Source organism: Acidovorax sp. BoFeN1 (genome assembly GCF_003345135.1).
Taxonomy (GTDB): Bacteria; Pseudomonadota; Gammaproteobacteria; order Burkholderiales; family Burkholderiaceae_C; genus Acidovorax; species Acidovorax defluvii.
Genome location: NZ_QOZT01000011.1, coordinates 1 through 56,837 on the forward strand (window position 1 = coordinate 1; position 56,837 = coordinate 56,837).

Consider the following 56,837-nt stretch of genomic DNA (forward strand, 5'->3'; position numbering starts at 1 on the left):
AGGGGCAAAAAAACCGTGCTTTGCGACTGAAAGCAGGCGATTTTGAGGGGTTGACTTTCAGGATACGGAAAAATGCGGCTACGGCCGCTGAACAGGTTCGGACGCTGGGGAGTATTTCAGCAGCCTGCTAGAACCCATCTACGCCTCACCCACCGCTACCGCTGCCTCAAATGGCTATTTGCTACGTAATTGTTTAGCAGAAAATCCGGACAGCTCGAATGCCATTGTCGCGCCAGTGTTGGAAAGTAAATTCAAATTGGACGCCAAAAATAACCTCGTCTGTGCCGGTAGTGGCGCCGCCCAACCGATTGTTAGTGGCGTCATGGACTTTCAGGTTACCTACCTACAGCAGGTACTTGATGCGGCTACAAAGCAACCGCAGTTTCGATACACCTCTGCAACAAATATCACCACTTCGGCCGACTGGGGCAATGTGCATGCCGTCGAAGTGTGTCTTGAATTTGAGGGAGATGAAATCATCGACACTGCGGGCTCTACTTACCGGGACTGCAACTGGAAAACAGGGGATGCAGAAAAATCCCGAGGTAAAAAAATGCGCGTAATTTATCGGAATACATTTTATGTTCGCAACCAGGGCTGGCAAGCTACTTAATAGCAAACACAGCGCAAATAAAACCATGCGAAAACTCAAACATCATCAGCGCGGCATATCGCTATACATCATTATTATTCTTGTACTTCTGTCTACACTTTTGGCATTGTGGGCTTCACGCACAGCACTTTTCAATGAACTGATTGTTGGCAATGATGCTGATTACCAACGTGCATTTGAAGCCGCACAGACCATCATGGAAGATGCAAAAAACGATATTCGATTGCAGAACATACCTGCAGCAACCTATCCCCGCAAAACAAACAATAAAACACGCTTCCCGACGGAAGCAACTGGTGCTTTCGACGAACTTGTAGACTTATTAGAGGCCGAAAGCGCAAAGTGTCTTCATGGCATCTGTGCCAAACGTACAGGCGCTCAAAATTTCTGGATCAAACCCAGCGACTTCACAAGCATGACAGGTACGGGTGTAGCTGCGCGTTACGGCGAGTATACCGGTGCCGCAGCTGGGGGCACCAGCAACGCAATACTAGCGAACACAACAGCAGGACAAGGGGCATGGTATTGGGTCGAAGTAATGCGTTACGCGCCGAGCGGCACAAACGTGACTTCGATTGAACCCACCAAATCTCCCTTAATTTTCCGCATTACAGCGATTGCCCGCGGATTAAAGCCAAACACCCAAGTGGTACTACAGTCAACAATTGCCTTTCAGGCAATCAAAGGCGAATAAATAGTCAACGCACAGGATTTACGTCATGAACAAAAGAAACCTGCCAAATTTGAATAAAACCATCATTAGCTTTTTAATTGGTGGGCTAGGCATGCCATCTGTTGTCATGGCCGGCAACTATCTTGATTTGGTTCAATATCCAGCAGGATCTTCCGGCAAAGAGCCCGCACCCAACGTAATTATCTCTGTAGATGATTCTGGCAGTATGGGATGGGATACTGGCGGGTGCATGACATCTGACCTCGATACCAGATACGGCACGCCATATAATGAAACTGGCGCAAAGTACGTGCCAGACAACAACCCGTCCGCAACCCCCACAGACTGTCCAGCAACGCGCGCAGGGAATACAAACAAGTCCAGAATTCGTGCACTAAAAGATGCGCTAACAGCTCAATTTGGCGATGCGAATGCGACACCGGGAACAAAAGGCAGCACGCCTGATAATTCCATACGACTTGCCTGGCAAACAATGCACAACAATGGCGCTGCAACCACCGCCGATAGTCTCGTTGCAGGCAACACCAATACCATCAAACCTTTTGCAGGCACCCATAGAGTTAATTTTTCAAATTTCGCAAACAGCCTGAAAGCTTATAACGGAACTCCATCACATAAGATGGTGAAAAATGTTTACGACTACATGAGATCGCCTGCAGGAAAAAACAATCCTTGGGCCGAAAATCCGACCGTTACAGAGGGTACTTATCTCGCCTGCAGAAGGTCTTATCATATTTTCCTAACGGATGGCGCCTGGAATAGCAGCAATAAACAATCGGTAGGTGATGCCGACAATACTAGCGTGCCCCTTCCCGACACGGTTTCTTACAGCAGAACATCAAATCAAACTCAAGCATATGTGGATACCTACGGAAATAATGATTTGAGCACCCTATCGGACTACGCCTTCAAAAGTTGGGCAACCGATCTTCAAGATGGTTCAGATAGTACGAAAAATATTTCAAACTCCGTTCGACCGTTGATCAAAAAAAGTGGGGTAGAAAAAGTAGGGGCCCTTGATTTGGAAGAATACTGGAATCCTAAAAACAATCCAGCAACATGGCAACACGTTTCTACTTACACCATTGGCTTCGGGAAAACCGCGACTTCTTGGAGCAATGGTCCTATCTGGGACAGCACAACAGACAGCAATTATCTCGGTGGTTACTCAGCGCTGGTCAACAACACTGTCGAATGGCCAGACGTATTTGGTAGCGAAGATAATCGACCCGCTGAACTTTGGCATATGGCCCTCAATGGCCGTGGTCGATATTATCCAGTGCGTTCACCCGATGCGCTTGCGAATGCTTTTAACGATATCCTCGGACAAATTTTCGCAGACACGTCTACGCCTATAACAGGGTTCGCCAGCGCATCCACATCGGTGATCAGCTCCAGCACCGGGGTTTATCAATCAGTATATGAAGCTGATGGTTGGAAAGGCGGCATCGTTTCATACACAGCTGCCCAAGGCACTGCGGCACTGACCCCAAACACAGCCTGGGGCACAAAGACCGACGGTAAACCCAAAAGTACAGGCGACATCCTCGACGCACGCACCAACGCACAAATACCAGACCGGGTGATTTATACCTACAACGCGGGCGGCAAGCAGTTTACCTGGGACAACCTGAGTGCCACGACGGGTGGGCAGCAGGATCTATTGAAAGACGGTGCAACAGGCACAGCAGGAACCACTCTTGGACAAAACCGACTGAACTTTATTCGGGGCGATCGCAGCTTGGAAGGTGACACCACTGCCAAGCCGTTTCGGGTACGAACCTCTCGCCAGGGCGATATCGTGAACTCCACTGTGTGGTATAGCGCCAGGCCTGCTGCGGGTTACAGCCTCCAGGGCTACAGCACCTTTGCCAACACCCACAAAGACCGCTTGCCCATGCTGTATGTTGGGGGAAATGACGGTATGTTGCATGGGTTCTCTGCCGAGGATGGCACTGAGAAAATTGCTTACATTCCTCAGGGGATTTATAAAAACCTGGCCGCACTAACCAAACCCACTTACCAAAGTACTCATAAGTATTATGTGGATGGATCACCTTTCACCGGCGATGCTAACGTCAGTCCCACCGCATCGACACCAGACTGGCGCACGGTCTTGGTTAGCACGCTGGGCGCTGGCAGCAAGGGCTATTTTGTACTGGACGTAACCACACCGGGCCGCAAGTCTGGTGCGGCATCAACCACCAGCACGCCCGTAAGCAACTTTACCAACACCGACCCCAATGCATCCGCGGTGGTGTGGGCAGACAAAACTGACGGCTCAGATGCGGATATTGGCTACATTTTTGGTGACCCAGTGACAGCTGAAGGTAACACCCAACAGGCCACCCAAATTGCCCGTATGAATGATGGGCGCTGGGCAGTTGTGCTGGGCAATGGTTATAACAGCACCAACGAAGACCCCGTGTTAGTAATCCAATACTTGGATGGTCAAAACACCACTGCCGCTCCATCGATTCGCAAAATTGTTGCAGCTTCGGGCACCACAGGCAACGCAGCGGCCAATGGTCTTTCGACCCCACGCTTGGTGGACCTGAATGGCGATGGCACCCCCGACGTGGTGTATGCCGGTGACCTCAAAGGAAATCTCTGGAAGTTTGACATTGCACACACCGACCCAGCAAATTGGAAGATGGCTTTCTCAACAGCAGGCTGCACGAGTTGCACCCCACTGTTCACTGCTACGGAAAAAACAAACACGACAGAACCTCAACCCATCGTGGCGCCCCCTTCGGTTCGCCCCAACAGTACGGGTGGCATGATGGTGGCATTCGGTACAGGACAAAGCCTTGAAGAAGGCGACCGCACCGACGTTTCCCCCCAAACCTTCTACTCGGTGCTGGACAACACACGCTACAAGCTGGACGCCACCGCTAGTAACAAAGGCAAGGTATTGGTGGACACTAGCGTCGTCACGCCAGTCGCGCTGGGTTCGGGTCGAACCAACCTTGTGGAGCGGACATTCAACAGCACCATAATCACAGGTGCCCTTGCCAGCACAGGCCAAGACTTTTGGAACATGACAACTGGTCAGACCGCACTTGCATATACAGGCACTGGCGCAAAAAAGGGCTGGTATCTCGAACTGCCAATCTCAGGTGAAAGGGTGCTGCAAAGTGCAGAATTTTTGAGTGGCAGCAACATTTTGCAGATCAAGAGTATCGTGCCCGCTTCAGGCGGCAGCACTACTGGAGACGTTGCCGAAACATGCACACCTAATTCGATTCCTGCCAAGGGCTACCTCACCCTGATGGGAATTGAGCAAGGCCTCAAGCCAACCGTGCAACTTTTGGATGCTGACGGTGATGGCGTGTACAACAGTGCTTCCGCCAAGGACAACGACACTAACAGAACCACGACCAGCCCCGAGGAGATTGCGCTGAGGGGTGTCGGAGAGCAATTGCGCGTAGGCTCAGACGGGAAAACACGCAAGATTGCAGAGCCACCAGCACCAGACCTCACGATTAACTGGCGTCAATTGCAATAACAGCCAGCGGATAAACGCAATGAAATACAAATCATCCATGAATCGCAGTAATCATCAGGGTTTTACACTCATTGAAGTCATGATCGTGGTAGCCATCGTTGGTATCCTCACGGCCATTGCCTTACCCAGCTACAACGAGTACATCCGGCGGGGGCATCGCGCAGAGGCGCGTGCGGCATTGCTGCAAGGCGCCCAATGGATGGAAAGGGCCGCAACTGCCACGGGCACCTACCCGCTGACAGCGTCGTTTCCAACGACGCTCACCACCATTCAGTCAGGGCGCTACGCCGTTGCAGTAGCTTCCCCACCCGCCAGCGCGACCGCAGGAGCTGCGTACACGTTGACTGCTACCCCTGCAGGGGCCCAGGTCGGAGACAAGTGTGGAAACTACACACTTACGCACACGGGTGTGCGAGGTGCAGCGTCGTCCACTACCAGTGCTTTGGCAACGGAGTGCTGGAACAAATAGTCCCTTTTGCAGCTGGATGAATGCATTAGCATTCGGCCAATGGCATGCACTGATGAGTTAATGAACCAAGCGCTTGGGCTCGCCGCCCAGGCGCTTTTTCTTTCTAACCCCAACCCCCGCGTGGGCTGCGTGCTGGTGGCACCGGATGGCCGGGTCATCGGCCAGGGTTCAACACAACAAGCCGGCGGCCCGCACGCCGAAATCATGGCGCTGCGCGATGCGGCGGCTGCAGGGCAGGATGTACGCGGCGCCACGGCTTATGTCACTCTGGAGCCCTGCGCGCACCAGGGGCGCACGGGGCCTTGCTGCGATGCGCTGGCGGCGGCGGGCATTGCCAAGGTGGTGGCGTCTGTTGCAGACCCCAATCCGCTGGTTGCCGGCCAGGGCTTTGCGCGGCTGCGCACTGCGGGCATCAAAGTAGAAGTCGGCCCGGGTTCGGCCGAGTCGCGTGAGCTCAATATTGGATTCTTCAGTCGCATGATCCGTGGCACACCCTGGGTTCGCCTCAAGTCTGCGGCGTCGCTGGACGGCACCACGGCACTGCACAACGGCGCCAGCCAGTGGATCACCTCGCCGGCTGCCCGCGCCGATGGCCACGCGTGGCGGGCGCGCGCCTGTGCGGTGCTGACCGGCATTGGCACGGTGCTGGACGACAACCCGCGCCTGGATGTGCGCGAAGCGCCCACCCCGCGCCAGCCGCATGTGGTGGTGGTAGACAGCCAATTGCAAACTCCGCCGGATGCTCATTTATTTATAGCTGGTCGCGCTTGCTACATATACGCTGCAAGCCAAAATGATGCAAAAAAAGCCGCACTGGAGGCGCGGGGTGCCACAGTGGTCTATTTGCCCAACCCGCAGGGCAAAGTGGATTTGCAGGCCATGCTGCGCGACCTGGCCCAGCGTGGCGTGAACGAGTTGCATGTGGAGGCCGGCAACAAGCTCAATGGCTCGTTGGTGCGCGAAGGGCTGGTCGATGAAATGCTGGTGTACCTGGCGCCCACGTTATTGGGGCCTGGCCTTGGCATGGCCAACGTGGGGCCATTCGACGCATTGGGTCAGGGCTTGGCGATGGACTTCATTACGGTGGAGCGTGTGGGGCCAGACATTCGCATCGTGGCCCGGGTGCGCGGGCGCGATATTTTTTGAAGCCCTGGCCAGCCCGACAGGCGCTGCGGCACCGCACTTGTGGGCAATCAGTGCGCCACTGCTTCGCCCGCCCCACTCACCCGCAAACCAGCTGACTGCCCTGCCCTGGCGCCCGCGCCTGCATGCCACCCATGGCGGCAGCTGCGACAAAGCCGGCTTGCGCAAATGTGTCGAGCACGCTGGCCAGCGCATCGGGGCTGCAGCTCACCAGCAGGCCGCCGCTGGTTTGCGGGTCGGTCAGCAGGTGGCGCTGCCATTCGGGCGCACCGGGCGCCCAGGCCACGTCGGCGCCATAGGCTGCCCAGTTGCGTGCGGATGCACCCGTGACCACGCCATCGGCCGCAAACTTGGCTGCAGCTTCAATGACCGGCACCTGGGCCAGATTCACCCGGGCCGAAAGCCCCGAGCCCCGACACACCTCTAGCAGATGGCCGGCCAGGCCAAAGCCGGTGACGTCGGTCATGGCGTGCACACCCTCCAGCGCGCCCAGCGCAACGCCCACGCGGTTGAGTTGCGTGGTGTAGCGCAGCATGTCGGCATAGCCAGCGGCATCCAGAATGCCTTTTTTCAGCGCGGCCGACAAAATGCCCACGCCCAGCGGCTTGCCCAGCACCAGCACATCGCCGGCCTGCGCGTCGGCGTTGCGGCGCACGCGCTGGGGGTGCACAAGGCCCAGGCCCACCAGGCCGTAGATGGGCTCGAGCACGTCGATCGAATGTCCGCCCGCAATGGGGATGCCGGCTTCGCGGCACACGGCGGCGCCGCCTTCGAGCACGCGGCCAATCACTTCGGGTGGCAGCTGGGCAATGGGCATGCCCACCAGTGCCAGCGCCATGATGGGCGTGCCGCCCATGGCGTAGATGTCGGACAGCGCATTGGTGGCGGCAATGCGGCCAAAGTCGTACGGGTCGTCGACGATGGGGGTGAAAAAATCGGTGGTGGCCACCAGCGCTTGGCTGTCGTTGAGGCGGTAAACCGCCGCGTCGTCGCTGGTTTCTGTGCCCACCAGCAGCTCGGGCGGCACGATGCCCTGCGGTGCGCGTGCCAAAATCTCTTGCAGCAGGCCCGGCGCTATCTTGCAACCGCAACCGCCGCCGTGCGAGAACTGGGTAAGACGAATGGGTTTTGAATCAACAGTCATGGTGCGCGCCATTGTGCCAGCCGCCTGCGGCGCGGCGCGGGGCAAGCCATGAGCCACCGCAGCCCCGTGCGCGTGGCAGACCGCCACGCGTTTCACACCCTCATTGATGCGCGGTCGCCCGCCGAATACGCGCTGGACCATATTCCCGGCGCCATCAACTGCCCCGTGCTGGATGACGACGAGCGCCGCATTGTCGGCACCATCTACAAGCAGCAGGGCGCCTTTGAGGCGCGGCGCGTGGGTGGCGCCATGGTGGCCGCCAACCTGGCGCGGCATTTGCGCACGCAGTTTGCCGACCAGCCCGCCAGCTGGAAACCGCTGATCTACTGCTGGCGCGGCGGCATGCGCAGCGGCTCGATGGTGACCTGGCTGCGCTTGGTGGGCTGGGATGCCCAGCAACTGGCCGGTGGCTACAAGTCGTGGCGCCGCCACGTCATCGACCGGCTGGCCGAGCTGGCGCCGCAGCTGCCCCTGCGCGTGATTTGCGGCCCCACCGGCAGCGCCAAAACGCGCGTGCTGCAAGCACTGGCTGCGCGCGGCGCACAGGAGCTTGACCTGGAAGCCTGCGCGCGCCACCGCGGCTCAGTGCTGGGCGCCTGGCCGGGGGTGGCGCAGCCTTCGCAAACTGCCTTTGAAACCGCCCTGCTGCATGCGCTGGAGCCCCTGGATTTGCAGCGCACCATCTATGTCGAGGCCGAGAGCAGCAAAATCGGCCGCCTGGCGGTGCCCCAGCCGTTGGTACAGCGCCTGCGCGCAAGCTCCTGCATCGAAGTAGCGGCCAGCGTGCCTGCGCGCCTGGATTTTTTGCTGCGCGACTACGCCAACCTGGGCGACAACCCCGACCTGCTGGCCCAGCAACTGGGCGTGCTCAAAGAGTTGCACGGCAAGCAGGTGATTGCACGCTGGCAAGACTGGGCACAGGCAGGTGCGTTGCCCCCCCTGTTCGCCGAGCTGGTGGCACTGCACTACGACCCGCTGTATGCCCGATCGCAAAGCACGCACCTGCACCAGTGGGCTGCGCGGCACAGCCTGGCCAGCGACGATCTTTCTGAAGCCGGCATTGATGCCCTGGCCGCCCAGGTGCTGGCGCTGGGCTGAGGGCCCCCTCTGCACCGGGCAGGGCTTCGTGCTTAGATAACTATCAAAACAATAGCTGCTTGCGCTTACTGCATAAGCGCTAGAGGCATATTTGACCCAATTTTCTCGGATTCACACGACAACGGTGCCTGATATTGGTGCGCGCTGGCCACGCACCAGTATGGTTTTCATGGTCCAAATTTTGCTTAATTTTGGTGCAAATCTGGTGCCGACGTCTTGGGCGCACCAGAACCGATCAATTCTGAGCACGAGGAAGTTATGAATGCACTCCCACAGGGCAGCGATGCCCTGTTTATTTTGCTGGGCGCCATCATGGTGTTGGCCATGCACGCGGGGTTTGCGTTTTTGGAGCTGGGCACCGTGCGCAAAAAGAACCAGGTGAATGCGCTGGTCAAAATTTTGGTGGATTTTTCGGTTTCCACGGTGGTGTATTTTGTGGTGGGCTACAGCGTGGCGTATGGCACCCATTTCTTTGTAGGTGCAGAAACCTTGGCCCAGCACAACGGCTATGCGCTCGTGAAGTTCTTCTTTCTGCTCACGTTTGCGGCGGCCATTCCGGCCATTGTGTCGGGCGGCATTGCCGAGCGTGCCAAGTTCTGGCCCCAACTGCTGGCAACGGCTGCCATCGTGGGCTTTGTCTATCCATTTTTTGAAGGCATCGCCTGGAACGGGCACTTTGGCATCCAGGCTGCCATTACCGCCCTGACAGGGGCCGCTTTTCACGACTTTGCCGGTTCTGTGGTGGTGCACGCCATGGGGGGCTGGATTGCCCTGCCTGCGGTGCTGCTGCTGGGGTCGCGCTCCAACCGCTACCGCAAGGACGGCGCCATCTCGGCACACCCTCCCTCCAACATCCCGTTTCTGGCGCTGGGGGCGTGGGTGCTGGTGGTGGGCTGGTTTGGTTTCAATGTGATGAGCGCGCAGACGGTCGACAAGCTCTCGGGGCTGGTGGCGGTCAACTCGCTGATGGCCATGGTGGGGGGCACGCTGGCTGCGCTGGTGCTGGGCAAAAACGACCCCGGCTTTGTGCACAACGGCCCGCTGGCCGGGCTGGTGGCGGTGTGTGCGGGCTCGGACCTGATGCACCCGCTGGGCGCGCTGGTGGTGGGCGCGGTGGCGGGCAGCATCTTTGTGGTGATGTTCACCCTGACCCAGAACCGCTGGAAGATCGACGACGTGCTGGGCGTGTGGCCCCTGCACGGGCTGTGCGGCACCTGGGGCGGCATCGCAGCGGGCATTTTTGGAAGCAAGGCGCTGGGTGGGCTTGGCGGCGTGAGCCTGTGGGCCCAACTGATGGGCACGGCCATGGGCGTGCTGTGGGCGCTGTTGGGGGGCGCGCTGGTGTATGGCGTGCTCAAAGCCACCGTGGGCCTGCGCCTGTCGCAGGAAGAAGAGTTTGATGGTGCCGACCTGTCGATCCACAAGATCAGCGCAACGCCCGACCGCGAAGTGAGCTGGTAAGAACCTGTTCTGGGATCGTCGAATTGCCCTGCCTGGACGGTTGTTGATTTTTTCACACGGCAAGAGGCCAGTTCCTCGGCACGGCGTGCCGTCTGACACCCGCCCGGCATGCGGCCCGCTACGCTGTGGCGCATGATGGGCACAGCGAGCCCACGCCGTGGGCCGGCACGCCATCGCGCTGGCAAAGTCCTCGACCACCCAAATCACCACAGCTGCCCAAAAGCCTCCGATGAGCCCGCCCATGACCCCAGCCCTTGTTTCCGCCCCCCGTAGCGTGCTGCCACTGCGGCATCTGCCAGTGCTGTGGGCAGCCCTGCTGGTTGCCGTGCTGGGTGGCTGTGCCGAGTTGCCCAAGAATGTGCCGCGCCCCGTTTCAACGGCGCTGGAAACCACCGCAGGCACCGCGCTGGCCACCCAGGTGCAAGAGCGCCGCGCGGCGGCGAGTGGGCGCTTTGAATCCGGCTTTTTGCTGCTCTCCGGCCCCCAGGCGGCCTATGGCAGCCGCCTGGCACTGGTCGAGGCGGCCCAAAAAACGCTGGACCTGCAGTACTACGCCATTCACGCCGATGCCAGCACCGAGCGTCTGCTGCGCAGCGTGGTGGCCGCAGCCCGGCGCGGCGTGCGCGTGCGCGTGCTGCTGGACGACTTCAACACCTCCGGCGCGGACGCGCAGGTGATGCGCCTGGCCTTTGAGCCCAACATCGAAATGCGCATGTTCAACCCGGTGGCCGGTTCCCGTGACTCGTCTTTGTGGCGCATGGTCAGTGCCCTGAGCGATTTTTCGCGGGTGCAGCAGCGCATGCACAACAAGCTGTTCATTGCCGACAACGCCATGGGCGTCGCCGGCGGGCGCAACCTGGGCGATGCCTATTTCGGCCACGACACTTCGGGCAACTTTGTGGACCTGGACGTGCTGGCGGCTGGCCCCATCGTCAAAGATCTGTCGCGCAGCTTTGACAGCTACTGGAACAACGAGCGCGCCTACCCGGTGCAGTCGCTCATCACGCGCAAAGAGCTCGATGCCCTGCGCGCTTCTGCTGCATCGGTCGAAGAGGTGGACGAGACGCCCACCGAATCTTCCAGCCCCCCCGAGGCCGCCCCCAGCCCTGTGACAACGGCATCAGCATCAGCATCAGCATCAGCATCAGCATCAGCAGCGGCAACGGCATCGACCCCGAACGCCACAACCGCGCTGGATGCCCTGGAGGCCCAGCGCAGCCGCGTGTGGGACCGCAAGCCGCTCAATCTGGCCGCCGCACGCTTTGTGTGGGCCCCGGCCGTGGTGCTGGTGGACAAGCCCGCCAAGATTCCGGCAGATTCCGCCGCCACCACGGAGCCGCTGGCACCACAGCCCGGAACACCGTCGCCGCGTGATGCGGTGACGGCAGTGGCTGGGCAGCGCAACGCCCTGGCCCCCGCGGCCCCCGTGCACCCCGTGCATGTGGCATCGGTCACGCCGGCACCCAAAACGCCCACGGCATCAATCACCGCGTCCCCCGTGGGCACATCCACGGCCCCTACGTCAGGCACGCCTCAGGCGCCATCGGCGGCCGAGCTTGAATACCTGGAAAGCCAGGAAGACACCGTGGTGGATGGCCTGTTGCAGCTGATGGACCAGGCCCGGCGCGATTTGCTCATTGTTTCGCCCTATTTCGTTCCCGGCCCCGAGATCACGGCCGCCTTTGCCGCCGCGCGTGCCCGGAACGTGCGGGTGCGGGTGCTGACCAATTCGCTGGCATCGAATGACGCACCCATTGCCCATGTAGGCTACGCACGCCACCGCAAGACGCTGCTGGCGATGGGCGTCGAACTGTACGAAATGCACAGCGAGGCCACCGGCGTGCGCAAGGCGTTGAGCGCCACGGGCAGTGGCAGCAGTGGCGGCAGTGACGGCATCGGTGCCACGGGGTCCACGGGCTCTTCGCGCGCGATGCTCCACTCCAAGCTGGTGATCATGGACCACCGGCTGCTGGCCGTTGGCTCGATGAACCTGGACATGCGTTCGCAAAAACAAAACACCGAGATCGCGCTGCTGATCCGCAGCATGGATCTGTCCCGCAGGGCCGGTGCCAGCATCGAACTGGCGCTGCGCGATGCCGCCTGGCATGTGGAACTGGACGCCCGTGGCGGCCTTGTCTGGCGGGCGCCGCAGGGCAGCAACCTGCAGGACGCCACCAGCGAGCCCGGCGCAAGCGTGCCGCTGCAGTTGCTGTTGCTGCTGCTGGGTCCGCTGGCGCCCGATCATCTGCTGTAGAGCCTGCCCCGCACGGGTGGCCGCGCCCACCTCAAGGCTGCAGGGCAGCCAGCCAGGCCGTGATGGCGCGCTGATCGGTCATGGTGCGCACATGCTGGTAGGCCAACTCGGCCTCTGGATAGCGGCGGCGCAGCAGGTTGAGCCATTGCTTGAGGCGGCCGGCGCGCTGGCGCGGCTCCAGGTCGTTGCACACCAGCTGCCAGAACGCGGCCAGCTGCGGCAGCAATGCCGGCCATTCCACCCGGTCCGTGCCCGGCTGGCCCTGGTCGGCAGCGCGGATGGCGCGGGCCAGCCCCGGGTCGGCCACCATGCCACGGCCCAGCATGAGGGCGTTGCAGCCCGACACCGCGCGGCAGCGCTGCGCGTCGGCCACGGTCCATATCTCGCCATTGGCCACCACCGGAATGCGCACGGCCGCGCGGATGGCCGGAATCTGCTCCCAATAGGCCGGCGGGCGGTAGCCATCGGCCTTGGTGCGGGCGTGCACCACCAGTTCGCTGGCGCCGCCAGCTTCCATGGCCTGCGCACACTCGCGCGCCAGGCTGGCGTCGTTGAAGCCCAGGCGCATCTTGGCCGACACGGGCAGATGCGCTGGCACGGCGCGGCGCACTGCGGCCACCAGCGTGGCAATGCGCTCGGGCTCTTGCAGCAGCGCCGCGCCGCCGCCGTGGCGGTTGACCACCTTGGCGGGGCAGCCAAAGTTCAGGTCGATGCCCTCGGGGCCCAGCGCCGCCAGGGCGGCCGCGTTCTCGGCCATGCACACCGGGTCGGAGCCCAGCAGCTGCGCGCGCACCGGCACGCCCGCCAGCGTGCGCCCGCCGTGGCGCAGCTCGGGCAGGTAGCGCAAAAACACCTTGTCGGGCAGCACGGTGCCGGTGACGCGGATGAACTCGGACACGCAGCGGTCCACGCCGCCCACGCGGGTCAGCACGTCACGCAGCACAAAATCCAGAAGCCCCTCCATGGGGGCGAGCAGCAAGGTCATGGTGCGTTCCACACGCCAAGGGCGGCGGTGGATGTCGAAAGAAAATTTACAAGAAAACAGGCAAAAGCGCTTATGCAGCAAGCGCAAGTAGCTACAAAATAAATAGCAAATCAGAACCCGATCTGCTGCCACCGGCAGCGCCCGCCATTGTGCGGCAGCCTGGCGGGCGGGCTGCAGTGCCGGCACGGGCTGCACGGCGGCGTGCCGTGCAGGTCATCACAGCGTCATCGCGCGGTGCTGCAATGCAGGCCATTCCTTTCCGTGATCCGTGCGTCCATGTTGCTCCAACGAACCGATAAAGCCCGCCGCGAACTCTCGCCTGGCGTTCGCACCCTGAGCCTGCGCGAACGCTCGTTGCTGCTGCTGGCCGACGGCAAGCCACTGTCTGAACTGCAGGCCATGTACAACGGCACCGGCGCCCAGATGGTGGAACACCTTGTGCGCGAGGGCTACCTTGCCCAGCTGGCCACCACGCAAGCTGCAACCGAACCCGTTGCCGCGACCGAACCCGTTACGGCACCAGCGCCCGAACCCATTGCCGCACCGCAAACGCCCCCCGCTCCCAGCGAAGCCCTGCGCTCCCTGGCGAGCACCCGCATGTACCTGTTCGACCTGAGCGAGCGCCTGTTTGCCCGCCGCAACCCCGATCTGGCCCGCAGCTACCACGCGTCCCTGCGCGAAGCGCGCGACCGCGAGAGCATGCTGGCAGTGGGCGAAGCCCTGATTGCCGAGGTGGCCAAGGTGGCTGGCGATGAGCGCGCCCTGGGCATTCGCGAGCGCCTGGAGCAGTTGCAGCCGCCAGACCGGGCGCTGTCAGCCGCCATGAGCGACTGAGAGGCTGAGCGCGCAACGCAGCCCGGCGCAGCGCGCCCTCACCGTCTTAGCAGGAAATGGGATGGGCGCGCATCAGGCCGCAGCCAGGCGCCACAACGATGTGACTTCCGCCGCGCGGGCGGCGTGCAGGGCATCGCCCGCATCGGCCGCCTTGGCGTGGCGCGGGCGAATGTCCGCGCGGCCCAGCACCTGAAGGCCCGCGTCGGCAATCCAGCCCATGAGCTGCTCGCGGGTGCGCAAACCCAGGTGCTCGGCCAGGTCCGACAAGATGAGCCAGCCTTCGCCGCCGGGCTCCAGGTGCGCGGCCAGCCCGGCCAGAAAGCCCCGCAGCATGCGGCTGCCCTCGTCGTACACGGCGTGCTCGATCGGCGAGCTGGGACGGGCCGGCACCCAGGGCGGATTGCACACCACCAGCGGCGCGCGCCCGGCGGGAAACAGGTCCACCGACTGCAGCTCGACCTGCGCCAGCGCGCCCAGGCGCTGCAGGTTGTCACGGGCGCAGGCCAGCGCACGCGGGTCTTGCTCGGTGGCCACCACGCGCTGCACGCCCCGGCGCACCAGCAGGGCCGACAGCACGCCCGTGCCCACGCCGATGTCAAAGGCAAGCGCCTTCGATGGCAGCGCAGCCGCTGCCACCAGGTCCACATATTCGCCGCGCACGGGCGAAAACACCCCGTAATACGGATGGATGCGGTTGTTGGGCGCGGAGCCCAGCGCGGGCACTTCCACGCCCTTCTTGCGCCACTCGTGCGCCCCCACCAGACCCAGCAGTTCACGCAGCGAGGCCACCGAGCGTTCGCCCGTGGCCGCGCCCCAGGCTTCGGTGCAGGCCTGGCGCAGGTCGGGCGCGCGGCGCAGGTCAATGGCGTAGTCGCCTTCCAGCGCAATCAGCAGGGACGACAGCACGCGTGCGCGCTGCGCCTGCGCCTGGCGGTGCAGGTGAAACGCCTCAGCCGCCGTGGCCTCTGCCATTTTTTGTGCTGCCTTGGCTGCCGCCTTGGGCGGCTTGCGATCCACCCGCCGCATAAGGGCCTGCAGCAACATGCGGGCGTTCTGAAAGTCGCCCTGCCACAGCAGGCCGGTGCCTTCGCAGGCCAGCCGGTAGGCCGTGTCAGCGGACAGCGTGTCATCGGCCACCACGACGCGGCGCGGCGCAGTGGCCCCGCTTTCGGAGCGCCAAAGGGCTTCGTGGGCTTGGCCCGAGTCGCTCCAGGAGATCATGCAATAGCCTTAATTGATGGGGCGTTTGAGACGCACTTCTTCGATCTTCACGCCGCCTACCACGGCCGTCTTGGCAGTGGAGAGCTCGCGCTTGAAACCGGCCATTTCGTGGAACCGGATGGCGCGTTCGTTGCGCAAGGGAACCCACGCGGTCACGTTGGTGCAGCCTTCTTCGTGCAGGCCGTCACGGGCGGCGTCCCACAGGGCCAGGCCTACGCCCTGGTTCCAATGGGTGGGCGCGGCGTAGATGGCCCAGATTTCACCGGTGGTGGGGCGGGATTTTTCATCGCGCGAGCGGTCATAGCCGACGAAACCCACAATCTTTTCGCCATCAATGGCGACTTGCACCTGGGGCTCGCAATATTCAATGGCTTCGCGCCAGTAGGCCTGGCGCTTTTCTACCGACATGGATTTCAACTGCTCGTCTGGCACCAGACCTTTGTAAGCCTCTTGGGCGGATACGGTGTGGATCTGGGCAATGGCTTTGGCATCGCGAAGCGTGGCGGGACGAACCTGGATACTGGACATGGAAAAACCGAACGAAAACAGGGAGTGAAAAAACAAAAAGGACCGGCATTGTCGCCGCAAACGCTTTTTCGCCCTGTGCTGCTGGTTAATCCGGGGGCTCGCAACGCCCCCCACCACCACCCTCAGGCCCTGCTGAGCGCGGCGTTCGATGCCGTGTCCAGGCCCTGCGCCCGGGCGCGTTTGTTGCGCGGGCGCGGCACCTTCACCGCAGGCGGCACACCGTTGATGGCGCCCATGCACAGCACCAGCGCCACACTGTGCGATGCGTCCTCGCGCTCATCCGGCGCATAGGGGCGATAGCTGCCATTGCCAGCGCCGTGGCCGCGCTGCACAGAGTGAAACACCACGCGCGCGCCCTCCCGGTTGCTGCCCGAGCACAGCACGCGCAAACGCGCGTCGCGGTCGAGCGCCAGGCCCGTGTGGCCGGGCCGGTTGATGAGGTCGGTGCGCACAGCGCGCCACGTCTGCCCGTCGTCCAGCGAAAATTGCCAGGTGCCTGCCTGCGTATCCAGATATTCAATGACCACACCCGCCGATGCCCGCATGTCGGCGCAGTTTTCCTGCAGCAGTTGGGCCACGGTATTGCCCCCACACCGGCCCCGCCAGCAGCTGCCACGGGGCGTTGATCGACGATGCGCTGACCGAGAACGGAAGAGCGGGCGACAGAATGGGAAACACTGGCACTCATGCGTAAACCTCTTTGTGGATAAGCTGGACAGGATCGGATGCGCCACGCGGTCCAGCCACAGACCATCACAACGCCTGGGTCACAGTCTAGAAACCGCACGCCCGTGCGTCCATCGCACAAATGGACTAGTCGCGCACCCCGGCGTTGTGCGCAATACTCGCCCCATGCCTGCCAGTCTGCTGCTTGTTGACGACCACACCCTGTTTCACACCGGGCTGCGCCTGATCGTGCAGGACCACCCCGGCGTGGATGCCATCTTCGAAGCCGGCACCGTGGCCGAAGCCTGCGCGCTGCGGCCAGAGACCGTGGACCTGGTGCTGCTGGACATCCAGATGCCCGGCATGAGCGGCCTGGACGGCCTGCGCCTCTTGCGCCAGGCATTCCCCCGGGCGCGCATCGTGCTGGTGTCTGCCAGCGTGGCGCCCGACGCTGTTTACGAGGCGCGCACGCGCGGTGCCGACGGTTTTCTGCCCAAGTCGGCCAGTGGCGCCGACATTCTGGAGGCCATCAGCTGCGCGCTGTCGGGCGCGCCCTGCTTTCCCGCCCACAGCGGCAACACCACCACCACACGCGCACCGGCAGCGCCCACGCTGACCGCACGCCAGCTCGATGTGCTGTTCCTGCTGTGCACCGGCAAGCCCAACAAGGTGATTGCCCGCGATCTGGGACTGAGCGAAAACACCGTGCGCGTGCATGTGGCCGCCATCTTTGCGCAGCTGGGCGTCAACAGCCGCAGCGCTGCCTTGCTGGCGGCACAGCGGCTGGGCCTGTCGTTGCCGCCGCTGCATGATGCCGCCTGAAACGCCAGGGACCGGTGCGCTCTGACCCTGGCCGTCGCTGCGCTGGGAGCGCGACGAGGTGCTGCGCGAGCAGGTCGCACTGCTGCGCCAGAACTTTCCCATGACCCTGGTGGCCTCCCTGGCCACGGCACTGGGCACGATGTGGGTGATGGACGGCGCGGTCGACCCGCAGGCGCTGACGGCCTGGCTGATCTCGCATGTGCTGGTCGTGATGGGGGTCTATCTCTCGCTGCGCAGCATGGACCCGACGACCGATCCCGCCCGCTGGTCGGCCTATAAGCTGATGGCCTGCATGGCCGGCATGGGCCTGAGTTGGGGCGGCCTGGGCCTGGTGGTGATGCACTGGGGCAACGCCAGCAGCGTGGTCTATGCCATTGGCATCGTCAGCACGGTGTCGTCCGGCGCCCTGGGGCTGGGAGCACCGCTGTACCGCGCCTACCTTGTCTACCTGAGCTGCGCCATTGGCAGCGTGCTGCTGGCCATTGCCCTGGCAGGTGGGCCGGTGCTGTGGCCCGCGCTGTTCCTCGTGCTGGTGTATTTCAGCCTGACCTGCATGCAGGCCAGCACGGCCGATACAGCCACCCGCCGCAGCATTGCCCTGAAATTGGAAAACCAGCGCCTGGTGGGAGAGCTGCGCGCCGAGTCCCAGCGCGCCCAGGCGGCGCAGCAGATCGCCGAAAAAGCCGATCGCGACAAGTCGCGTTTCCTGGCGGCGGCCAGCCACGACCTGCGCCAGCCGCTGCACGCCATGGGGCTGTTTCTGGAGAGCCTGCAGCGCAGCCCGCTGAACGCCCACCAGCAGACGGTGCTGGACCATGCCCACGCCGCATCCAGCGCAGCAGCCGAAATGCTCACCACCTTGCTCGACTACTCGCGGCTGGAGGCTGGCGTGGTCAAGGTGCGCCCGTCGGCATTTGCCGTGCAACCCCTGCTCACGGCCCTGGAGCAGGAATTTGGCGTGCAGGCCGACAACGCACGCCTGGTGTACCGCACCCGCGAGACCTCACTGGCCGCGCATGCCGACCGATCACTGGTGGGCCTGGTGATGCGCAACTTCATCTCCAACGCGCTGCGCTACACCACCCGGGGCGGCGTGCTGATTGCGTGCCGCCGGCGCGGCCAGCGGGTGGCACTGGAGGTGTGGGACACCGGAATCGGCATTCCCCAGCACCAGTGGGACGACATTTTTCAGGAGTTCCTGCAGCTCGACAACCCGGAGCGCGACCGGCGCAAGGGCCTGGGCCTGGGCCTGGCCATCGTGCACCGGCTGGTGAACGAGATGGGGGGCACAACTGTCGAGTTGCGCTCGCAACCGGGCCGGGGCTCGGTGTTTCGCCTTTGGATGGATGCGTGGGACGGCGCGCTGGAGGATGAAGCCGCGCCGCTCCCCGAAGACCGCAGCCTGGAGGGCCTGCATGTGCTGGCCATTGACGACGACGAGGCGGTGCTTCTGGGAATGCAGTCGCTGCTGCAAAGCTGGGGTTGCCACTGCACCGTGGCCGGCTCGGGCGCCGAAGCACTGAAGCACCTGGGCGACGACACCCCCGATCTCATCATCACCGACTTCCGGCTGCGCCATGAGGAAACCGGCAAGCAGGTGCTGCAGGCACTGCGCACGCACCTGGGCACTGCGGTGCCGGCCATCATCATGACGGGGGACACCTCGCCCCAGCGCCTACGCGATGCGCAAAGCACATCGGCCCTGCTGCTGCACAAGCCGGTTTCCACCGGCCAGCTGCGCGAAGCCATGGTGCAGCTCATCACCCAGCCGCAGCCCATCAACGCGGCTACAACCAGCGGCGCAGCAGGCCCATGATCTTGTCGAAGCGCGCGCCGTAAGGCGGGTAGAACAGCGAGCCCATGGCCCAGCGGGACTGCACCAGCACCGCCTTCTGGTGGCAAAAGCGCAGAAAACCCTGCTCGCCGTGGTAGGCGCCCCAGCCGCTGTCGCCCACGCCGCCAAAGGGCAGGTTGTCATGGGCGATGTGCATCAGCGTGTCGTTTACCGTGACGCCACCGCTCACGGTGCGGCGCAGCACATCGTCACGCACCGCATCGCTGCGGCCAAACCAGTACAGCGCCAGCGGGCGGGGCCCCGCGTTGATGTGGGCCACGGCCTCGTCCAGCCGCTCGTACGAAATCACGGGCAGGATGGGGCCAAAAATCTCCTCCTGCATCAGCGCCATGGCGGGCGTGGCGCCAAACACCAGCGAGGGCAGCATCTGGCGGCTGGCCCCGTCGCCCAGCGTGCCCACAGTGGCCGCCACGGGTTTGCCGCTGGCGGGGTCGATGGTGTGCACCTCGGCGCCCTGCGTCTGGGCCTGCTGCAGCATGGTGCGCAGCCGCGCATAGTGGCGCGGCGTGATGATGGAGGCGTAATCGGGGTTGCCCTCGATGCTGGGAAACAACCGCGCCACCGCGGCCTGGTAGGCCTGGGAGAACTCGGCCTCGCGCCCGCGCGGCAGCAGCACGTAGTCGGGGGCAATGCAGGTCTGGCCTGCATTGAGCAGCTTGCCATGGGCAATTTTGAGCGCGGCGTCCTGCATGTCGCAATCGGCATCCACAATGCACGGCGACTTGCCCCCCAGCTCCAGCGTGGTGGGCGTGAGGTGCTGCGCCGCTGCCTGCGCCACCTTGCGCCCCACTGCGGTGGAGCCGGTGAACACCAGGTGGTCGAACGGCAGCGATGCCACCAGCGCTGCCGTGGCCGCGTCGCCCTGCACCACGCAAAACTCATCGGCTGCAAAAAACTGCGCCACCAACAGGGCCAGCTGGGCCGATGTGTGGGGTGTGAGCTCGCTGGGCTTGAGCATGACGCGGTTGCCCGCCGCCAGCGCCGTGATGGCGGGGGCCAGCGCCAGTTGCACGGGGTAGTTCCAGGGGGAAATGACGCCCACCACGCCCAGCGGCTGGCGCGCGATCCAGCCATGCGCAGGCTGCAAAAAGAGGGGCGTACGCACCTTCTGGGGCTTCATCCAGCGCGCCAGATGGCTCAGGGTGTGCGACAGCAACGTGCGCAGCACAAAAAAATCGGCCACCTCGGTCAAACGCGGCGAGCGCATGCCGAAATCGGCCTGCACGGCGGCGGCCAGCACGGGCCCGTGCTCATCGAGCATCTTTTGCACGCGCAGCAGGCGCTCGCGACGCACCAGCAGGGGCACGTCAATGTGTGCCCGGCTGGCCTGGTACTGAAGGTCAAAATGGGCGCGAATGTCGTCAGGTGTCATGGCCGCCATCATAGAAGACAGTCCAATGTCCCCGTCCGGCGCCTGCAGCGCCCCTGCGGCGGCGTTCAGGGCCGCCAGAAGCCAGACGCCCGGTGCTGCTGGCAGGCAGCGCTAGCGCTCTTCGCGGGGTTCGCGCGGCTCCACATCCACCACCTCGTCGGCGCCGGGCAACACGCCTGCGCGACGCGAGGGGGTGTCGGCGGCGGGCGCGGTGCGCGTGGCCGACCAGCGCTCGGTGGAACGGTAAACCGTACTCCAGCCCGTGCGCGGATCCACCCGCATGGTCCAGGGCGTTACCGGCCGACCGGTGAGGCGCGCCCAGGCCGCACGCAGCCCCCAGGCCAGCGCCAGCACCAGCACGGCGGCCAGCAGGCTCAGAAACATCACCAGCCCGGCAACCACCACCACGGCCCGGATGAGCCAGCGGGTCAGGCCCGCCAAAAAATCATTCAAACAACCTCCTCGGTTCTCAGCCTTTGGGCGATGGGCAGGGATGTCCACTACCCACTGTCAACCACCAAAATTTATGCCAAATGTGCCGCTAGCGCTTATCCATAAAGCGCTAGCAGCTATCATTTTTGATAATTAAAATTGCCTGCCGCTCAGACCGGCGCGGATGCTCCAAAGTGGAACACCCCGGGCTCCAGCACCGGGTCCACGCTGACCTCGATGCGGCTCTTGGGCGGGAAGCGCCCTTCGAGCAGCAACTTCGACAGCGGGTTCTCGATGCGCTGCTGGATGGCACGCTTGAGCGGGCGCGCACCAAACACCGGGTCGAAGCCGACCTTGGCCAGCTCGGCCAGGGCGGCGTCGGACACCTGCATTTCCAGGTCCATCTTGGCCAGGCGCGATTGCAGCAGCTGCAGCTGGATCTTGGCGATCGAGGCAATGTGCGCCGCGTCGAGCGCATGGAACACCACGGTCTCGTCGATGCGGTTCAAAAACTCGGGGCGGAAGTGGTTCTTCAGCTCGCCCCACACCGCTTCCTTGATGTCGTCCGAGTCCTGCCCCACCATGGCTTGGATCAGGTGCGAGCCGATGTTGCTCGTCATCACGATCACGGTGTTCTTGAAGTCCACGGTGCGGCCTTGGCCGTCGGTCAGGCGGCCATCGTCGAGCACCTGCAAGAGCACGTTGAACACGTCGGGGTGGGCCTTTTCCACCTCGTCGAGCAGCAGCACGGAATACGGCTTGCGGCGCACGGCTTCCGTGAGATACCCGCCTTCTTCGTAGCCTACATAGCCCGGAGGCGCGCCAATCAAGCGCGCAACGCTGTGCTTTTCCATGAACTCGCTCATGTCGATGCGGATCAGGTGCTCTTCGCTGTCAAACAAAAAGCCCGCCAGCGCCTTGCACAACTCGGTCTTGCCCACACCCGTGGGGCCGAGGAACAGAAAACTGCCCGTGGGCCGGTTCGGGTCACTCAGGCCCGAGCGCGAGCGCCGGATGGCGTTGGCCACGGCGGCAATCGCCTCCTCCTGGCCCACCACGCGCTCGTGCAGCTTGGTTTCCATCTGCAAGAGCTTGTCTTTTTCGCCCTGCATCATCTTGGCCACGGGGATGCCCGTGGCGCGGCTCACCACCTCGGCGATTTCTTCGGCACCCACCTGGGTGCGCAGCAGGCGGTTGGGGGCAGACACGCCATCGGTGCCGGCCTCCTGGGCCTGGGCTTCCTTGAGCTGCTTTTCCAACTCTGGCAGCTTGCCGTATTGCAGCTCGGCCACCTTGTTGAAGTCGCCCTTGCGCTTGAGTTCTTCGATCTGCAGCTTGACCTGCTCAACCTGCTCGCGCACATGCTGGCTGCCCTGCGCCTGGGCTTTTTCAGCCTGCCAGATCTCGTCGAGGTCGGCGATTTCTTTTTGCAGCGACTCGATTTCTTCCTCGATCAGGCCAAAGCGCTTTTGCGAGGCTTCGTCCTTCTCGCGGCGCACGGCCTCGCGCTCAATCTGCAGCTGGATCAGTCGGCGGTCGAGCTTGTCCATGACCTCGGGTTTGGAGTCGATCTCGATCTTGATCTTGGACGCAGCCTCGTCGATCAGGTCAATCGCCTTGTCGGGCAGGAAGCGGTCGGTGATGTAGCGGTGCGAGAGCTCGGCGGCGGCGACGATGGCCGGGTCGGTGATCTCCACGCCGTGGTGTACCTCGTATTTTTCCTGCAGGCCGCGCAGGATGGCAATGGTCGCCTCCACGGTGGGTTCGCCCACCAGGATCTTCTGGAAGCGGCGCTCCAGTGCGGCGTCCTTCTCGATGTACTTGCGGTATTCGTCGAGCGTGGTGGCGCCCACGCAGTGCAGCTCGCCACGGGCCAGCGCAGGTTTGAGCATGTTGCCCGCGTCCATGGCGCCTTCGGCCTTGCCCGCGCCCACCATGGTGTGCAACTCGTCGATGAAGACGATGGTTTGCCCTTCGTCCTGTGCCAGCTCCTTGAGCACGGTTTTCAGGCGCTCTTCGAACTCGCCGCGAAACTTGGCGCCGGCCAGCAGCGCTGCCATGTCGAGCGAGAGCACGCGCTTGCCCTTGAGGCTTTCAGGCACCTCACCGGCCACGATGCGCTGCGCCAGACCCTCGACGATGGCGGTCTTGCCCACACCGGGCTCGCCAATCAGCACGGGGTTGTTCTTGGTGCGGCGCTGCAGCACCTGGATGGCACGGCGGATCTCGTCATCACGGCCGATCACCGGGTCCAGCTTGCCCATGCGAGCGCGCTCGGTCAGGTCGATGCAGTATTTTTTCAGGGCCTCGCGCTGGCCCTCGCCCTCGGCGCTGTCCATCTTCTGGCCACCGCGCACGGCGTCAATGGCGGCTTCGAGGCTCTTGCGCGTGAGACCGTTTTCCTTGGCAATGCGCGCGGCATCGCCCTTGCTGTCGATCACGGCCAGCAGAAACAGCTCGCTGGCGATGAACTGGTCGCCGCGCTTGATGGCTTCTTTTTCAGTGGCTTGCAGCACGCGGCCCAGCTCGGGCCCGCCCTGCACCTGATCCTGGCCCTGCACGGAAGGCAGCCGCTTGACGGCAGCCTCGGCCGCAGCCAGCAGGCCGGGCACGTTGGCACCCGCGCGCTGCAACAGTGCCTTGGGGCCGTCGTCCTGCTTGAGCATGGCCACGAGCAAGTGCACGGGCTCGATATAAGCGTTGTCATTGCCCAGCGCAATGCTCTGGGCATCGCTCAGGGCTTCCTGGAACTTGGTGGTGAATTTGTCGAGACGCATGGTCCATATCCTCCGAATTGCAGAGCACTTGAGGCAGGGTGTGCCTGATTTCAAGACAGCACGCAGGCCAGAACTTGTGCCAGGTCAACCAACCCAAGGGCGCTGGCACCCCCTTGTAAACCCATTTTTCCATGACCACCGGCGCTTGACCAGCGGGGAACAGCAACTGCGGATCCGGTTCGCCAAGGCGGCGTGCAAATCCACCCGTCGGCATTGCGCGGGGCATGGATGCCGTTTATTTGAAACGGCACCCCATTGCCCGGCCCAAAAAAAAGGCGCAGGCGGAAAACCGCCTGCGCCTGTCGCGTCACGCCAAGGTTCTACTTGGCGGGCACAACAATCACGGTGTCGCCCGTTTTGCCATCAGCGCCCGCTTCGCCCTTGGCACCGTCGTAACCGGTGGCACCCGTGGCGCCAGACGCACCGGTGGCACCGGTAGAGCCCGTGGAGCCCGTGGCACCGTCATAGCCGCTCGCACCCGTGGCGCCGGTAGCACCGGTGGGGCCTGGAACACCCACCGTGGAGCCGGTAGCTCCGGTGGCACCCGTGGCACCCGCAGGGCCTGCCGGGCCCGGAACCACCACCACCGGTGCAGCGACCGGCGGGGTTACAACGGTTTTTTCGCAAGCGGCCAGACCGAAAGTGGCAATCAGGGCGGCAAGCAGTAGGGAATTTTTCATGGAAACCTTGTAGGGAGGGGATAGACGCACATGACGATGAAACTGCGCGCGGAGTTTCTTTCTTGCCAAGACCTTCAACAGTCATTGACAAGCTGTGGCGCAAATCTACAGAAAATGCCCACGCGGCCCTGTAGGACGAACCGACGCCTGCGTGTCATTGTTCAGGCCGATTCAGCCCGCCTCCAGGCTGGATGGGTGTCCGGTCGGGTAAAAGCTGTTTTTCCGTCCCAACGCCAGCGCTGCGCCCCACGGCGCCCCAATCACCGTGCGCTGGCCACCGGACGGCCGAATGTGGCGACGCGGCCGCACCAGCGGCGTGGCTGTGCTCGCGGGTCCGCAGGGCGACGCCAGCGCCAGCACTTAGCGGTCGACGGCCCCTCAGGCGTTGCGTGCGTCGATGCCCCAGCGCGCAAGGGCGGCATCGTCGCTCACGCGCGCATCCACCCAGCGGGCTCCCTGCGCGGTTTCTTCCTTTTTCCAGAACGGCGCCTGGGTCTTGAGGTAGTCCATCAAAAACTCGCATGCCTGAAAGCTCTGGCCCCGGTGGGCGCTGGTCACTGCCACCAGCACGATCTGGTCGAGCGGCTGCAGCAGCCCCACGCGGTGGATGATGCGGGCGCCAAAAATATCAAAGCGCCGCATGGCCTCGTCCACCATCGCCTCGATGGATTTTTCGGTCATGCCGGGGTAGTGCTCCAGTTCCATGGAGGCCACGGCATCGCTGTCTTGCGCCGCCCGGCCGCCCGAAGGCGCAAGCGCCCCTTCGGAGGGCAGCGAGGACACGGACGTGCCGAGCGTGGGGGCCACGGTACGGTCACGCACGGTGCCGACAAAGCTGCACACCGCACCCACGCCCTTGTTCTCGTGGCGCAGCGCGGCAATTTCGGTGGAGACGTCAAAGTCCTCGGTCTGGATGGAAACGCGGGGCAAGGTCATGGCAAAAAGCTCTCTACAGGGCGAAATGACGGCAGGGGACGGGGCGCGGCCCACCCCTCAAGGCGAGCGGTGCAGGCGTGGCGCTGCCAGCAGTGCGCACTCTTCTTCCACCACCTTGTTCAGTTGCGTCAGCGCGGGCGATGGGGGCAGCTGGGCCAGCAAGGCTTGCAGGCGGGTGACATCACCGACGGTCGGGGCCACCTTGATCTGCGCGATGGCGGCGGTCAGGTTGCCGCCCCGAACCAGGGCGAGCACCTTGGCGGGCCATTCACTTTTGTTGCGTGCCATAAATTGTGAAATAGGTTTGTCTGTACGATTCGCCCGCACTGTACCCGCACTGCACAACCACCCCTTCTTCGCCCATGGCCACACAAACGATTCAGACACCTCTGTACAAGCTCTATCCGTCGCCGCGCAACCTGCACCGCGATATCTTCGAGCACCAGGTTTTCGTGCCCTACCCCTACGCCATCATTGACCTGGATGTCATGGAGCTTTCGGGCAAGACCACGCTGTTTGCTGCCTGTCGGCTTTCCGACATGAAGATGGGGCAGTTGGTCACCTTCGATCTGGCACCCGATCAGGCGAAGTTTGAGCGTCTGTTCACACCCGACTGAACCACGCCCATGCACGACGACAACCAGATTTTCGTTCCGCCGTCTTTCATGGCCGTGTTCACCGATGCCCGTGGGCGGCTCACTGAAAAGGCCGACGCCGTGCGCACGCGCTACGAGCTGTGCGAAGACCTGGCCGGCCACCTGGTGGAACATGCGCAGACGCTCTACCACGTGCAGGCCCCTTCAGAGGCCGAGATTTTGCGGCGCATCCATGCCGGGCTGTGCACGGCCGAATCCGGCGTATCAACGGCCGAGGCGACCTGGATCGTCACGCGGCTCGCCGAACTGCTGGTGTGGCCATGCCCCGACCTGGTTGTACCGCCGCCAGAGCAGCCTGCCGCGCCCGAGGTGCCCTGAACTCGAACTACCCTGAACCTGCAGGTGCTGCCCGTTGCTGCCCGGCAGCCCGGTTGCGTGCCCGGCGCTTACCTGTCAGCCACCGGTGACCGGCGGAAAGAAGGCAACCTCTGCCCCGTCGGCCAGCGCGGCCGATTCATCGCTCAGCGTCTGGTTGAGCGCCATGCGCACGGCCTTGCCGCGCGCCAGGCTGTCGGCATGGGGGCCACCGCGCGCAATGAGCTCGTCGCGCAGCGCGCCCAGGGTGGCGGCAGTGGTTTGCACCGGCTCTAGCCCGGTGCCGATCGCCTCGCGGATGGATGCGAAATAGCGCACGGTAATCTTCATGACAGCAGCTCCGAAAACGCAATAAACCGCACGGTGTCACCCGCTGCAATGGTCTGGCCGGCCGGGTTGTCCACCACACCGTCGCCCCAGGCGGCCGAGGTGAGCACGCCCGAACTCTGGTTGTTGAACAGGTCCAGCCCACCCGTGGCGTTGTGCCGCACGCGCAAAAATTCGCGGCGTTTATCGGCCTTGGGCCAGGTGAAATCAGCGCGGGCAGCTATGGTTTGAGGAGCAACAACAGAGGCTCCCTGCAGCCGCAGCACAAAGGGCCGCACCAGCAACGCAAAGGTCAGAAAGCTCGACACCGGGTTGCCTGGCAGGCCGATGAAGTGCGCTGCGCCCCCATCGCGTGGAATCTGGCCGTAGGCAAACGGCTTGCCGGGTTTCATGGCGATCTGCCACAAATCGAGCGTGCCCAGCGCCTGAACGGCGGGCTTGATGTGGTCTTCCTCGCCCACCGACACACCGCCGCTGGTCAGGATCAGGTCGTGCGCGCTGCTTGCCGCGCGCAGGGCCTCGATGGTGGCGTCGCGCCGGTCGGGCACGATGCCGAAATCGGTGACCTCGCAGCCCAGGCGCAGCAGCATGGCGCGCAGAAAAAACCGGTTGCTGTTGTAGATGGCGCCGGGGCGCATCTGCTCGGGCGGCACATCGCCGGGCATGACCAGCTCGTCACCGGTGGAAAACAGCGCCACGCGCGGGCGGCGGGCCACCTGCAACTGGTGAAGGCCGATGCTGGCGGCCAGGCCCAGCTCGGCTGGCGTGAGGCGCGTGCCGGCTGGCAACACCACGGCGCCGCGCGTGATGTCTTCACCGGCACGGCGAATCCACTGGGCCGGCCGGGGAACGGCATTGATGCGCACCTGGCCCAGGCCATCGCCGGCGGCAAGGGCTTCGCAGTCCTCCTGCATGAGGATCGCATCGGCGCCCGCAGGCACGGGGGCGCCGGTGAAAATGCGCGCTGCCGTGCCGGGCTGCAGGGGCTCGCCCGCGCTGCCGGCTGCGATGCGCTGCGACACGGGCAGTTCAACACCCGCAGCCGCCACATCGGCGCAGCGCACGGCGTAGCCATCCATGGAGCTGTTGTCGTTGGGAGGCACCTGCAGGGCCGAGATGCAGTCCTGCGCCAGCACGCGGCCGTCGGCGTCGAAGGTGGTGACGGTGTCGGTGCCGGGCAGCACCGCCGCGTGCGCGAGCAGCTCGGCCAGCGCCTCATCCAGCGGTTTCAGCGGTTTCATTGGGGGGCGCATGGCAACAGGTCTCCGTGCAGGTCCCATTGGTAATCAAAGCGGTCGGCGCACTGCAGCAGCCAGTCCACCACCTGCGCGGGCGCATTGAGGTCAAGCACGGGCAGCCCGGTGGGCACCGGCAGGCTGTGCGGGGCGTCGGTGGCCACAGCGACCACAAAATCGTCTTCGGGGTAGCGCACCGGCTTGGCAGGGCGTCCGGGCTCGGGCGCGCGCCACACTTCGACCTTGGGCAGATCGCTGTCCTTGAAACCCTCCACCAGCACCCAGTCCACGCCCTGGTACAGCTCGGCCAGCAGGTGGTGCACGGTCAGCGTGGCGGGTTGCTCGAATTCGCGCACCAGCATAAGGCGCTTGTCGGAGGCAGCCACCACTTCGAAGGCCCCGGCTTCGCGGTGGCGGTACGTGTCCTTGCCAGGGTGGTCGATGTCGAAACTGTGGTGGGCGTGTTTCACCACCGAAACGCGCAGGCCCCTGAGGCGCAGCTCGGGGATCAACTGCTCGACCAGCGTGGTTTTTCCGCTGCCGGAGAAGCCGGCAAAGCCTACAACCTTCATCCAATGCTCCTGTGAATAGCTATGCTATTTATAGCTGCCAGCGCTTATCAGAAAAGCGCTAGGGGCATTTTTTATTCAAAATGTTGCTGTGCCGCACTTCCGACAGGCAATCACTGGCAGTGCTGTTCGATGTAGGCCTTGACCTGCTGCACATCGGCGGGCATGACCTGCACGCGCTTGGGCAAGGCCTCGATGCCGGCAAAGCGATCGGGGCGCTCGGGGGCATGGCCAAGGGCCTCCTGAATGGTTTCGGCAAACTTGATGGGCAGGGCTGTTTCCAGGACGATCATGGGCACGCTGCCGTCACCCCGGTGCTCGCGCGCCACCTTCACGCCATCGGCGGTGTGGGTGTCGATGGTCACGCCAAAGCGGCTGTAGGTGTCGCGGATGGTGGCCAGGCGGTCAGCATGGGTGCTCTTGCCGCTTTCAAAGCCGTATTTGGCTGCAGCGTCGGCAAACAACGGCTCTGCGCTCAGGTCGAAGCGACCATAGGTCTGCAAGGCGGCGCTGAACAGGGCCTTGGTGCGCTGGCCATTGCGGCCCAGCAGGTCGAACACGAAGCGCTCGAAGTTGCTGGCCTTGCTGATGTCCATCGAGGGGCTCGATGTTTCGTGCGTGTCGGCACTGCTGCGCACGCGATAGACGCCGGTGCGAAAGAACTCGTCGAGCACGTCGTTCTCGTTGGTGGCCACCACCAAGCGGTCAATGGGCAGGCCCATGCTGCGCGCCACATGGCCGGCGCAGATGTTGCCGAAGTTGCCGCTGGGCACGGTGAAGCTGACCTTCTGGTCGTTGGGATTCGCCGACGGGCCGCCCCTAGGCGAATCAACCCCCTCGGGGGGCAGCGAGGACACGCCAGTGCCGAGCGTGGGGGCCGGGTGTTCAGTGGCTTGGATGTAGCCGGCAAAGTAGTACACCACCTGCGCCAAGAGGCGCGCCCAGTTGATGGAGTTGACGGTGCCGATCTTGTACTTGCGCTTGAAGTCGAGGTCGTTGCTGACGGCCTTGACGATATCCTGGCAGTCGTCGAACACGCCTTCGATGGCGATGTTGTGGATGTTCTCGTCCTGCAGGCTGAACATCTGCGCCTGCTGGAAGGCGCTCATGCGGCCGTGCGGGCTGGTCATGAAGACGCGCACGCCCTCTTTGCCGCGCATGGCGTATTCGGCTGCACTGCCGGTGTCGCCGCTGGTGGCGCCCAGGATGTTGAGCTGTTCACCGCGGCGCTTGAGCTCGTACTCGAACAGGTTACCCAAGAGCTGCATGGCCATGTCCTTGAAGGCCAGCGTGGGGCCGTTGGACAGAGCTTCGAGCCACAGGCCGTCTTCGAGGTGGCGCAGCGGCACGATCTCGCCGGTGCCAAACACTTCGGCGGTATAGGTCTTGGCGCACAGGGCCTTGAGGTCGGCGGCAGGAATGTCGTCGATATAGAGCGACAGGATCTGAAACGCCAGCTCGGCGTAGCCCTGCTCGTGGTAGGCCTTGCGCAGTTGGGTCAACTTGGCGTCGTCGATCTGCGGGTAGTGCTCGGGCAGGTACAGGCCGCCGTCGGGCGCCAGGCCTTCGAGCAGGATGTCGCAAAAGTGTTTGCGGTCCGGGTGGCCGCGCGTGGAAAGGTACAGCATGGCGTTCGTCCTGCGTGTTGGGCTTAGTTCAGCTCTTCCTTGCGGATACGGGTGATGGGCGCCAGCACCGTAGGAAGCTGCTGCATCTGGGCGATGGCATCGTTCATGGTGCCTTCGCGCGTGTCGTGCGTGAGGATGATCAGATCGGTTTGCGTGGAACCTTCGCCCCCCACCTCGTCCGCTTCGCGCTGCAGCACCGCGTCGATGCTGATGCCCGCATTGGCCAGGATGCCGGTGACCTTGGCCAGCACGCCGGCCTGGTCGGCCACGCGCAGGCGCAGGTAATAGCTGGTGACCACTTCGCTCATGGGCAGCACGGGCAGCTCGTTCATGGCCTGGTCTAGGGTGTGCGGCTGGAAGGCCAGGTGCGGCACGCGGTTGAGCGGGTCCACCGTGTGCAGGCGCGTGATGTCCACCAGATCGGCGATCACGGCGCTGGCGGTGGGCTCGGAGCCCGCGCCCTTGCCGTAGTACAGCGTGGCGCCCACGGCGTCGCCCTGCACCACCACGGCGTTCATGGCACCTTCCACGTTGGCGATCAGGCGCTTGGATGGCACCAGGCTCGGGTGCACGCGCAGCTCGATGCCCCCGGCGGATTTGCCGGCGGCGTCGGTTCTTTCCACCCGCTTGGTGATGCCCAGGAGCTTGATGCGGTAGCCCAGCTGCTCGGCGTATTTGATGTCGGTGGCGCTGAGCTGGGTGATGCCTTCCACATAGGCCTTGTCGAACTGCACCGGGATGCCAAAGGCGATGGCACTCATGATGGTGACCTTGTGCGCGGCGTCCACGCCTTCGATGTCGAAGGTGGGGTCGGCCTCAGCATAGCCCAGGCGCTGCGCCTCTTTCAGCACCACATCAAAGTCCAGGCCCTTGTCGCGCATCTCGGACAAGATGAAGTTGGTGGTGCCGTTGATGATGCCCGCCAGCCACTGGATGCGGTTGGCCGTGAGGCCCTCGCGCAGCGCCTTGATGATAGGGATGCCACCGGCCACGGCCGCTTCAAAAGCCACCATCACGCCCTTGGCCGATGCTGCGGCAAAGATCTCGGTGCCATGCACGGCCAGCAGCGCCTTGTTGGCGGTGACCACATGCTTGCCTGCGGCAATGGCTTCGAGCACCAGTGCCTTGGCAATGCCGTAGCCGCCAATCAGCTCGATGACGATGTCGATGTCGGGGTTGGCGATGACGGCGCGTGCGTCGCTCACCACCTGCACGCCCTCACCCACCACTTTCCTGGCGCGCTCCACGTCGAGGTCGGCCACCATGGTGATCTCGATGCCCCGGCCCGCACGGCGGCGGATTTCTTCCTGGTTGCGTTGCAGCACGTTGAAGACGCCGCTGCCGACGGTGCCAATGCCCAGCAGGCCTACTTGGATCGGTTTCATGGGGAATTTACCAGTCAAAATGCGCCGCAGCGCTTTATCTATAAGCGCAAGCAGCTATCAAAAAAGAGTTTTATTCGGTGCCGCACCGCTTGCGGTACTGCTCGAGAAAGCGCGCCACGCGGCCAATGGCCTCGCGCAGGTCGTCCTCATGGGGCAGGAACACGATACGGAAATGATCGGGCCAGGCCCAGTTGAAGCCCGTGCCCTGCACCAGCATCACCTTGGTCTCCTGCAGCAGCTCCAGAAAGAACTGCTGGTCGTCCTTGATCGGATAAATCACCGGATCTAGGCGCGGAAACATGTACAGCGCCGCCTGCGGCTTCACGCAGGTCACCCCGGGAATGGCGGTGATGAGCTGGTAGGCCAGGTCGCGCTGCTTGCGCAGGCGGCCGCCCTCGCCCACCAGTTCGTTGATGCTCTGGTAACCACCCAGCGCGGTCTGCACAGCCCACTGACCGGGCACGTTGGCGCACAGGCGCATGTTCGAGAGCATGTTCAGGCCCTCGATGTAGTCGCGTGCGGGCTTCTTGTCGCCCGACACCACCAACCAGCCGGCCCGGTAGCCGCAGGAGCGGTAGCTCTTGGACAGCGAGTTGAAGGTGAGTGTGAGCACGTCCTCGCTCAGGCTGCCCAGCGCGGTGTGGCGTGCGCCGTCGTACAACACCTTGTCGTACACCTCATCGGCAAAGATCACCAGCCCATGCTCGCGGGCGATGGCAACGATGCCCTTGAGCAACTCGTCCGAATACAGCGCGCCCGTGGGGTTGTTGGGGTTGATCACGACAATGCCCTTGGTTCTGGGCGTGACCTTGGAACGGATGTCATCGAGGTCGGGCATCCAGCCATTGGCCTCGTCGCACAGGTAATGCACGGGCGTGCCGCCCGACAGGCTGGCCGCCGCCGTCCACAGCGGGTAGTCGGGCGAGGGCAGCAGCAGCTCGTCACCGGTGTCGAGCAACGCATTGGTAGCCATCACGATGAGCTCGCTGGCGCCGTTGCCCAGATAAATGTCGTCGAGCGTGACGCCCTTGATGCCCTGCTTTTGCGTCTCGTGCATCACGGCTTTGCGCGCCGCGAAAATGCCTTTGCTGTCCGAGTAGCCTGCCGAGTTGGGCAGGTTGCGGATCATGTCCTGCTGAATCTCTTCGGGCGCATCAAAGCCAAACACCGCCAGGTTGCCGATGTTGAGCTTGATGATCTTGTGGCCGTCTTCCTCCATCTGCCGGGCCGCGTCCATGATGGGGCCCCGGATGTCGTAGCAGACGTTGGCGAGCTTGGCGGATTTGTGGACGGTTTTCATGGACTGACTTTGAAATGCGGTGGGGTCAGAGACCTGCCAGCGCCCCGGGCGCTCTGGCGAAACCTATAATTTGACCACAGATCGACGGCACCCCGAGGCCCAAACGCCCGTGAATGCCGCTCCTGCAAAGCCCCAGCCCGTGGCCTGCGCCAACCCACCCAGCCTTCGCATGAAATTCCAGCCCGAACCCTCCTCCGCACAGACCATCCGTGCCTACGGCCCCGGCTGGATCGGCATAGATGCAGAAAAAATCACCACCAGCATCATCCTGGGCTCGGGCGGCCTGCGCATGGTCTGGCCGTGCGCCCGGTTTGAAGACCTTACGCCCGATCATTTCGCCCAGCTAGCCACCCTGGAGGCGGAGCTGATCATCTTTGGCAGTGGCGTGCGCAACCGCTTCCCGCCGCCGGCCTGGCTACAGCCACTGATGGCCCGGCGCATGGGCCTTGAAACCATGGACACCCCAGCGGCCTGCCGCACCTACAACATCCTCGCCAGCGAAGGCCGCAACGTGGTGGCGGCGCTTGTACTGGAAACACCGGTGGCCTAGAACGCGTTCGCGATCCTGGACAGAGCCCGCGGATTGGCCTTGGTGGCGTTTTCAGGGTAAAATCACCGGTTGCGGTCGGGGGCACCACCAAAATCAATAACACCCAGCTCCCCCGGCTTATCAACGACTACATCCTGAGAGATTGAAGTGATATGGCGATCGTTGTCAACAAACCCCTCCCTGAATTTGAAGCCAACGCGACCGGTGGTATCAAGGTCTCCAACACCTCCCACCTCGGCCAGGTTGTTGTTTTGTACTTCTATCCCAAGGACAACACGCCTGGATGCACCACGGAAGCCATGCAGTTCCGGGACAAGTACAAAGATTTTGCAAAAATTGGCGCTGCCGTTTTCGGCGTTTCGCGCGACAACATGAAGTCGCACGACGAGTTCAAGGAGAAGCTGGAGCTGCCCTTCGAGCTCATCGCCGACACCGAAGAAAAAATGTGCCACATGTTCGGCGTGGTCAAGAACAAGATCATGTACGGCAAGAAGGTCAAGGGCATTGAGCGCAGCACCTTCCTGATCGGACCCGACGGCATTTTGCAAAATGAATGGCGTGGTCTCAAAGTGCCAGGCCATGTGGACGAAGTGCTCAAGGCCGTCAAGTCCATCAAGGCCTTGAAAAAGGCCGCCTGAAACCCTGCGTTGCATGGCCCCTCACGCGGATCGCAAAGCTGCTGCGCAATCCGACACAGTGAATGGGCATAATGGTTCGATGCACCTGAAAACAGCCACGCTTTTTTCCTCCCCCAAAGCCGCCTTGGTCTCCAGGCGGCTTTTTGCTTTCTGAACACCCTACTCTGCCCAAGGCCCTGCCAACATGCCCCTGCCTCCCGCCCCCAGCCGGCGCGCTGCCATCCTCGCGCCAGAAGCCTACGAAGCAAGTGCGCGCACCCGTCCCGTTGATAAAACGCACCCCGAGGTGGAGACAAGGGTTGAACCTGCCAGCCGCAGCGGTCGCAAAACCGAACGCAGCCAGGCTGCTGCCGCGGAACTGGCACCAGCGCCCGCAATGATTCAGGTTGAAACCAAATCGCGCGCACCAGCCCCTTCCCAAGAGCCCGCCGCTGCCCCCGCACCAGTGGCGCGCCGCGCCACCAGTACCCGCAGCAGCACCGGCACCAGCAAACCTGCTCCCGGCGCGCCGGCAGCACCCGTTGCAGCGCGCAGCAAAAAGGCAGCGCCACAGGGGCCCGCCAAGTTGTTTGTGCTGGACACCAACGTTCTGCTGCACGACCCGACCAGCCTGTTCCGCTTCGAAGAACACGACATCTTCCTGCCGATGATCGTGCTGGAAGAACTCGACGGCCACAAGAAAGGCATGACCGAAGTGGCGCGCAATGGCCGCCAGACCAGCCGCACACTGGATGCACTGGCTGGTGTCCATGGCGCCGACATCGCGCACGGGCTCAAGCTCGACTCCACGGGCCAGCGTGCTGCCGGCGGGCACCTGTTCTTTCAAACGGCTCCTCTCGACTACAGCCTGCCCACCAGCCTGCCGCAAGGCAAGGCCGACAATCAAATTCTGGGTGTCGTGGAGGCCCTGCGCAAGCTGCATGCACCGCGCGAGGTGGTGCTGGTGTCCAAAGACATCAACATGCGGGTCAAGGCCCGCGCCCTGGGCCTGAACGCCGAGGATTACCAGAACGACAAAACGCTGGAAGACGGCGACCTGCTCTACTCCGGCGTGTTGGCCCTGCCCACCGATTTCTGGGTCAAGAGCGGCAAAAACGTGGAAAGCTGGCAAAGCGGCGCACACACCTACTACCGCATAGGCGGCCCCACCGTGCCGCAACTGATGATCAATCAGTTTGTCTACTTTGAGGCACCGGGCGAGCCCAGCCTGTTTGCCCGTGTCAGCGAAATCCGTGAGAAGACGGCAGTGCTGCAGACGCTCAAGGACTATGGCTCGGCCAAGCACGCAGTGTGGGGCGTGACTACGCGCAACCGCGAGCAGAACTACGCCATGAACCTGCTCATGGACCCCGAAGTCGATTTCGTCACTCTGACCGGCACGGCTGGCACCGGCAAGACCCTGCTGGCGCTGGCCGCCGGCCTCACGCAGGTGCTGGATGATCGCCGCTACACCGAAATCATCATGACCCGCGCCACCGTGAGCGTGGGCGAGGACATCGGCTTTCTGCCCGGCACCGAGGAAGAAAAGATGGGCCCCTGGATGGGCGCTCTCGACGACAACCTTGAATTCCTGGCCAAGGGCGATGGCGGCAACGCGGGCGAATGGGGCCGTGCCGCCACCAACGAACTCATCCGCAGCCGCATCAAGATCAAGAGCATGAACTTCATGCGAGGCCGCACCTTCCTGAACAAATACGTGATCATCGACGAGGCGCAAAACCTGACGCCCAAGCAGATGAAAACGCTGATCACCCGCGCCGGCCCCGGCACCAAGATCATCTGCATGGGCAACCTGGCACAGATCGACACACCCTACCTCACCGAAGGTTCGTCGGGCCTCACCTACGCGGTGGATCGATTCAAGGGCTGGCCGCACAGCGGGCACATCACGCTGGCACGCGGCGAGCGCTCGCGCCTGGCAGATTTTGCCAGTGAGGTGCTCTGAGCATGGCCGTGGGATGGGTTACTGCCCTCAAGCTGGTGCCCTGGGGCGACGTCCTGGAGGCGACGCCCCAGATTTTGCAGGCGGCCAAAAAGCTGCTGGGCAGCACACGCCAAGGCACGGCAGATGCGGCTGCCGGCACGCTGGCGGGTGCGGGCGATGCAGCCACACCCCCGGTCGCCCTTCAGCTGCAGCAATTGCGCGAGCGGGTGGCGCGCCTGGAGCAGGAACAGCAGGAATCTGCCGTCCTGATCCAGTCCCTGGCAGAACAGAATGCCCAGGCGGTACAGGCGGTGGAAGTGCTGCGCCTGCGCAACCAGCGCCTCACGGCGGCCATCGCGCTGCTGGGGGCGGTGTGCGCCGGGCTCATCGTGTGGGCACTGCGGCAGTAGCGCCGGCGGCCAACGCAAAAAAGCTATTATTTTGATAGCTGCTAGCGCTTGTAAATCAAGCGCTAGTAGCTATTTTTACTAGAAATCGTCGCCCGAACCCATCGCCAGGCTCTCAAAGCGCGTCTGCGACTTCTGGAAGTACAGCTTCACGGTGCCAGTGGGACCGTTACGCTGCTTGCCGATGATGACCTCGGCCACGTTCGGCTCTTTGCTGTCCTTGTTGTAGTAGTCGTCGCGGTAGATGAACATGATGATGTCGGCATCCTGCTCGATGGCGCCCGATTCGCGCAGGTCACTCATCATGGGGCGCTTGTCGGTGCGCTGCTCTACCGAACGGTTGAGCTGCGACAGCGCAATCACCGGACACTGCAGCTCCTTGGCCAGCATCTTCAGGCCCCGCGAAATTTCACCCAGCTCGGTGGCCCGGTTTTCGCCCTGAGAACCGCTAGAGCCACTCATCAGCTGCAAATAGTCCACCACGATCAGGCCCAGCTTGCCGCACTGGCGCGCCAGGCGCCGCGCATTGGCGCGCAGCTCACTGGGCGTAAGACCCGGTGTTTCGTCGATGTGCAGCGACACCGTGCGCAACTTTTCGATGGCTTCGGTCAGGCGCGGCCATTCTTCATCACTGAGCTTGCCGGTGCGCAGGTTGCCCTGGTTGATGCGACCAATCGAGCCCACGATACGCACCGCCAGTTGGGCAGCGCCCATTTCCATCGAGAAGATGGCCACAGGCAGGCCTTCGTTCAGCGCCACATGCTCGGCAATGTTCACCGCAAACGCCGTTTTACCCATGGACGGGCGCGCAGCCAGCACCACCATGTCGCCGGCCTGCAGGCCCGAGGTCATGCGGTCAAGGTCGACAAACCCCGTGGGCACGCCAGTGATGTCGTTGGGGTTGTCCGCCATCTCCTGAACGCGGTCGAGCAGGTCCACCACCAGGGTGTCCATGGCCTGAAAGCCCTGCTTCATGCGCGAGCCCTCTTCACCGATGTTGAAGATTTTTTGCTCGGCCTCGTCGAGGATCTTGTCCACCGGCTTGCCCTGCGGGTTGAAGGCGTTGGTGGCGATTTCGTCGCTGGCCGTGACCAGCTTGCGCAGAATGGCCCGCTCGCGCACGATCTCGGCGTAGCGGCGGATGTTGCTGGCGCTGGGCACATACTGCGCCAGGTTGTTCAGATATCCCAGCCCCCCAATTTCCTCGGCCTTGCCCAGCCCCTGAAGCTGCTCATACACCGTGATCACGTCGGCAGGCTTGCTGGCATTGATCAGGCCGCCGATGGCGGCGTAGATCAGCTTGTGCTCGTAGCGATAGAAATCGCCGTCTTTGAGCAGATCGCCCACGCGGTCCCAGGCGTTGTTGTCCAGCAGCAGCCCGCCGAGCACGCTCGACTCTGCCTCGATCGAGTGCGGAGGCACGCGCAGCTGGGCAATCTCGCGGTCCGGCATGGGCGGTGCGAAACCGTGGTCATCGAGCGGGGGGAAAACAGCAGACATGGGATTCCTTGGGGCAAGCCTTCAATGCTAGCGCAGAGCGGCCTGACGGGATGGGGACAAGCCTGTGGATAACCACGGGGAAGGCTGTGGGTTGCCCTGTATGGTTGCACCGCACCAAAAACAAAAGCCGCCCGAGGGCGGCTTTTGTGCATCGTCACGAAATGACGATCAGGCGACGATCAGGCGCTTTCGCCGTAGACCGACACGTTGACTTCAACAACCACGTCGGTGTGCAGAGCCACGCTCACCGAGGTGTCGCTCACCACCTTGATGGGGCCGTTAGGCAGGCGAATCTGGGCCTTGGCGACCTTGTAGCCTTGCTTGTTCAGCTCTTCGGCGATGTCGTGGTTGGTCACGGAACCAAACAGACGGCCATCCACACCGGCCTTTTGCGTCAGCTTGACGGTGGTGCCAGCCAGCTTTTCGCCTTGGGCCTGGGCTTCTGCCAGCTTGGCAGCAGCCGCCTTTTCGAGTTCGGCGCGCTTGGCTTCGAACTCGGCCTTGGCCGATTCGGTGGCGCGGCGTGCGCGGCCCGAAGGGATCAGGAAGTTGCGGGCGTAGCCGTCTTTGACCTTGACGATTTCGCCGAGGTTGCCGAGGTTCACAACCTTGTCGAGCAGAATGATTTGCATGGGTTGTGCTCCTTAGATCTTGTGCTGGTCGCTGTAAGGCACCAGGGCCAGGAAGCGGGCGCGCTTGATGGCGGTATTCAGCTGACGCTGGAAGATGGCGCGCGTGCCGGTCAGGCGTGCGGGGATGATCTTGCCGTTTTCGGCGATGAAATCGCGCAGCGTGTCGACATCTTTGTAGTCGATTTCTTCAACACCCGTCACCGTGAAGCGGCAAAAACGCTTGCGCTTGAACAGCAGGGACTGGGTGTTGCGCTTTGGGCGCTTGTCTTTGTTGAACTTCTTGAACGTGGCCATTGCGGACCCCTTGCAAATTAATTTTGTTGAATATCCTGGATGTGGAGCACTGCATTCTTGCCATTGCGTGGCGTGGCCAGAAACCCACTGAAAGTCCAGAGACTTCCGATGTTCTGCCTTGCCAGACGCTCAGCCATTGCACCAAAGGCAACGGCTTTCATGGCGGCCTTGACTTCGCGGGGGTGGCCTGCCTCGTCTTGCTGCGACTCGTGTTCGAGACGCAGCGCAATGGCAGGCAATCCGGCGGGCGTGTAGCGCAGGGCCTCAGCCTCTGCGATACAAGCGGTCAAGACAACGCGGTTCTCCACTCCTCAGGCTGAACTGTCAATCAGCGATCGCCAGAACGCTCGCCACGGTCACCGCCACGGTCGCCAGCAGCTGCGTATTCAGCTTGGCTGACCTTGCGGGCTTCTTCGCGCTCGACAGTCTTCATCATCGAAGAGGGGCCGGTATCGGCCTTCTTCTTCTGCACTGTCAGGTGGCGCAGCACGGCGTCGTTGAACTTGAAGGCGTGCTCCAGTTCAGCCATCACGGCCTGGTCGGCTTCAATGTTGACGCACAGGTAGTGGGCCTTGGCCAGCTTGTTGATCAGGTACGCCAGTTGACGGCGGCCCCAGTCTTCCACGCGGTGCACCTTGCCACCGCCAGCGGTGATCATGCCCTTGTAGCGCTCCAGCATGGCTGGAACTTGTTCGCTTTGATCCGGATGGATCAACAAAATGATTTCGTAATGACGCATGCATACTCCTTCTGGGTAAGACCACCCGTTGCGTCCCAATCTCGTCGATCTTGTCGAGATTGCGCGGTGTGGCAAGGCAAAGCCGGTGATTATAGCCCGCATCTTTGCGGTTTGTACACTCCCGGCCTGACCACTGCCGCGTGGCGTGCCATTTCACGCGACCAAAACGGCGCCTGGCTGCCACAGGCCTTGAAATACGGCCCGCCCGCCCCATTCTTTTCGCGTATCCGTTCGTTTCAAAAAATTCCGATATGTCCGATAACAGCCAGCAATCCCCCAACCAAAGCACTCCCGCCCCCGAAGAAGTCGAAGCCGCCATGGCCGCCCACGCTTCTGACGAAATGGCCCGCCTGCAGGGCGAACTGGCCGAAATCAAGGCAAAAAGCGCCGATCTGGCCGACCAGTTCCTGCGCGCCAAGGCCGAGGCGGAAAACGCCCGTCGCCGCGCAGAAGACGAGGTGTCCAAGGCCCGCAAATTCGGCATCGAAAGCTTTGCCGAAAGCCTGCTGCCCGTAGCAGACAGTCTGGACGCAGCACTGGCCATCCAGAACGCGACGGCCCAGCAACTGCGGGAGGGCTCCGACGCCACGCTGCGCCAGTTGACTGCTGCGCTGGAGCGCAACAAGGTGCTGGCCATCAACCCGGCCGCCGGCGACAAGTTCGACCCCCACCAGCACCAGGCCATCAGCGTGGTGCCTGCCGACCAAGAGGCGAACACGGTGGTGTCCGTGCTGCAAAAGGGCTACTTGATCTCGGAGCGCGTGCTGCGCCCCGCCCTGGTGACGGTCACCGCCCCCAAATAAATTTCTGGAAAACAACTTGAACCCGTTCAAGTTATCCACAAGTTACTAGCTATCCAATCATTCAAACATCGCGGAGAAGAACATGGGAAAAATCATCGGTATCGATCTGGGCACCACCAACAGCTGCGTGTCCGTCATGGAAGGCAACACCACGCGCGTGATCGAAAACTCGGAAGGTGCCCGCACCACGCCGTCGATCGTTGCGTACCAGGAAGACGGTGAAGTGCTGGTGGGCGCCTCGGCCAAGCGCCAGGCTGTGACCAATCCCAAGAACACGCTGTACGCCATCAAGCGCCTGATCGGCCGCAAGTTCACCGAAAAAGAAGTGCAAAAGGACATCGACCTGATGCCCTACAAGATCACGGCGGCCGACAACGGCGACGCCTGGGTCGAAGTGCGCGGCAACAAGATCTCGGCCCAGCAGGTCAGCGCCGACATCCTGCGCAAGATGAAGAAGACTGCCGAAGATTACCTGGGCGAGCCCGTCACCGAAGCCGTGATCACCGTGCCAGCCTACTTCAACGACGCCCAGCGCCAGGCCACCAAGGACGCTGGCCGCATTGCCGGTCTGGAAGTCAAGCGCATCATCAATGAACCTACGGCGGCAGCCCTGGCCTTCGGCCTGGACAAACAGGAAAAGGGCGACCGCAAGATCGCCGTGTATGACCTGGGTGGCGGCACGTTTGACGTGTCCATCATCGAAATCGCCGATGTGGACGGTGAAAAGCAGTTTGAAGTGCTGTCGACCAACGGCGACACCTTCCTGGGCGGCGAAGACTTCGACCAGCGCATCATCGACTACATCATTGCCGAGTTCAAGAAAGAGCAAGGCGTTGACCTGTCCAAGGACGTGCTGGCCCTGCAGCGCCTGAAGGAAGCCGCCGAAAAGGCCAAGATCGAGCTGTCCAACAGCGCGCAAACCGACATCAACCTGCCCTACATCACGGCCGACGCCTCGGGTCCGAAACACCTGAACATCAAGCTCACGCGCTCCAAGCTCGAAGCCCTGGTGGAAGAGCTCATCGAGCGCACCATTGCCCCTTGCCGCACCGCCATGAAGGACGCCGGTATCAGTGTGTCCGACATCAACGACGTGATCCTGGTCGGCGGCATGACGCGCATGCCCAAGGTGCAGGAGAAGGTCAAGGAATACTTTGGCAAAGAGCCCCGTAAGGACGTGAACCCCGACGAAGCCGTGGCCGTGGGCGCTGCCATCCAGGGCCAGGTGCTGTCGGGCGACCGCAAGGACGTGCTGCTGCTGGACGTGACGCCGCTGTCGCTGGGCATTGAAACCCTGGGCGGCGTGATGACCAAGATGATCACGAAGAACACGACCATCCCGACGAAGTTCGCGCAGACCTTCTCGACTGCCGACGACAACCAGCCCGCCGTGACCATCAAGGTCTTTCAGGGCGAGCGTGAAATGGCTTCTGGCAACAAGCTGCTGGGCGAGTTCAACCTTGAAGGCATTCCACCCGCATCGCGCGGAACGCCCCAGATTGAAGTGTCGTTCGACATCGACGCCAACGGCATCCTGCACGTGGGCGCCAAGGACAAGGGCACGGGCAAGGAAAACAAGATCACCATCAAGGCCAACTCGGGCCTGTCGGAAGAAGAAATCCAGCAGATGGTGAAGGACGCCGAGCTCAATGCCGCCGACGACAAGAAAAAGCTGGAGCTGATCCAGGCCCGCAACCAGGGTGAAGCCGCTGTGCACAGCGTGAACAAGAGCCTGGCCGAGCATGGCGACAAGCTCGACGCGGGCGAAAAGGACGCCATCACCGCCGCAGTCAAGGCCCTGGAAGAAGTCCTCAAGGGCGAAGACAAGGACGCCATCGATGCCAAGACCACGGCACTGATGACCGCCAGCCAGAAGCTGGGCGAGAAGATGTACGCCGAATCCCAGGCTGCACAGGCGGCGCAGGCAGCCGGTGGTGCGGATGCGGCAGGTGCATCGGCTTCGTCTGGCAAGCCCGCAGACGACGACAACGTGGTCGATGCAGAGGTCAAGGAAGTCAAGAAGGGCTAAAGCAGCCCCGTTGCTGACCCGAGCCGCCGCGCTGGGCCCCTTTTCAGGGTGCCTGCGCGGCGTTCCTCTTCCAACCAGGCTGATTCATCCATGTCCAAAAGAGACTATTACGAGGTCCTCGGCGTTCCCAAAAACGCTTCCGAGGACGAAATCAAGAAGGCTTATCGCAAGTTGGCGATGAAGCACCACCCTGACCGCAATCAGGGGGATACCGCCAAGGGCGCCGAAGAAAAGTTCAAAGAGGCCAAAGAGGCCTACGAGATGCTTTCGGACGCACAAAAGCGCGCCGCCTACGACCAGTATGGCCACGCCGGCGTGGACCCGAACATGCGCGGTCCTGGCGGGCCCGGTGCGGAAGGTTTTGGTGGCTTTGCCGAGGCCTTTGGCGACATCTTTGGCGACATGTTCGGCCAGCAGGGTGGGCGCGGGCGTGGCGCGGGGGGCCGTCAGGTGTACCGCGGCAGCGACCTCAGCTACGCGATGGAAATCACCCTCGAAGAGGCCGCGCGCGGCAAGGATGCGCAGATCCGCATTCCCTCGTGGGAAAGCTGCGACACCTGCCACGGCAGCGGCGCCAAACCCGGCACCAGTGCCAAGACCTGCACCACCTGCACAGGCAGCGGCACGGTGCAGATGCGCCAGGGCTTCTTCAGTGTGCAGCAGACCTGCCCGCACTGCCGGGGCACGGGCAAGATCATTCCCGAGCCCTGCACCACCTGCTCCGGCCAGGGCAAGCTCAAGAAGCAAAAGACGCTGGAAGTGAAGATTCCGGCGGGCATCGACGACGGCATGCGCATCCGCAGCACCGGCAACGGCGAACCGGGCACCAACGGCGGGCCACCGGGCGACCTGTACATCGAGATCCGCCTGAAGAAACACGACATCTTCGAGCGCGACGGTGACGACCTGCATTGCCAGGTGCCCGTGAGCTTCATCACGGCGGCGCTGGGCGGCGAGATCGAAGTGCCCACGCTGGCCGGCAAGGCCGCCATCGACATCCCCGAAGGCACGCAGGCCGGCAAGCAGTTTCGCCTGCGCGGCAAGGGCATCAAGGGCGTGCGCGCCAGCTACCCCGGTGACCTGTATTGCCACATCGCGGTGGAAACGCCGGTCAAGCTCACCGAGCACCAGCGCAAGCTGCTGCGTGAGCTGGAAGACTCGCTGAAAAAAGGCGGCGGCCGCCACTCGCCCAGCGGCGAAAGCTGGACCGACCGGTTGAAAAACTTCTTCAGCTAAGGACCGCACAGCAGCGCTGCCCGTTGCACCCAAGGCTGCCCCGCTTAGCGCCGGGCAGCCTTTTTTATTGCCCCGGCCCATGCGCCCACGGTGCCCTCGTGCGCCACATGCGCCACCTGCACACGCAGGTCTCAGCCCATTTTTACCAGCGCCCCCTGACCTGCATCACGCGGCCGCCCGCTCCCACCCGCGGCAGCGGCCCCCCTGCGCGCTACGATGGCAGCCATTGGCACGCATGGAGAACTGCAATGGAAGTCAACATCACCTTTCTGGGCGGCGCCAGCACCGTCACTGGCTCGAAATATTTGGTGCGCCACAACGGCCACAGCATGCTGGTCGATTGCGGCCTGTTTCAGGGCTACAAACAGCTGCGCCAGCGCAACTGGCACCCGTTGCCCCTCACGCCGCACCAGATTGACGCGGTGGTATTGAGCCACGCGCACCTGGACCACAGCGGTTACCTGCCCCTGCTGGCTCGCGATGGCTACACCAAATCCATCCACTGCACCCCGGGCACGCGTGACCTGTGCGCCATCCTGCTGCCCGACAGCGGCCATCTGCAGGAAGAAGATGCCGCTTTTCTCAACCGCCACCAACTCTCGCAGCACGCACCGGCGTTGCCGCTCTACACCCGGCTCGATGCGCAGCACTGCATGAAGCAGTTCCGCACCCACGCGTTCCACAAGCCCTTTGAGCCGATTCCGGGCTGGCGCGTGACCTTCACGCCGGCCGGGCATATCCTGGGTGCAGCCAGCGTGCTGCTGGAAGTGGGCGGGCGGCGCATCCTTTTTTCGGGCGACCTGGGCCGGCCCGACGACCTGGTCATGAACCCGCCCGAGGCACCACCCCAGGCCGATACCGTGCTGGTCGAATCCACCTACGGCGACCGCCAGCACGGGCAGGAGGACATCCTGCAAGAGCTGGGCCCCGCCCTGCAACGCCTGTCCCAGCGCGGCGGCGTGGCCGTGGTGCCAGTGTTTGCCGTGGGCCGGGCGCAGGCCGTGCTGCATGCCATCAACCTGCTCAAGAAACAGGGCACCATCGCCCGCTCGCTGCCAGTTTTTCTGGACAGCCCCATGGCCGTGAGCACCACCGGGCTGTTTGCGCACCACACAGGCGAGCACCGGCTCACCGCGCACGAGGCAGACGCCCTCTCGCACACGGCCACCATGGTGCAGACCACCGACGAATCCAAGGCCCTGGCACGGCGCCACGGCCCCATGGTGATCCTGTCGGCCAGCGGCATGGCCACGGGCGGGCGGGTGCTGCACCACCTTGCGCTGTATGCGGGCGACCACCGCAACATGATCATCATCACCGGCTACCAGGCGCCGGGCACGCGCGGCGCGCGCATTGCCAGCGGCGAAAAGACCACCCGCATCCACGGGCAGGATGTGGATGTGCGCGCCGAAGTGGTGCAGCTCACCTCTGCCTCGGCCCACGCCGACGCCAACCAGACCCTGGCCTGGCTGCGCAGCATGGGGCATGCGCCCGACCGGGTGTATGTGGTGCACGGTGAGATGGGCGCGGCCGACATGCTGCGCCAGCGCATCGAACATGAACTGCGCTGGCGTGCCGCGGTGCCCGAGCACGGCAGCACCCTGACCGCCTGAGGGGGCACAAAGCCAGGCGCTTCAGGCAGCATGCTTCAAAAAAAAAGAGCGCTTTGCGCTCGTCTTTATTGGCTTTCACTCATAAAAGCTTCTGAGATGCTTTAAAAGCAAGCGCAAGCAGCTCACTTTTTTGACAAACTAAGCCCTTGCGCGATGAAAACCATCGCGTTTGGCGATGGCAAACACAAAAAATCGGGGTGAAAATCGCAAGTCTTCTCAAAACAAGAAGACTACACACCGCCCCATGAAAAGCTCCGAGCGCAGTTTTGCGCGCCGCATTGATCTCACCTCGCTGCAATTGTTTGTGGCGGTGTGCGAGCTCGGCAGCATTGGCCGCGCGGCCGAGCGCGAGTTCATTGCGGCATCGGCCGTGAGCAAGCGGCTGTCCGACCTGGAAACCGCTGTGGACACCGCCCTGCTCTACCGCCACAGCCGGGGCGTCACGCTCACCCCCGCGGGCGAAAGCCTGTTGCACCACGCGCGCACGGTGCTGTTTGGCCTGGAGCGCATGCAGGGCGAGCTGAGCGAATACGCCGAAGGCGTGCGCGGCCATGTGCGCATGCACGCCAACATCTCGGCCATCGTGCAGTTTCTGCCCGAAGACCTGGGCGCTTTTGCGCGCGCGCACAGCCAGGTGAAGATCGACCTGCAAGAACACCTCTCCAGCGATGTGCTGCACGCTGTGCAGGAAGGCGCGGCCGATCTGGGCATCTGCAACACCGGCGGGCCCGGCGCCGCCGACCTGCAAAGCCGCCCCTATCGGACCGATCATTTGGTGCTGGTTGTGCCTGCAGCGCACGCCCTGTCTGCGCAAGCAGCTATCAATTTTGAAGAGGTGCTGGACTGGGACATCGTCGGCCTGCACGCCAACAGCAGCATCAGCCTGGCCATGCGCGCTGCCGCCGCTGCCGCTGGACGCCCGCTGCGCCAGCGCATCCAGGTCACCGGGCTCGATGCCATGTGCCGCATGATCGACAACGGCTTGGGCGTGGGCCTGCTGCCCGACCGGGCCTTTGCCCTCATGCACGGCGTGGGCCGCCTGCAAGCCATTCCCCTGACCGACCCCTGGGCCCAGCGCGAGCTGCGTGTGGTGGCCCGCGACTTCGATGCCCTGCCCGTGACCGCGCGGCTGCTGGTGGAGCACCTGATCCGCCCGGCTGCTGGCACTTTCACGCCCACCTAAAATCCAACTTATCCACCCCCACGAAAAGAGACCGCCATGGGACGCACCCTGTACGACAAGATCTGGGACGAGCACGTCGTCCACACCGAGGAAGACGGCACCGCCATCCTCTACATCGACCGCCATCTGGTGCACGAAGTGACCAGCCCCCAAGCCTTCGAGGGCCTGCGCGAGGCGGGCCGCAAGGTCTGGCGCATGAGCTCCATCGTGGGCACGGCCGACCACAACACGCCCACCACCGGCTGGGAAAACGGCTACGACGGCATCACCGATCCGATCAGCAAAGAGCAGATCACCACGCTGAACGACAACATGGCGACGATCACGCCAGCCGCGTTCTTCCCCTTCATGCACAAGCGCCAGGGCATCGTGCATGTGATCGGCCCGGAAAACGGCGCCACCCTGCCCGGCATGACGGTGGTGTGCGGCGACAGCCACACCAGCACCCACGGTGCCTTTGGCGCGCTGGCCCACGGCATCGGCACGTCGGAAGTCGAGCATGTGATGGCCACGCAAACCCTGCTGGCCAAGAAGGCCAAGAACATGCTGGTGCAGGTGGACGGCACGCTGGCCAAAGGCGTGACGCCCAAGGACGTGGTGCTGGCCATCATCGGCAAGATTGGCACGGCCGGCGGCACGGGCTACACCATCGAATTCGCGGGCTCGGTGTTCCGCGCGATGAGCATGGAAGGCCGCATGACCGTGTGCAACATGGCCATCGAAGGCGGCGCGCGCGCGGGCCTCGTGGCCGTGGACGACAAGACCATTGAATACGTCAAGGGCCGCCCCCTGTCGCCCACGGGCGTGGAGTGGGACCAGGCTGTGGCGTACTGGAAGACGCTGCACTCGGACCCCGACGCGAAATTCGACACCGTCGTGAAGCTCGACGCGGCAGACATCGTGCCGCAGGTCACCTGGGGCACCTCGCCCGAGATGGTGCTGGGCGTGGACGCCCGTGTGCCCGACCCCGACAAGGAAAAAGACGCCAACAAGCGCGGCGCCATTGAGCGCGCCTTGACCTACATGGGCCTGCAGCCCGGCAAGGCGATCAACGACATCACCATCGACAAGGTGTTCATCGGCAGCTGCACCAACAGCCGCATCGAAGACATGCGCGAAGCCGCCGCCGTGGTGAAGAACCTGGGCCGCAAGGTGGCCAGCAATGTGAAGCTGGCCATGGTGGTGCCCGGCTCGGGCCTGGTCAAGGAACAGGCCGAACGCGAAGGCCTGGACCAGATTTTTGTGGCCGCTGGCTTTGAGTGGCGCGAGCCCGGCTGCAGCATGTGCCTGGCCATGAACGCCGACCGCCTGGAGCCTGGCGAGCGCTGCGCATCCACCAGCAACCGCAACTTCGAAGGCCGCCAGGGCGCTGGCGGCCGCACCCACCTCGTGAGCCCCGCCATGGCCGCCGCTGCGGCCGTGCACGGCCATTTTGTTGACATTCGCCAATTTGCCTGAAGGAGACCTCCATGAAGAAGATTGCCACCCTCATCGCCCTGTCCGCCGCTTTCGTGCTGGCGGGCTGCAACACCGTCAAGGGCGTGGGCCAGGACGTTCAACGGGCCGGAGGCGCACTCGAGCGCGCCGCCAAGTAAAAGAACGCCATGCAGAAATTCACCTTACTCAAGGGCCTCGTGGCCCCGATGGACCGCGAGAACGTCGACACCGACGCCATCATCCCCAAGCAGTTTCTGAAGTCGATCAAGAAGACCGGCTTTGGCGTGAACCTGTTTGACGAATGGCGCTACCTAGACCACGGCGAGCCCGGCCAAGACCCCGCCAGCCGCAAGCCCAACCCCGACTTCGTGCTGAACCAGCCGCGCTACCAAGGCGCCTCCATCCTGCTGGCGCGCAAGAACTTCGGCTGCGGCTCGAGCCGCGAGCACGCACCCTGGGCGCTGGACCAGTACGGCTTTCGCGCCGTGATCGCGCCCAGCTTTGCCGACATCTTCTTCAACAACTGCTTCAAGAACGGCCTCTTGCCCATCGTGCTGCCCGAGGCCACGGTGGCCCAGCTGTTTGATGAAGTGCTGGCCTTCCCCGGCTACCAGCTCACCATCGACCTCGAGCGCCAGGTCATCGTGCGCCCGCAGGGCGAAGAGATCCCGTTCGAGGTGCAGGCTTTCCGCAAATACTGCCTGCTCAACGGCTTTGACGACATCGGCCTGACCCTGCGCCAGTCCGACAAGATCAAGGCCTTTGAAGCGCAGCGCCTGGCGACCAAGCCGTGGCTGGCGCACACCATGGTGTCGTAAGACGGCGCATCACCAAAAATATTAGTTAAATTGGCCTCTAGCGCTTTACCCATAAGCGCTAGCAGCTATCAAAATCAAAGCAAATTCAATGAAAATCGCAGTTCTGCCAGGTGACGGCATTGGCACCGAAATCGTCTCCGAAGCCGTCAAGGTTCTGGAAGCGCTGGAGCTCCCGTTCGAGATGGAATCCGCCCTCGTAGGCGGCGCCGCCTACGAGGCCCATGGCCACCCGCTGCCCGAATCCACCCTGAAGCTCGCCATGGATGCCGACGCCGTGCTGTTCGGCGCGGTAGGCGACTGGAAATACGACAAGCTGGACCGCCCGCTGCGCCCCGAGCAAGCCATTCTGGGCCTGCGCAAGAACATGGGGCTGTTTGCCAACTTCCGGCCCGCCATCTGCTACGAGCAACTGGTGGGGGCGTCGAGCCTCAAGCCCGAGCTGATTGCGGGCCTCGACATCCTCATCATCCGCGAGCTGACGGGCGACATCTATTTTGGCCAACCACGCGGCCGCCGCGTGGCCACCGACGGCCACTTCCCCGGTGCCGAGGAAGCGTATGACACCATGCGCTACAGCAAGCCCGAGATCGAGCGCATTGCCCACGTCGCCTTCCAGGCCGCGCGCAAGCGCAGCAAAAAGGTCACCAGCGTGGACAAGGCCAACGTGCTGGAGACCTTCCAGTTCTGGAAGGACGTGGTCACCGAGGTGGGCCAGCAGTACCCCGACGTGGAACTGCAGCACATGTACGTGGACAACGCCGCCATGCAGCTCGTCAAGGCGCCCAAGACGTTTGACGTGGTGGTCACCGGCAACATGTTCGGCGACATCCTCTCCGACGAAGCCTCCATGCTCACCGGCTCGATCGGCATGCTGCCCTCGGCCAGCCTGAACAGCAAAGGCCAGGGCCTGTACGAACCCAGCCACGGCAGCGCCCCCGACATCGCGGGCAAGGGTGTGGCCAACCCGCTGGCCACCATCCTCTCGGCTGCCATGATGCTGCGCTTCAGCCTGAACCAGGAAGCCGCCGCCCAGCGCATCGAAGCCGCCGTGCAAAAGGTGCTGGCGCAAGGGTTGCGCACGCCCGACATCTACAGCGAAGGCACCACCAAGGTGGGCACCGCGCAGATGGGCGATGCGGTGGTGAAGGCGCTGGCATAAACCTGCCCTCCAGGCGCAGGCATTTATCAAGGGCGGCCAGGTGCCGCCCTTTTTCATGCACGGCTCTTACGCCGAAACACACCGACCACCGTCAGCGGGCGCAAAGCCGCCATCCGCTACAATCTGCACCCATGTTTGTCGCCCGCCCGTTCGCCCTGAACACCGCATCCGCCGCCCAGGCCGGTGCAGCCGCGCGCGCAATCACCACCAAAACCACGACCATTAAGGGCTGATCCAGCCCAAGTATCGTCGTGCGCCCTCCCTGGCCAGACGAGCCGGGGCAAAACAGTCTGGTCTGGCACTGTTTCTTACTTTGAAAGGGCGTTGAAATGAGCAAGTTGGTAGGTTTGGTCGGCTGGCGCGGCATGGTCGGCTCGGTCCTGATGGACCGCATGGTGCAGGAAAAAGACTTCGATCTGATCGAACCCCTGTTCTTCTCCACCTCGAACGCAGGCGGCAAGGCCCCGGCACAGGCCCGAAACGAAACCACGCTGCAAGACGCATTCGACATCGACGCCTTGAAGCGCTGCGACATCATCATCACCGCCCAGGGCGGCGACTACACCAACGAGGTGTATCCCAAACTGCGCGCCGCCGGCTGGAACGGCCACTGGATCGACGCCGCATCCTCCCTGCGCATGGAAAAGAACGCCGTCATCGTGCTCGACCCGGTGAACATGCCGGTCATCAAGAACGCCCTGGCGAATGGCGGCAAGGACTGGATCGGCGGCAACTGCACGGTGAGCTGCATGCTGATGGGCGTGGGCGCGCTGTACAAGGCGGGCCTCGTCGAATGGATGAGCACCCAGACCTACCAGGCCGCATCGGGCGGTGGCGCACAGCACATGCGCGAGCTGCTCACGCAGTACGGCACGCTGAACGCCGAAGTGAAGGCCCTGCTCGACGACCCCAAGAGCGCCATCCTGGAAATTGACCGCAAGGTCATCGCCAAGCAGCGCAGCTTGAGCGCCGCCGAAACCGCCAACTTCGGCGTGCCGCTGGGTGGCTCGCTGATCCCCTGGATCGACAAAGACCTGGGCAACGGGATGTCCAAGGAAGAGTGGAAGGGCATGGCCGAGACCAACAAAATTCTGGGCATGGGTGAAGGCTTTGACTCTGCCGCCATACCGGTCGATGGCTTCTGCGTGCGCGTGGGTGCCATGCGCTGCCACAGCCAGGCCCTGACCTTCAAGCTCAAGAAGGACGTGCCCGTGGCTGACATCGAGGCCATGATCGCTGCCGACAACCAGTGGGTGAAAGTGGTGCCCAACACGCGCGAGGCCACCATCAAGGACCTGACCCCCGTCGCCGTGACCGGCACCATGACCATTCCCGTGGGCCGCATCCGCAAGCTGGCCATGGGCCCTGAGTACGTGGGTGCCTTCACCATCGGCGACCAGCTGCTGTGGGGCGCCGCTGAACCCCTGCGCCGCATGCTGCGGATTCTGCTGGACGCCTGATCTGCCCAGCCCCCAGGCGCGCGCAGCACACGCTGTAGCGCGCTTTTTTATGCCTGGTCGACGGAAACACCCGGTTACGCGGCGTTGGCATTTGGCAACAATTTAACCCCAAAAACAGGGCGGCGACACCTCGCTCAAAGCTTCCACACCACGTCAGCTTGTCAGTGCAAAACATTGCTGCTATGGTGCTTTTTACACATTTTCACGCGCCGGGGCGGGACCAGACCATGAGAAGAACAACGCCGCTCGACCGAGCCGCACAAACACATTTGATGGCACACATGCATCGTTGGAAATTTTCTGTCCTGGCGGCTGCGGCCGTCGCATTGACCGGTTTCCATGCCGACGATGCATACGCCCTGGCTCTGGGTCACATTACGGTGCAATCTGCTCTCGGCGAGCCATTGCGCGCCGAAATCGACCTGCCCCAGATCACACCGGCAGAGGCCGACACCCTGCGCGCCACAACGGCGTCACCCGAAGTCTTTCGGGCCCAGGGCATGGAGTTCAACCCGGCGGTGAACAACCTGCGGATGCAACTGCAGCGGCGGCCTGATGGCACTGCCGTGTTGCGCCTGTCCAGCGACCGCCCCGTCAACGACCCGTTCGTGGACCTGGTGCTCGACGCCACATGGGGCAGCGGCCATATCGTGCGCAGCTACACCATGCTGTTTGACCCACCGGCATTGCGCCGCGCGGCGCCCACGGTTACCGCAGCACCACAAATTTCAGTCCCTTCGGCAAAAGCCCAGGCTGGCGCTGCCCCGCGCGTGTCGGCGGCACCGGCTAGCACGCCTCCCCGCAATACCCCTGCCGCGAGCCCGCGCACCGCTCCTGCCGATGGCGTCACCGTACAGCCGGGCGATACGGCTGGCCGCCTGGCCAACGCCTACCGCCCTGCCAGCGTGTCGCTGGACCAGATGCTGGTGGCACTGATGCGCGCCAACCCTGACGCCTTCATCCAGGGCAACGTCAACCGGGTCAAGGCCGGCGCCGTGCTGCAAATGCCTGACGAGGCCACTGCATTGGCCACGCCAGTGGGCGAAGCACGCCAGGTTCTGGCGGCACAAAGCCGCGATTTCAACGCTTTCCGCCGCAAGCTCGCGGCAGCAGCCCCCACCGCCGAAGTGGCGGCTGCAGAGCGCTCTGCCAGCGGCACAGTGCAAGCGCGCGTCGAAGACAAGAAACCCGCTACGGCTGCACCCGACAAACTCACCCTGTCCAAGGGCGCCATCACGGGCCAGAAGGCGGCAGAAGACCAACTGGCCAAGGACAAGCAAGCCAGCGAAGCATCCGCCCGCATGGCCGAACTGTCCAAGAACATTGATGAGCTGAACAAGATCAGCGCTGCGTCTGCGCCCGTCGGCGCGCCTGCAGCCACGGCCTCCGCGCCAGGCGCTGTGGCAGTGGCAACACCAGCAGCGATACCTGCCCAGCCTGCCGCTTCCGAGCCAGTTGCCGTGGCGGCATCGCCCACGGCGAGCGCCCCCGCAGTACCGGAAGCAGCGGCCTCCGATCCAGTCGTTCCTGCTGAAGCAGCGGCACCAGCCTCTGCCCCTGTCGCGGCACCAGCTCCCACGCCTGCCCCGCCGCCAGCGCCAGCCCCTGAGCCAAGCTTCCTGTCGGACCTGATGGAAGACCCCCTGGTGCCGGCCGGAGGGCTTCTCGCCTTGATCGCACTGGGCGGTTACGGCGCTTACCGTGTCGTACAACGGCGCCGTGCCAATGCCGGTGTTGACAGCTCCTTCATGGACAGCCGCGCTCAGCCCGACTCTTTCTTTGGCGCCAGCGGCGGCCAGAAAGTGGACACCGCCAAGAGCGAGATGACCACAGGCTCATCCATGGCCTACTCCCCCAGCCAGCTCGACGCTGGCGGTGACGTGGACCCTGTGGCCGAAGCCGACGTGTACCTGGCGTATGGACGCGATCTGCAGGCCGAGGAGATCCTCAAGGAGGCCATTCGCCACAACCCGGCCCGCGTATCGGTACATGTCAAGCTGGCCGAGATCTATGCCAAGCGGCAGGACCGCAAGGCACTGGAGGTCGTGGCCGGTGACGTTTTCAAGCTCACCCAGGGCGAAGGCCCGGACTGGACCCGCGTAGCTGAACTGGGCCGCGACCTGGATCAGGAAAACCCGCTGTACCAGCCTGGCGGACGTCCTGGTGCGCTCCTGAGCGATGCCACCGCCGCATCCACTGCCGGTTTGGCGGGCAGCGCCATGGCAGCAGCAACCACGCTGCCCCCGGACCTGGATCTTGACCTGGATCTGGATTTGCCTGAAGACGCACTGAGCGAGGCGCCAGCCGCCCCCGGTGGTTTTGCTGCAGCAGCGGCCACGGCCACCGCCGCCAGTGAAGTGGACGCTGGCTACAGCACCAGCAACGTTGAATCATCTGCGCTTCCGCAACTGGATCTGCCCCCATCGCTGCCCACCGAGCAGTCTACCGTGGCGGCAGCCCCTGACGTCGGGTTGCCTGCAATGGCAGACCTGGACTTTCCAAGCTCCGATGACCTCACCATGCTCCCGTCCGGTGCCATGCCGCTGACAACCAGCACCAGTTCAGCGCCCCTGGAAACCGCCCCCATGGAATTTGACCTGGGTGACTTGACGCTGGATTTGGGCGCACCTGCCAAACCTGCCGCGCTGCCTCCTGCAGCGGCGCTGGCCGCAGCAGACATCGGCGTCGAGGCCGCTGCGGATGACCCATTGGCCACCAAACTGGCACTGGCGCAAGAGTTCAATGCCATTGGCGACACCGATGGGGCCCGCACCCTGGTCGAAGAAGTGGTCGCCGAGTCGTCGGGAGCGCTCAAGGCCCGCGCCCAGCGAATGCTGGCCGACCTGGGCTGATGCAGCCGGACAACCCGCCCGCACCGCAAGACACTGCCCCTGCCCACCTCTCCAGGGTGGCCATGGGGGTCAGCTACAACGGCCAGCGCTACAGCGGCTGGCAAAGCCAGCTGTCTGGCAACACGATCCAGGATCATCTTGAAGCGGCCTTGGGCCGCTTTGCTACGCACCGGGTCAGCACCTTGTGCGCGGGCCGCACCGACGCGGGGGTGCACGGTCTCATGCAGGTTGTGCACTTCGACACGCCACTCCAACGCCCAGCGTCGTCCTGGGTGCGAGGCACCAACACCTTTTTGCCAGCGGATATTGCGGTGCAATGGGCGCAGCCGGTGCCCGATGGCTTTCACGCACGCGCAAGCGCCATTGCGCGGCGCTATGCCTATGTGCTGCTGCAGTCGCCCGTGCGGCCCAGCGTGGATGCGGGCCGTGTGGGCTGGGTTTTCTACCCACTCGACCATGCTGCGATGCTGCAGGCAGCGCAACAGCTGTTGGGCGAACACGATTTCACCTCGTTCCGGGCTTCGGCTTGCCAGGCCAAGTCACCCGTCAAGACGCTGCAGCGCATCGAGATCACCCGCACGCCATCCAGCATGGCCGCGCCGCCAGAAGGCTTCGCGCCCTGTTACTGGCGCTTCGAATTTGAAGCCAACGCTTTTTTGCACCACATGATTCGCAACATCATGGGGTGCCTGATTGCCGTGGGGCAGGGAAAAAAACCACCGCAATGGATCGGCGAAGTGCTGGCTGCGCGCTCACGCGACGCTGCGGCACCCACCTTTTCGCCCGACGGCCTGTATTTTCAGGGGCCGGTCTACGAACCCCATTGGGGCCTGCCCCACCGCACGGCTGCGTATGATTGGCTGCCCTGAGCACCATCATCACCATGAGCAGCCCGTCGTCCGAAAAGCCACTTCCCCTCCCCTGCATTCGCACCCGCATCAAGATTTGCGGCCTGACACGCGAACAGGATGTTGACGCTGCCGTTGCCGCAGGCGCGGATGCCATCGGTTTCGTGCTGTATGCGCCCAGCCCTCGTGCCGTTACGCCGCAAAGGGCTGCCGAACTGGCCTCGCGCCTGCCGCCGTTTGTCACCCCGGTGTTGTTGTTTGTCAACGAGTCCGCTTCAAATATCATAGCTGCTAGCGCTTTGCTGGCGGGCGCTACCATCCAATTTCACGGTGACGAAACGCCGGCGGAATGTCTGGCCGCCACCTTGGGTGGCGCCCGGCCGTTCCTTCGCGCCGCGCGCATTCCCCTTGGCGACGGTGCGGCACGGTTCGACCTCGTAAAATACGCCCATGATTACTCGAAAGCCCAAGCCATTCTGCTCGACGCCCATGTCGACGGTTACGGCGGCGGCGGCAAGGCATTCAATTGGTCACTCCTTCCACCAAGCGTAGCCTCTCATCTCGTTTTGTCTGGTGGACTCACGCCTGCAAACGTGACCGATGGCATTCTGCAAGTACGCCCGCGTTGCACCACGCTGGCCGTTGATGTCAGCTCCGGCGTCGAGGCCGATGGCCCCGATGGCCACCCCCAGCGGGGCATCAAGGACGCCGACAAGATCCATCGCTTCGTAGCCGCCGTGCGTGCGGCCGATGCACAACTTGCAAAGAATCCCCATGAATTCCTACCAGCACCCTGATCCCTCGGGCCACTTCGGCCCCTACGGCGGCAGCTTTGTCAGCGAAACCCTGACCCACGCCATCCAGGAACTGCGCGAGACCTACGCCCGCTACCAGAACGACCCCGCGTTTCTGGCCGAGTTTCACTACGAACTCAAGCACTTCGTTGGCCGCCCTTCGCCGGTCTACCACGCTGCCCGCACCAGTCGCGAAACGGGCGGCGCGCAGATTTATCTCAAGCGCGAAGACCTCAACCACACCGGCGCCCACAAGATCAACAACGTGATCGGCCAGGCCATGCTGGCCAAGCGCATGGGCAAGCCGCGCATCATTGCCGAAACCGGTGCCGGCCAGCACGGTGTGGCCACGGCCACCATCTGTGCGCGCTATGGACTGGAATGCGTGGTGTACATGGGCGCCGAGGATGTGAAGCGCCAAAGCCCCAACGTGTACCGCATGAAACTGCTGGGCGCCACCGTGGTGCCCGTGGAATCGGGCAGCAAAACCCTGAAAGACGCGTTGAATGAAGCCATGCGCGACTGGGTGGCCAATGTGGACAACACTTTTTACATCATCGGCACGGTGGCGGGCCCTCACCCCTACCCCATGATGGTGCGCGACTTCCAGAGCGTTATCGGCAAGGAATGCATCGAGCAGATGCCCGAAATGCTGGCCGCCCAGAAGGCCGCCACCGAGCAACCCGATGTGGTGGTGGCCTGCGTGGGTGGCGGCAGCAACGCCATGGGAATTTTTCATCCCTACATTCCGTTTGAAAAGACCCGCCTGATCGGCGTAGAGGCGGCCGGCGAAGGGCTGGAATCGGGCAAGCACTCGGCATCGCTGCAAAAGGGCAGCGCGGGCGTGCTGCATGGCAACCGCACCTTCATTCTGCAGGACGCCAATGGCCAGATCACTGAAACCCACAGCGTGAGCGCGGGCCTCGACTACCCCGGCGTGGGCCCCGAGCACGCGTGGCTGCAGGAAATCGGTCGTGCCGAATATGTGGGCATCACCGACAAGGAAGCGCTCGA

The 56,837-nt window shown here is 63.3% G+C and carries 53 protein-coding genes (1 of these 53 running past the window's edge); 31 read left to right on the forward strand and 22 right to left on the reverse strand.

Features of this window, described 5'->3' with window-relative positions; translation table 11 throughout:
• The first annotated feature begins 256 nt into the window (after nt 1-256).
• The 5 genes from DTW89_RS04345 to ribD are packed head-to-tail and all read left to right on the forward strand — an operon-like array spanning nt 257 to nt 6,430.
• Nucleotides 257-613, forward strand: a complete 357-nt coding sequence (locus DTW89_RS04345; protein WP_161555624.1) for a PilW family protein — start codon at nt 257-259, stop codon at nt 611-613.
• A gap of 25 nt (nt 614-638) precedes the next feature.
• Nucleotides 639-1,307, forward strand: a complete 669-nt coding sequence (locus DTW89_RS04350) for a pilus assembly PilX family protein (RefSeq protein WP_114655083.1) — start codon at nt 639-641, stop codon at nt 1,305-1,307.
• Between the two features lie 25 nt (nt 1,308-1,332).
• The gene (locus DTW89_RS04355) at nt 1,333-4,815 is read left to right on the forward strand and encodes a pilus assembly protein (protein WP_114655038.1); all 3,483 of its coding nucleotides are present in this window, start codon (nt 1,333-1,335) and stop codon (nt 4,813-4,815) included.
• A 37-nt stretch (nt 4,816-4,852) separates the two neighbouring features.
• Nucleotides 4,853-5,284: a type IV pilin protein gene (locus tag DTW89_RS04360; protein ID WP_114655084.1), complete on the forward strand. Its 432-nt coding sequence runs from the start codon at nt 4,853-4,855 to the stop codon at nt 5,282-5,284.
• Nucleotides 5,285-5,323: 39 nt separating this feature from the next.
• Entirely contained in the window at nt 5,324-6,430 is a 1,107-nt protein-coding gene (gene ribD, locus DTW89_RS04365) for a bifunctional diaminohydroxyphosphoribosylaminopyrimidine deaminase/5-amino-6-(5-phosphoribosylamino)uracil reductase RibD (RefSeq protein ID WP_114655039.1), read from the forward strand.
• Between the two features lie 76 nt (nt 6,431-6,506).
• Here the strand turns inward: ribD and selD are convergent, their stop codons facing one another.
• Nucleotides 6,507-7,583: a selenide, water dikinase SelD gene (gene selD / locus DTW89_RS04370; protein ID WP_442858093.1), complete on the reverse strand. Its 1,077-nt coding sequence runs from the start codon at nt 7,581-7,583 to the stop codon at nt 6,507-6,509.
• 36 nt (nt 7,584-7,619) lie between these two features.
• Here selD and mnmH point away from each other — a divergent pair, with 36 nt between their 5' ends.
• The 3 genes from mnmH (at nt 7,620) to DTW89_RS04385 (ending at nt 12,384) form a co-directional block, all read left to right on the forward strand.
• Nucleotides 7,620-8,669, forward strand: a complete 1,050-nt coding sequence (mnmH, locus tag DTW89_RS04375) for a tRNA 2-selenouridine(34) synthase MnmH (RefSeq protein ID WP_114655040.1) — start codon at nt 7,620-7,622, stop codon at nt 8,667-8,669.
• Between the two features lie 258 nt (nt 8,670-8,927).
• The gene (locus tag DTW89_RS04380; protein ID WP_114655041.1) at nt 8,928-10,130 is read left to right on the forward strand and encodes an ammonium transporter; all 1,203 of its coding nucleotides are present in this window, start codon (nt 8,928-8,930) and stop codon (nt 10,128-10,130) included.
• A gap of 241 nt (nt 10,131-10,371) precedes the next feature.
• Nucleotides 10,372-12,384: a phospholipase D family protein gene (locus tag DTW89_RS04385; RefSeq protein WP_114655086.1), complete on the forward strand. Its 2,013-nt coding sequence runs from the start codon at nt 10,372-10,374 to the stop codon at nt 12,382-12,384.
• 31 nt (nt 12,385-12,415) lie between these two features.
• Here DTW89_RS04385 and DTW89_RS04390 read toward each other — a convergent pair whose 3' ends face one another.
• A complete protein-coding gene (locus tag DTW89_RS04390; RefSeq protein ID WP_114655087.1) occupies nt 12,416-13,369 on the reverse strand; it encodes a tRNA dihydrouridine synthase in 954 nt (317 codons plus the stop codon).
• A gap of 276 nt (nt 13,370-13,645) precedes the next feature.
• Between DTW89_RS04390 and DTW89_RS04395 the strand changes: the two genes are divergently transcribed.
• Nucleotides 13,646-14,203: a hypothetical protein gene (locus DTW89_RS04395; protein ID WP_114655042.1), complete on the forward strand. Its 558-nt coding sequence runs from the start codon at nt 13,646-13,648 to the stop codon at nt 14,201-14,203.
• A gap of 72 nt (nt 14,204-14,275) precedes the next feature.
• Here DTW89_RS04395 and DTW89_RS04400 read toward each other — a convergent pair whose 3' ends face one another.
• The 3 genes from DTW89_RS04400 to DTW89_RS04410 form a co-directional block, all read right to left on the reverse strand.
• Entirely contained in the window at nt 14,276-15,424 is a 1,149-nt protein-coding gene (locus tag DTW89_RS04400; protein ID WP_114655043.1) for a methyltransferase, read from the reverse strand.
• 9 nt (nt 15,425-15,433) lie between these two features.
• Entirely contained in the window at nt 15,434-15,952 is a 519-nt protein-coding gene (locus DTW89_RS04405) for a GNAT family N-acetyltransferase (protein ID WP_024814453.1), read from the reverse strand.
• 122 nt (nt 15,953-16,074) lie between these two features.
• Nucleotides 16,075-16,530, reverse strand: coding sequence for a hypothetical protein (locus DTW89_RS04410; RefSeq protein ID WP_201740944.1), 456 nt, complete (start codon nt 16,528-16,530; stop codon nt 16,075-16,077).
• 274 nt (nt 16,531-16,804) lie between these two features.
• On the opposite strand from DTW89_RS04410, the gene DTW89_RS04415 reads away from it, so the two are divergent.
• A complete protein-coding gene (locus tag DTW89_RS04415; protein WP_114655044.1) occupies nt 16,805-17,440 on the forward strand; it encodes a response regulator in 636 nt (211 codons plus the stop codon).
• Nucleotides 17,441-17,498: 58 nt separating this feature from the next.
• Nucleotides 17,499-19,256: a hybrid sensor histidine kinase/response regulator gene (locus DTW89_RS04420; RefSeq protein ID WP_236637027.1), complete on the forward strand. Its 1,758-nt coding sequence runs from the start codon at nt 17,499-17,501 to the stop codon at nt 19,254-19,256.
• Here DTW89_RS04420 and DTW89_RS04425 read toward each other — a convergent pair.
• The 6 genes from DTW89_RS04425 to DTW89_RS04450 form a co-directional block, all read right to left on the reverse strand.
• A complete protein-coding gene (locus DTW89_RS04425) occupies nt 19,228-20,667 on the reverse strand; it encodes a coniferyl aldehyde dehydrogenase (protein ID WP_114655089.1) in 1,440 nt (479 codons plus the stop codon). The two genes, DTW89_RS04420 and DTW89_RS04425, sit on opposite strands and share 29 nt — an antisense overlap.
• Before the next feature lie 111 nt (nt 20,668-20,778).
• On the reverse strand, nt 20,779-21,120 hold the full coding sequence (locus DTW89_RS04430) for a hypothetical protein (protein WP_114655045.1): 342 nt from the start codon (nt 21,118-21,120) through the stop codon (nt 20,779-20,781).
• A gap of 149 nt (nt 21,121-21,269) precedes the next feature.
• The gene (gene clpB, locus DTW89_RS04435) at nt 21,270-23,876 is read right to left on the reverse strand and encodes an ATP-dependent chaperone ClpB (RefSeq protein ID WP_114655046.1); all 2,607 of its coding nucleotides are present in this window, start codon (nt 23,874-23,876) and stop codon (nt 21,270-21,272) included.
• Nucleotides 23,877-24,196: 320 nt separating this feature from the next.
• Nucleotides 24,197-24,556 (reverse strand): collagen-like protein, encoded by a 360-nt coding sequence (locus DTW89_RS19885; protein ID WP_024814446.1) that lies wholly within the window; start codon nt 24,554-24,556, stop codon nt 24,197-24,199.
• Nucleotides 24,557-24,934: 378 nt separating this feature from the next.
• On the reverse strand, nt 24,935-25,492 hold the full coding sequence (locus DTW89_RS04445; RefSeq protein ID WP_024814445.1) for a molybdenum cofactor biosynthesis protein MoaE: 558 nt from the start codon (nt 25,490-25,492) through the stop codon (nt 24,935-24,937).
• Nucleotides 25,493-25,549: 57 nt separating this feature from the next.
• Nucleotides 25,550-25,780 (reverse strand): hypothetical protein, encoded by a 231-nt coding sequence (locus tag DTW89_RS04450; protein ID WP_024814444.1) that lies wholly within the window; start codon nt 25,778-25,780, stop codon nt 25,550-25,552.
• A gap of 74 nt (nt 25,781-25,854) precedes the next feature.
• On the opposite strand from DTW89_RS04450, the gene DTW89_RS04455 reads away from it, so the two are divergent.
• Complete coding sequence (locus tag DTW89_RS04455) at nt 25,855-26,109, forward strand: hypothetical protein (RefSeq protein ID WP_024814443.1); 255 nt, start codon at nt 25,855-25,857, stop codon at nt 26,107-26,109.
• A 9-nt stretch (nt 26,110-26,118) separates the two neighbouring features.
• On the forward strand, nt 26,119-26,466 hold the full coding sequence (locus tag DTW89_RS04460) for a hypothetical protein (RefSeq protein ID WP_111865456.1): 348 nt from the start codon (nt 26,119-26,121) through the stop codon (nt 26,464-26,466).
• 75 nt (nt 26,467-26,541) lie between these two features.
• Here DTW89_RS04460 and moaD read toward each other — a convergent pair whose 3' ends face one another.
• The 6 genes from moaD to DTW89_RS04490 all read right to left on the reverse strand — a co-directional run bounded on the left by moaD (nt 26,542) and on the right by DTW89_RS04490 (nt 32,907).
• Nucleotides 26,542-26,793 carry a molybdopterin converting factor subunit 1 gene (gene moaD, locus DTW89_RS04465; RefSeq protein WP_024814441.1) on the reverse strand — a complete coding sequence of 84 codons (252 nt, stop codon included), beginning with the start codon at nt 26,791-26,793 and terminating at the stop codon, nt 26,542-26,544.
• A complete protein-coding gene (locus tag DTW89_RS04470) occupies nt 26,790-28,031 on the reverse strand; it encodes a molybdopterin molybdotransferase MoeA (protein ID WP_442858094.1) in 1,242 nt (413 codons plus the stop codon). The genes moaD and DTW89_RS04470 overlap by 4 nt, the downstream gene beginning before the upstream one ends.
• Nucleotides 28,028-28,597, reverse strand: a complete 570-nt coding sequence (gene mobB, locus DTW89_RS04475; RefSeq protein WP_114655048.1) for a molybdopterin-guanine dinucleotide biosynthesis protein B — start codon at nt 28,595-28,597, stop codon at nt 28,028-28,030. Before mobB ends, DTW89_RS04470 begins: the two co-directional genes overlap by 4 nt.
• 110 nt (nt 28,598-28,707) lie before the next feature.
• Nucleotides 28,708-30,222: a threonine synthase gene (locus DTW89_RS04480; RefSeq protein ID WP_114655049.1), complete on the reverse strand. Its 1,515-nt coding sequence runs from the start codon at nt 30,220-30,222 to the stop codon at nt 28,708-28,710.
• A 23-nt stretch (nt 30,223-30,245) separates the two neighbouring features.
• Nucleotides 30,246-31,607: a homoserine dehydrogenase gene (locus tag DTW89_RS04485; protein WP_024814437.1), complete on the reverse strand. Its 1,362-nt coding sequence runs from the start codon at nt 31,605-31,607 to the stop codon at nt 30,246-30,248.
• 70 nt (nt 31,608-31,677) lie between these two features.
• Complete coding sequence (locus DTW89_RS04490) at nt 31,678-32,907, reverse strand: pyridoxal phosphate-dependent aminotransferase (protein ID WP_024814436.1); 1,230 nt, start codon at nt 32,905-32,907, stop codon at nt 31,678-31,680.
• Nucleotides 32,908-33,076: 169 nt separating this feature from the next.
• Between DTW89_RS04490 and DTW89_RS04495 the strand changes: the two genes are divergently transcribed.
• The 4 genes from DTW89_RS04495 to DTW89_RS04510 all read left to right on the forward strand — a co-directional run bounded on the left by DTW89_RS04495 (nt 33,077) and on the right by DTW89_RS04510 (nt 36,429).
• Entirely contained in the window at nt 33,077-33,457 is a 381-nt protein-coding gene (locus tag DTW89_RS04495; protein WP_111865465.1) for an Mth938-like domain-containing protein, read from the forward strand.
• Nucleotides 33,458-33,609: 152 nt separating this feature from the next.
• Nucleotides 33,610-34,095 (forward strand): peroxiredoxin, encoded by a 486-nt coding sequence (locus tag DTW89_RS04500; RefSeq protein WP_024814434.1) that lies wholly within the window; start codon nt 33,610-33,612, stop codon nt 34,093-34,095.
• 184 nt (nt 34,096-34,279) lie between these two features.
• On the forward strand, nt 34,280-36,040 hold the full coding sequence (locus DTW89_RS04505) for a PhoH family protein (protein WP_114655050.1): 1,761 nt from the start codon (nt 34,280-34,282) through the stop codon (nt 36,038-36,040).
• A gap of 2 nt (nt 36,041-36,042) precedes the next feature.
• Nucleotides 36,043-36,429 carry a hypothetical protein gene (locus DTW89_RS04510; RefSeq protein WP_114655051.1) on the forward strand — a complete coding sequence of 129 codons (387 nt, stop codon included), beginning with the start codon at nt 36,043-36,045 and terminating at the stop codon, nt 36,427-36,429.
• Nucleotides 36,430-36,507: 78 nt separating this feature from the next.
• On the opposite strand, the gene dnaB is transcribed toward DTW89_RS04510, so the two are convergent.
• The 5 genes from dnaB to rpsF form a co-directional block, all read right to left on the reverse strand.
• Nucleotides 36,508-37,926 carry a replicative DNA helicase gene (dnaB, locus tag DTW89_RS04515; RefSeq protein WP_114655052.1) on the reverse strand — a complete coding sequence of 473 codons (1,419 nt, stop codon included), beginning with the start codon at nt 37,924-37,926 and terminating at the stop codon, nt 36,508-36,510.
• 179 nt (nt 37,927-38,105) lie between these two features.
• Nucleotides 38,106-38,558, reverse strand: a complete 453-nt coding sequence (gene rplI / locus DTW89_RS04520) for a 50S ribosomal protein L9 (RefSeq protein WP_024814430.1) — start codon at nt 38,556-38,558, stop codon at nt 38,106-38,108.
• A 12-nt stretch (nt 38,559-38,570) separates the two neighbouring features.
• A complete protein-coding gene (gene rpsR, locus DTW89_RS04525; RefSeq protein ID WP_005795932.1) occupies nt 38,571-38,852 on the reverse strand; it encodes a 30S ribosomal protein S18 in 282 nt (93 codons plus the stop codon).
• Between the two features lie 17 nt (nt 38,853-38,869).
• Complete coding sequence (gene priB, locus DTW89_RS04530) at nt 38,870-39,160, reverse strand: primosomal replication protein N (RefSeq protein WP_024814429.1); 291 nt, start codon at nt 39,158-39,160, stop codon at nt 38,870-38,872.
• Nucleotides 39,161-39,180: 20 nt separating this feature from the next.
• Nucleotides 39,181-39,591, reverse strand: a complete 411-nt coding sequence (gene rpsF / locus DTW89_RS04535) for a 30S ribosomal protein S6 (protein WP_114655053.1) — start codon at nt 39,589-39,591, stop codon at nt 39,181-39,183.
• Nucleotides 39,592-39,842: 251 nt separating this feature from the next.
• On the opposite strand from rpsF, the gene grpE reads away from it, so the two are divergent.
• The 14 genes from grpE to trpB all read left to right on the forward strand — a co-directional run.
• Nucleotides 39,843-40,394: a nucleotide exchange factor GrpE gene (gene grpE, locus DTW89_RS04540; protein WP_114655054.1), complete on the forward strand. Its 552-nt coding sequence runs from the start codon at nt 39,843-39,845 to the stop codon at nt 40,392-40,394.
• Nucleotides 40,395-40,476: 82 nt separating this feature from the next.
• Nucleotides 40,477-42,423 carry a molecular chaperone DnaK gene (gene dnaK, locus DTW89_RS04545; protein WP_114655055.1) on the forward strand — a complete coding sequence of 649 codons (1,947 nt, stop codon included), beginning with the start codon at nt 40,477-40,479 and terminating at the stop codon, nt 42,421-42,423.
• A gap of 90 nt (nt 42,424-42,513) precedes the next feature.
• Nucleotides 42,514-43,659, forward strand: a complete 1,146-nt coding sequence (dnaJ, locus tag DTW89_RS04550) for a molecular chaperone DnaJ (RefSeq protein ID WP_024814425.1) — start codon at nt 42,514-42,516, stop codon at nt 43,657-43,659.
• A gap of 248 nt (nt 43,660-43,907) precedes the next feature.
• Nucleotides 43,908-45,272, forward strand: a complete 1,365-nt coding sequence (locus DTW89_RS04555; RefSeq protein WP_114655090.1) for an MBL fold metallo-hydrolase — start codon at nt 43,908-43,910, stop codon at nt 45,270-45,272.
• A gap of 244 nt (nt 45,273-45,516) precedes the next feature.
• A complete protein-coding gene (locus tag DTW89_RS04560; protein WP_024814423.1) occupies nt 45,517-46,455 on the forward strand; it encodes a LysR family transcriptional regulator in 939 nt (312 codons plus the stop codon).
• A gap of 36 nt (nt 46,456-46,491) precedes the next feature.
• Complete coding sequence (gene leuC, locus DTW89_RS04565) at nt 46,492-47,913, forward strand: 3-isopropylmalate dehydratase large subunit (protein ID WP_114655056.1); 1,422 nt, start codon at nt 46,492-46,494, stop codon at nt 47,911-47,913.
• A gap of 11 nt (nt 47,914-47,924) precedes the next feature.
• Entirely contained in the window at nt 47,925-48,050 is a 126-nt protein-coding gene (locus tag DTW89_RS04570; protein ID WP_008903921.1) for an entericidin A/B family lipoprotein, read from the forward strand.
• A 9-nt stretch (nt 48,051-48,059) separates the two neighbouring features.
• Nucleotides 48,060-48,710, forward strand: a complete 651-nt coding sequence (leuD, locus tag DTW89_RS04575; protein ID WP_114655057.1) for a 3-isopropylmalate dehydratase small subunit — start codon at nt 48,060-48,062, stop codon at nt 48,708-48,710.
• A gap of 88 nt (nt 48,711-48,798) precedes the next feature.
• A complete protein-coding gene (leuB, locus tag DTW89_RS04580) occupies nt 48,799-49,869 on the forward strand; it encodes a 3-isopropylmalate dehydrogenase (RefSeq protein WP_114655058.1) in 1,071 nt (356 codons plus the stop codon).
• 329 nt (nt 49,870-50,198) lie between these two features.
• Nucleotides 50,199-51,329 (forward strand): aspartate-semialdehyde dehydrogenase, encoded by a 1,131-nt coding sequence (gene asd / locus DTW89_RS04585; RefSeq protein ID WP_114655059.1) that lies wholly within the window; start codon nt 50,199-50,201, stop codon nt 51,327-51,329.
• Nucleotides 51,330-51,610: 281 nt separating this feature from the next.
• Nucleotides 51,611-54,181 (forward strand): FimV/HubP family polar landmark protein, encoded by a 2,571-nt coding sequence (locus DTW89_RS04590; protein WP_236637028.1) that lies wholly within the window; start codon nt 51,611-51,613, stop codon nt 54,179-54,181.
• Complete coding sequence (truA, locus tag DTW89_RS04595; protein ID WP_114655061.1) at nt 54,181-55,050, forward strand: tRNA pseudouridine(38-40) synthase TruA; 870 nt, start codon at nt 54,181-54,183, stop codon at nt 55,048-55,050. The genes DTW89_RS04590 and truA overlap by 1 nt, the downstream gene beginning before the upstream one ends.
• A gap of 14 nt (nt 55,051-55,064) precedes the next feature.
• A complete protein-coding gene (locus tag DTW89_RS04600) occupies nt 55,065-55,826 on the forward strand; it encodes a phosphoribosylanthranilate isomerase (RefSeq protein ID WP_114655091.1) in 762 nt (253 codons plus the stop codon).
• Nucleotides 55,804-56,837 carry the 5' portion of a tryptophan synthase subunit beta gene (gene trpB, locus DTW89_RS04605; protein ID WP_114655062.1) on the forward strand. Its footprint extends 250 nt past the window's final position, so only the first 1,034 of its 1,284 coding nucleotides appear in the window; it begins with the start codon at nt 55,804-55,806; its stop codon lies off the right edge, out of view. The genes DTW89_RS04600 and trpB overlap by 23 nt, the downstream gene beginning before the upstream one ends.

Bases quoted from the DNA above. Each gene is read 5' to 3' on its own strand.
- DTW89_RS04350 (WP_114655083.1), top strand. From the start codon at position 639: ATGCGAAAACTCAAACATCATCAGCGCGGCATATCGCTATACATCATT.
- DTW89_RS04355 (WP_114655038.1), top strand. From the start codon at position 1,333: ATGAACAAAAGAAACCTGCCAAATTTGAATAAAACCATCATTAGCTTT.
- DTW89_RS04360 (WP_114655084.1), top strand. From the start codon at position 4,853: ATGAATCGCAGTAATCATCAGGGTTTTACACTCATTGAAGTCATGATC.
- ribD (WP_114655039.1), top strand. From the start codon at position 5,324: ATGGCATGCACTGATGAGTTAATGAACCAAGCGCTTGGGCTCGCCGCC.
- selD (WP_442858093.1), bottom strand. From the start codon at position 7,583: ATGGCGCGCACCATGACTGTTGATTCAAAACCCATTCGTCTTACCCAG.
- mnmH (WP_114655040.1), top strand. From the start codon at position 7,620: ATGAGCCACCGCAGCCCCGTGCGCGTGGCAGACCGCCACGCGTTTCAC.
- DTW89_RS04380 (WP_114655041.1), top strand. From the start codon at position 8,928: ATGAATGCACTCCCACAGGGCAGCGATGCCCTGTTTATTTTGCTGGGC.
- DTW89_RS04385 (WP_114655086.1), top strand. From the start codon at position 10,372: ATGACCCCAGCCCTTGTTTCCGCCCCCCGTAGCGTGCTGCCACTGCGG.
- DTW89_RS04390 (WP_114655087.1), bottom strand. From the start codon at position 13,369: ATGACCTTGCTGCTCGCCCCCATGGAGGGGCTTCTGGATTTTGTGCTG.
- DTW89_RS04395 (WP_114655042.1), top strand. From the start codon at position 13,646: ATGTTGCTCCAACGAACCGATAAAGCCCGCCGCGAACTCTCGCCTGGC.
- DTW89_RS04400 (WP_114655043.1), bottom strand. From the start codon at position 15,424: ATGATCTCCTGGAGCGACTCGGGCCAAGCCCACGAAGCCCTTTGGCGC.
- DTW89_RS04405 (WP_024814453.1), bottom strand. From the start codon at position 15,952: ATGTCCAGTATCCAGGTTCGTCCCGCCACGCTTCGCGATGCCAAAGCC.
- DTW89_RS04415 (WP_114655044.1), top strand. From the start codon at position 16,805: ATGCCTGCCAGTCTGCTGCTTGTTGACGACCACACCCTGTTTCACACC.
- DTW89_RS04425 (WP_114655089.1), bottom strand. From the start codon at position 20,667: ATGACACCTGACGACATTCGCGCCCATTTTGACCTTCAGTACCAGGCC.
- clpB (WP_114655046.1), bottom strand. From the start codon at position 23,876: ATGCGTCTCGACAAATTCACCACCAAGTTCCAGGAAGCCCTGAGCGAT.
- DTW89_RS19885 (WP_024814446.1), bottom strand. From the start codon at position 24,556: ATGAAAAATTCCCTACTGCTTGCCGCCCTGATTGCCACTTTCGGTCTG.
- DTW89_RS04445 (WP_024814445.1), bottom strand. From the start codon at position 25,492: ATGACCTTGCCCCGCGTTTCCATCCAGACCGAGGACTTTGACGTCTCC.
- DTW89_RS04450 (WP_024814444.1), bottom strand. From the start codon at position 25,780: ATGGCACGCAACAAAAGTGAATGGCCCGCCAAGGTGCTCGCCCTGGTT.
- DTW89_RS04455 (WP_024814443.1), top strand. From the start codon at position 25,855: ATGGCCACACAAACGATTCAGACACCTCTGTACAAGCTCTATCCGTCG.
- DTW89_RS04460 (WP_111865456.1), top strand. From the start codon at position 26,119: ATGCACGACGACAACCAGATTTTCGTTCCGCCGTCTTTCATGGCCGTG.
- moaD (WP_024814441.1), bottom strand. From the start codon at position 26,793: ATGAAGATTACCGTGCGCTATTTCGCATCCATCCGCGAGGCGATCGGC.
- DTW89_RS04470 (WP_442858094.1), bottom strand. From the start codon at position 28,031: ATGAAACCGCTGAAACCGCTGGATGAGGCGCTGGCCGAGCTGCTCGCG.
- mobB (WP_114655048.1), bottom strand. From the start codon at position 28,597: ATGAAGGTTGTAGGCTTTGCCGGCTTCTCCGGCAGCGGAAAAACCACG.
- DTW89_RS04480 (WP_114655049.1), bottom strand. From the start codon at position 30,222: ATGCTGTACCTTTCCACGCGCGGCCACCCGGACCGCAAACACTTTTGC.
- DTW89_RS04485 (WP_024814437.1), bottom strand. From the start codon at position 31,607: ATGAAACCGATCCAAGTAGGCCTGCTGGGCATTGGCACCGTCGGCAGC.
- DTW89_RS04490 (WP_024814436.1), bottom strand. From the start codon at position 32,907: ATGAAAACCGTCCACAAATCCGCCAAGCTCGCCAACGTCTGCTACGAC.
- DTW89_RS04495 (WP_111865465.1), top strand. From the start codon at position 33,077: ATGAAATTCCAGCCCGAACCCTCCTCCGCACAGACCATCCGTGCCTAC.
- DTW89_RS04500 (WP_024814434.1), top strand. From the start codon at position 33,610: ATGGCGATCGTTGTCAACAAACCCCTCCCTGAATTTGAAGCCAACGCG.
- DTW89_RS04505 (WP_114655050.1), top strand. From the start codon at position 34,280: ATGCCCCTGCCTCCCGCCCCCAGCCGGCGCGCTGCCATCCTCGCGCCA.
- DTW89_RS04510 (WP_114655051.1), top strand. From the start codon at position 36,043: ATGGCCGTGGGATGGGTTACTGCCCTCAAGCTGGTGCCCTGGGGCGAC.
- dnaB (WP_114655052.1), bottom strand. From the start codon at position 37,926: ATGTCTGCTGTTTTCCCCCCGCTCGATGACCACGGTTTCGCACCGCCC.
- rplI (WP_024814430.1), bottom strand. From the start codon at position 38,558: ATGCAAATCATTCTGCTCGACAAGGTTGTGAACCTCGGCAACCTCGGC.
- rpsR (WP_005795932.1), bottom strand. From the start codon at position 38,852: ATGGCCACGTTCAAGAAGTTCAACAAAGACAAGCGCCCAAAGCGCAAC.
- rpsF (WP_114655053.1), bottom strand. From the start codon at position 39,591: ATGCGTCATTACGAAATCATTTTGTTGATCCATCCGGATCAAAGCGAA.
- grpE (WP_114655054.1), top strand. From the start codon at position 39,843: ATGTCCGATAACAGCCAGCAATCCCCCAACCAAAGCACTCCCGCCCCC.
- dnaK (WP_114655055.1), top strand. From the start codon at position 40,477: ATGGGAAAAATCATCGGTATCGATCTGGGCACCACCAACAGCTGCGTG.
- dnaJ (WP_024814425.1), top strand. From the start codon at position 42,514: ATGTCCAAAAGAGACTATTACGAGGTCCTCGGCGTTCCCAAAAACGCT.
- DTW89_RS04555 (WP_114655090.1), top strand. From the start codon at position 43,908: ATGGAAGTCAACATCACCTTTCTGGGCGGCGCCAGCACCGTCACTGGC.
- DTW89_RS04560 (WP_024814423.1), top strand. From the start codon at position 45,517: ATGAAAAGCTCCGAGCGCAGTTTTGCGCGCCGCATTGATCTCACCTCG.
- leuC (WP_114655056.1), top strand. From the start codon at position 46,492: ATGGGACGCACCCTGTACGACAAGATCTGGGACGAGCACGTCGTCCAC.
- DTW89_RS04570 (WP_008903921.1), top strand. From the start codon at position 47,925: ATGAAGAAGATTGCCACCCTCATCGCCCTGTCCGCCGCTTTCGTGCTG.
- leuD (WP_114655057.1), top strand. From the start codon at position 48,060: ATGCAGAAATTCACCTTACTCAAGGGCCTCGTGGCCCCGATGGACCGC.
- leuB (WP_114655058.1), top strand. From the start codon at position 48,799: ATGAAAATCGCAGTTCTGCCAGGTGACGGCATTGGCACCGAAATCGTC.
- asd (WP_114655059.1), top strand. From the start codon at position 50,199: ATGAGCAAGTTGGTAGGTTTGGTCGGCTGGCGCGGCATGGTCGGCTCG.
- DTW89_RS04590 (WP_236637028.1), top strand. From the start codon at position 51,611: ATGCATCGTTGGAAATTTTCTGTCCTGGCGGCTGCGGCCGTCGCATTG.
- truA (WP_114655061.1), top strand. From the start codon at position 54,181: ATGCAGCCGGACAACCCGCCCGCACCGCAAGACACTGCCCCTGCCCAC.
- DTW89_RS04600 (WP_114655091.1), top strand. From the start codon at position 55,065: ATGAGCAGCCCGTCGTCCGAAAAGCCACTTCCCCTCCCCTGCATTCGC.